The following is a 55,951-nucleotide window of genomic DNA, read 5'->3' as shown; positions in this document are numbered from 1 at the left end:
AACGGCGGCCAACGGAAGGGTTTTTTCTGGTGCCTCTTCAACGATTCAGATCAGGACGCGGCGCAGGCTCGCCAGAATCTTGCTCTGTACAAGAACATTTCGATTAATGGCAAGACTCCGGCAGATGCAGCGAGGGGGTTGAGCAACACTCAGACCGTTCAATTGGAACGCTCTGTTTTTAACTACATCTCGTCTAAGGCTATGAGCTCGCCGGGGATGATGATGGGGCTGGCACTCGTTCCTGGTGCAGCGGAGGAGTTAATACCTGCGGAGGCAGCTGCAGCCAGTGAAGCGGCGGGAGTCGCAGTGCAAGCTACTGGTGATCTTGCCAAAACACCTGGAGGTAGGGTACTAAGTGCTCATTACCTCAACGAGACTGGACCAATTAGAAACATTCCAGGCAGCGTGGTAGATGAAACGATCGATCATGCGACATCTGTTCAGAAACTTGAAGACAGGACTGTATACTACGACTCGAAAAATGACGTAACCGTAGTCCAAAGCGACACTACAGGCAAGATTATGAGCGCACGAAAAGGACAGCCATGAAGAACGGCATGAAATTCTTCCCCAATGCTGCGATTGGTGATGGAACCCTCTCCATCCGATTTTCGGACGGATCTCCCTCCCAATCATTCGAAGTAGGGTTCAGCACCATTGACTTGACCGCTTTTGGCGAAGTGATCGGGGTGGAAGTGCTCGATTGGCGTCGTCAGCTCTCCGGCGGGGTGCTCTATGGTCCAGCGGCGTGCGGGCAGGTTCGATGGTCCTATGATGAGGAAGTCGATGCGTTCTATATTCACCTCAGGGAAGGTCGCGGTCAGATTCAGATGTCTGTTGTCTGTAGAGTAGGCCTCGACCCCGATCGACGCGTGGTGCTCTTGGAGGTTCCGATCCCTTGCCTCAACCCAAGCGAACACGGCATCCGTTGAAACGCATGCTGCCTACTGCATCGGAAATAGGGTGACACGTTACCCCACCCAATGGGAGCTGTAAGCAATCTTAGGCTGCTTCCTATGAACGGTGAAAGCCCTCACTTTGATGGGTGAGTGCTTCTTGCGCATAAGGGGTATCGTGCTCTGGCACTGATTTTGTGAAGCGATGATCGAGTGCGTTACGATGTTTCCAGCTAAGAGATGCAGCGATGCGTATGTCCAGCGATACGCAAGTGAGGATGCTGCTTCAGGAATAGGCATCCCGCCAACGAAAGAGCTGAAGAGCTAATAACAGCCGATGATTATGTGTGGTTGCATTATGTTCGTTGCTCTTTAGTGGTGGCGGCTGTCTGTAATTTCCTGCTCTACGAGCTCGGGCAATCCTCCTGCTCCTTGCAATCTACGGTCTCAGGAGTGGCGAAGTCGCACAGTTGCAGTTGAGTGACTTCGACTGGCGCAATGACACCTTCATGGTTCTCAGGGCTAAACGTGGAGGCATCCAGAACATCCCGATACAGTATGAGGTTGTTGAAGCGATCATTCAGTACCTTCAGCGTGGCCGACCGCAATGCACCCGTCGCGACCTATTTGTGAACTTTCGCAAGCCCATTAGCCCGTTACGTCCAGATAGTATGTGGCGGGTGGTGAGCGAGCAAATGCACAAGGCAGGCATCAAATCGCCCCAGCGGTCCGCACGCTTTGCGCCATGCCTGTGCCACACGACTGCTCAAGCAGGGCTCTTCGCTGCAGGATATCGCGAATCTTCTAGGTCATCGCAACATCGACGCTGTAGGTATCTATGCGCGTTACGATAGTCTCTTCTGGTAGTCGGAGAAGCATAACACGCTGCTTCCAAGGAAACATGAGAGCATTTGTAGTCTTAGAAGTCTGGCTGGCTAGCGTTACGATATGCCCCGATGTTGCCGAAAAGAGTCTATCTATTGAGCGAGGTCAGGCACTCCAGCCAAACGACAATCGTTTTGTTCTGTCATGTGCCATCTTTGATAGTTGGCCTCGTCTTTCGCCTGGAGGTATGCTGCCCTCACTATGCCGGCCTGAACACAGGCGTCCATTGGACTTCCGCTACGCTTGGCTATCCGGTATTGATCGAGGACCTCATCCGCTACTTTGTTCTCCACGCCTCCTCCAAAGAAATACCAGGCAACGACTCCGAGAAGCAATAACGAGATGAAACCGCCTGCTGTCTTAGTTCCTTGAGTTTCTGCCATTTTTGTCTCCGTTTACCTCTTTAAATTCCTCAGCTTCAAGGTGGATCAGCGTAGCACGCAAAGCAAGAGCAAGCGGGCCTCAGAGGGGCTCAATCGTTTGGTTCTGCACCCAAGCAGCCAGCGTGGCCGGGTCGAAGCGCTTCATGGACCCAATGCAGAAATAGGGAATGGTGTTGGCCTTCATCATGTCGTATATCTTGCAGACATTACAGGCAAGGAGTTCAGCAACCTCGGCAGCCTTGAGAGCAGTCTTGTAAGCAGCGATGCGTTCAGGAAGGGTCATGTATGGAAGGGCTCCTCTGATAGGTGACGATTTTGCAAAAAACTAACTTCTCTATCTTCCCTTCATCCTCTCATAAAATCAATAGAATGTTATACATGCACTATACAGGGCGAAAAATGCTGCATGGTCCGCACTATTGCGGCAGACAAGTTTCCGGACAAAGAAAAAGAACAAAAGCCCACACCGTTATCTCGATGTGGGCTCTCTTTGTTTTCAAAGCTGATTCGACTAGCAGGCTGCATTCGCGCGCTTGATGCAAGCCGCCTTGGGGAGCGGGCCAGGATTTTCAAGGTAGTCCGCATATGTGTCGAAGCTGCTCTCTATGTCAGCCAGCCGTTTGAGTTGTACAGGGGTGCGGCGTGCTTTGGGAACGCTCAAGAGGGTGATGAGTTCTTGGGACCAAAGCTCCATCGACCGGGCAATCGTGGTCATCTTGGTTGTAAGTTCGGCATAGGGGATGGTGTTGGGTGCGGGGGACGTAGTTGTCATTTCAGTCATTGGATATTACCTCGTTGTCTTTGTGCTGTTCGGCCTCTTCGGACATCTGGGCAGGTGGTACTGCATATCTCTCGCTCCGAATTCATCGCCGCAGAATTCACATGGGCGCAGCTTCTTCGGCTTGCCTCCGCCTGTCTGTCCCCTCCTGCGCCCAACCTCAGGCCAGAAGACTTCATCGGGGATCGAAGGAAGCTCCCAGGTTTCCTTCCACTTCATAGCTTTGAGATTTTGAGCAGTCTGCTTCTGAGCTGCTCTCGCCAAGCGTTGCTCTGAATTGCGATCATGCGATTCTCCTCTCCTGTCCTCTGACATTCAGAGAGTAGCAGAAAATACATACCATGCAAATGTTTATTTTTGGGATCAGGATTTGGATGGGTGACAGTTCGCAGCGTTTGTTTATCCCGTCGCTATCATTGGCGGAATTTGACTTCTCAGGACCACCATCGTGCATCTGACAGAGTCTCGATGGACGCGAGGAGGCAACATGCCAGATTTACTACTTACCGATATAGATGGAACGCTTGTGGACAGCAACGCCCTGCACGCTGAAGCATGGCGTCGTACATTCGAGCACTTTGGCATCCAGGTGGGATTGGATGAAACATGGCGCCAGATCGGAAAGGGAGGGGACAAGGTCATACCCCTCTTCGTTCCGAAAGCCGATCTTAAACGACTTGAGAAGCCGATGAAGGACTTCCGCAGGGAGATCTTCCACCGGGACTATATGCATCGAATGGTGGCGTTTTCCAGGGCAGATGAGCTATTGCGCCGTGTGCGTTCAACCGGCATGAAGATTGCCTTGGCGACTTCTTCAGAGAAGGAAGACCTGGTTATCTACGGCAAGCTTGTGGGCATGGAGGATCTGATCGATGAGGCATCTTCAAGTGCAGACGCAAAGAACTCAAAACCTGATCCAGATATCTTTGCGGTCGCGTTGGAGAAGGTCAAGACGCGCCCCGAGCAGGCGATTGCGCTCGGCGATACACCTTGGGATGCTCAGGCGGCCGGTAAGCTAGGCATCCCCGTCATCGGTCTGACATCCGGAAGTTGGAAGGCGGATGACCTGCGTGATGCCGGTTGTGTCGAAGTTTGGCAGGACCCCGCTGACCTTCTACTCCACTTTGATGAGTCAGCACTAAACCGTTAGAGGACGGTTGGCCATGCGACCGTCATACACCACCGGATCGGCCCCACCCTCACCACAATCCGCGCAGCCCATCACATGCTCACAGTAGGCCTTCCAGCCCAGTGTCCTCGTCACGGTGGGTGGCGGGTCGATCAATCGGCGCTGTCTCGCGATCTCGAAGGCAGATGGGTACCGCCGAGCCATCTCAAACAGCATCTTCATCCCAATAGGGCACGCCGGCATCTCGTCTGGAAGTGCGTACTGATCCAGGAAGTCGCGCAGGAAGACAGCAGTCGCTGCCTGTTGGGACTGCTCTTCTGGATCAGGTATCGGGATGATCTCGCGGTCGCTCATGGCTATGAGATGCCTATTCCATTGCATCTAGCGACAACTTCCGCAAACGGCGTTTATCAGGAGTAATGTCGAGTCCCGAGAAGATCTAATCTTCTAGCGGTAACAGATGGCTTGGGTCAAGGAAGCCGATGTCCACATATCCGCCTGACCAAACAGCGTCTCCAGCCTTATCGATGTATGCCAGTTCCTTTTCAGTTTCTACCAGCGCCAAGCCATGCTGAAACCTTCCCACACCGAAGAAACGCGGCTGGAAGGGAAAACTTCCGTCATGCTGAATAAATCCTTTGCGAGAAGCGTCCTCAATCGATTTGTGGGCTTGCCCATTTCCGGTATCAACCGCCGCGAGTCCCTCTGAGAAGCGTTGCGCCCATAGAAAATTTGCCGGGATGACAAGTTCGCCCACGCGACTCACATATCCTTGGCGCTTATTGATCTCTACGGTTCCGTATCCTTCCGAGAACTCCAGCGCCATATCAAATGTTGGCTCAATAACGAACTCGCCTTCTTGATTTATATAGCCCCATCTTTCCTGCCGTGCGACACGAGCTAGGCCTTCTCTGAATGGACCTGCCATGCCCCGATTGCAGATGAACTGATTATCAATCCCCGTCTTTCCGTCTGGCTTGATGTATCCCCATCTGTCATTCAGTCGAACTGCTGCAAGACCTTCCGAAAATCCTCGCGCTTCCTCGAAGAAGGGTGGGATCACGATGCAACCTCTCTTGTCGATGTACCCGTAGACTTCGCCCTTGCGAACGCACGCCAAGCCTCCACTGAATGGGCTGATGCTGTCCCAGATGGGTGGCACGACGATTGCGCCGGTTGTGTCGATAAGGCCGAAGTGGGCTCTCTTATCACTGAACTCTGCGAGCCCCTCAGTAAACTCAAGTGGGGTTGAAGAGAATGGAGCGATGGTCAATTCGCCTCGCACATTTACCGCGCCCCACTTTTCACCTTGCCGCACACTACCTAGGCCGTTCCGAAACGGATAGGCGTGGTCATACTGAGCCGCAACAGTGACCTCGCCCGTGCGGGTCATGTAGCCAGCTTTGTATCGCTTTCTGCTGCGTCCCTCTCGCACAAAAATCGGAAAAAGATGATCTGGTGGCATCGATGTATTCAGACTAGCAGCCGGATTACTCCCGACAAGTCGGCTGCTCGTCAGCAATCGCATCTGACGCTCTCGCGTTGCCCGGTGCAGCTTACGCAAGCTGAAATTGCATCAGTTCAGGCGGCCAAAGGCATACGTAGTCTTCTCCGTCTATCGGACGGAAAGCAGCCCTCATGTCTTGGCTGGGCCTTATGGATCGGTCTGTTTGTTGGACCACGGCGAAGGTTGCAATGGGGTCCTCAGTGAGAATGAAGACGTTCATCTCGCCAGCCCCAAAATCGTGGCCGTCCACCTTTGCGCTTTCACCAAGCAGTGAAATAAGCGCTTCCTCAAAGCGGATGAGCTTGTCGTAGCTGTCAACATCCTCTGATGTCGGGAATTGCAAAACCACTTGCGCCGTCATGCATCGAAGTATAAGTCCTGATAAGTCGGCTTGTCGTCAGCGATCGCTATTCGCTATTGAGGGGCAATCCAGGTATCGGCTGCGGACACTCCAGCATCTCCGGCCCATTGTTCTTCACATTGCCTACCAGCGGATTGCACGGGCGCATCTCCATCAGCTCTGACTCGTAGGGTCTCAGCAGGTCGATAGGCGGCTGCTCTGTCACCGCGCGATCCAGCCACCGTGCCCAATCCTTCTCATGGAGGATGACCGGCATACGAGTGTGAATCTCGCTCATCAGCTCGTTGGCTTCGGTGGTGATAATGCTGAAGGATTGAAGCCAAGTATCGGGTGTGTGGATGGATTCACCCTTCGGCTTCGGTTCCTTCCATGCATCCCAGAGCCCAGCAAAGGCGAACGGCTCACCAGACTTCAGTGAGATGGCATAGGGCTGTTTCGTTGGCTTAGCTTTCGACCTTGGCCCTGGGGACTTGCCAATCGGTCTTAGTTCGGGAAGAACGGGCTCAGAGGCCTTCGGCGTCCTGAGCGCCCACTCGTAAAAGAGATCAGCGGGAACGATACAACGCCTGCGTCGAAACGGCTCTCGCCAGGTGCTGCTGCTGGTAATCGACTCGGCCCTTGCGTTGATCGTAGAAAAGCCCTTCCAATCGGCAAGCGACTTGGCAAAGAAGGGAACCAGACCCCAGCGCAGGAGAACCATCTCGCGCTCGGTGGAGTCCCGTTCCTCACGGATGATGGGCTGAAACGTCGACGGCGCGATGTTGTAGTTTGGAGCGAACGGTTCTTCGAAGATCTTCCCCACCTGGAAGGCCTCAGCTATCTGCTGCTTCTGTCGTCTGGTGGCGTACCGTCCGCACATGCTGGCCTCAGTTCAACTTGTGGCGTTTCCAAAATTCATCGACCGCTGCAATATCAACGTCGAACTCCGATTGAGGTGGCGGGTTCAGGATGCGCCTTTCAAACGATGATTCGTCATCCCGTGTGATCATCTCTCGGAGAGCGTCAACCTTCTCCTGCGCCCGGCGCAATAGACCACGCGCAAAGTCAGCGTCGGACATCCCATCGGGTCTATGCAAGTCATAGATAGCCCTGTGCTCCTCTGACGAATCTAAATCCGACGCGAGCATCTTGAAGGCACGAGGAAGGTCCCGCCAATCCACCGGGAAATACATCTCGACCAACACATCCCGCCATGCTTCGATGGGGACATCCAACTTCAGCATTTTCACATAATAACGGCCGTACTTCTCGACAAAGGTCGGGTCCAGTGGTGCGTCCATCTCATCCTCACTTGGTTTCGGAAAGACAATCATACTTCCACAGAATATTCGCTTTCTGTTCGCTTTACAATCTGAGGCATGGGAACCGGGACTCGGCGAGTTTACGAGCAGTGGAAGGCAGACGGCAGGATGTGCTGCGACTGCATGAGGATGCTGGACCTGGGTTTCTGGCGTGGCGGACCCAGGCAGTGTGATCACTGCAAGCTGAACAAGCTAGTGCTGATGCAGTTCAGGCGAGATGACTGCGTTTGGTTGGTGACGTTCCTTGACCCGATGAGCAAGCTCCCGATAGGGAAGCAATGGCAGATGGATAGCCCCGAGGCCGTTGAAGGCCTGGTAAGTCGCAGCAGAACCGCCCTCGGAGCAGGACCCGGCGTGATGTTCAAGCGCGCCTTGGCTGAGGGTGCCGGTGAAGTGCGGATCGAGATCACCGGCGAGCAGTACGCACGGATCAGGGCATAGGGGCGTACCAATGCACGTCATCGGACACGACAAGATACCGGACTGGCCAAAGCTTGGGCCGTCGCTCCTGATATCGACCGCGCTGGTCGTCGCTATTCGCAATACCTAGTGTGGCGCAGTTGAAGGTTGCTCACCAGGCAAAAGATGCTGGCGAGGTGCTGATCGCTAACTATCCGATTACTGCGTAAGCAACGAACACTAGGTTTCGTGTCTTTGCTTTTCCCTTGCATATTGGTGAACGAACTGCGACTATTTCGCAAACACAATTTCAGTTTTACGAAGCGAGGCAACTCTGTGCAGCTTGAGCAGCGCATTGCACAATACAAAGCGATCGAAGCGTACCGCAAGCGTCCGCTAATCGTTTACGCCACGTCCACTCGCGCAGGCCTAAACGCGATGATGGCTGGTGACGTCGTTCGAGAGTTCATCGACCAGATCGATCTCATAACATCAGGAACGGAAGTTGACGTGCTCATCAACAGCACTGGGGGTGATGCGCTTACGGCTTGGAAGCTTATGTCCCTTCTTCGGGAACGTTTCAAAAAGGTTTGCGTTCTCGTGCCGTTTATGGCCTTTAGTGCTGCTACTATCTTTGCCCTCGGCGCTGACGAAATCGTGATGCACCCTCATGCATCGCTTGGGCCAATCGATCCGCAGATCCAAATGCAAGATGGTGCTGGCACTGTCAGGCAGTTCGCTTATGAGGATGTTGGAGCGTTCCTCCGCTTCATCGCAGATGAGGTCCGGATTACTGAGCAACTCCATACGTCAGCGATTATGGAACGGCTGTTCGCAGTCGTAGACCCGCTGAACGTCGGAGCAGCAAAGCGCGCCAGCGATCTGTCAACCGATATCGGAGAGAGACTGCTGAGTATGCACATGTCACGCCCAGAGGACAAAGGGCGCGTACGTACGATCGCAGAGAATCTGAATAAGAGCTTCTTCGCCCACAGTGATGCTGTAACTAGAGGGCGGGCAAAAACACTACAACTCCAGGTTGCAGAGCCAGACCCGAAGCTGGAGAAACTCATTTGGAACGCCTATTGTGGACTCGAAGGACACATGCTACTCCGCGAGCCATTTTTCCCCTTGCTCGACTACCTTAAAGATCCTCTGGGCCGCGCGGCGATCGAGCCTGCAGCACCACTTCAATTGCCTGTGAATCTGCCGCCTCAAATTCAGCAGCAGATTATGCAGCAGGCGGTAAACAATGCGATCCAAGCAAGTGCAGGTAAAGCTCACCAAACGGATTTTTCTTACGTCTTTGCAGTATGCGAAAGCATCCGAGCGGCGTCGGCCAGCGTATCTAAAGGGAAGATGTCAGCGTGGCTGATGCCGAATGGTGAGGTCAAGCTGAACATGATCGAAGATCAGAAGGGTTGGCAACGGCTGACTATGCCGCCCGCATCCACTAAGAAAGCGGCAGAAGACAGTGAGAAACCGGCAAAAACAGAGATTGAGACTAAAGAGCCTCAGATCAAGGCCGATGAAACGAAAGTAACGTAATTTTCCCCTAGGCCCAAGATGAGCCCGAGGTAACATATGACTAGTATGTTTACGATTTCCAGTTCGCTGCTGACCGCAGGGTCTAGCCCCTACCAGCATGAGACATCCGCACCTAACCTGACGCGCACTCGTCTCGTGTCCAACTTTGTAACCATCGGCCCTCACAACGATGAGACCGCTCCCCTCGATGGTCTAACAACTCCCTCCGGGCTCCTCGTAGCTTTAGATTTTCGAACTGATCCAGTCAGTGAGAGATGTGACTCTCTGACCTTAGGGGAATAGCTAACGCCTCTACCTCCACATGTCATTCGTGGCTGCACCGAGAGCCCGAGACAAACGTCTCGGGCCTCTTTGTTTGTGAAGGACGTCTGCTGCGTACGCTTCTGCTGGTTATCGGAACGCCCACCTCTCCCCCTAATCTCCAACTCAGCCTGCACCCCACTCTTCTTCACGAAAGGAGAGTGGACTCGCCCGCCAGAGCTGGCCGTCACTGCCGCATACCGAGGCAATCGGGATACGACGAACGTCGGCTGAGCACGATGACGAACCCAGCGCGATGACAAGGTCAGACCGTTTGATGGGTAGTATCCCCAAAGTATCCCCAGCCAAAAGAGGAAATCTTGGGCTTGAGCTCGGAAGTGCAGAAGGTCAATGTTTATAGGGGTTTTGTGGTGGCCCGGGCAGGAGTCCAACCTGCGACCTTCGCGTTAGGAGTGCGCTGCTCTATGCAACTGAGCTACCGGGCCAGGTAGTAGTTAAGAATAGTGTAACGGAGACAAAGGGGTGGAGGAGGGTGGAGAGAGGAGGATAGAATCTAAGGGTGCCTAGATATTCCATTGTCGTCCCGTTTCATAATGAAGAAGAGAACGTCACGAAGCTCTACGATCGCGTGAAAGACGTGATGGAGCTGGTGGGTTCCAGCTTCGAACTGGTGTTTGTGGACGATGGTTCACGGGACCGCACGTACCGGCTGCTGGAGGAGATTGCCGCGGTCGATTCGCGGGTGCTACTGGTGAAACTGCGTCGAAACTTTGGGCAGACCTCGGCGCTGGCCGCGGGGTTCGATCATGCTTCGGGTGATGCGATTCTCGCGATGGATGGCGACCTGCAACACGACCCCGCGGAGATTCCGCAGTTTCTGGCGAAGCTGGAAGAGGGCTATGACGTGGTGAGCGGCTGGCGGTCGGAGCGGGCCGACAACTTTGTGATGCGGCGGATTCCTTCGGGCATTGCGAACTGGCTGATGGCGCGGCTTTCAGGCGTGGACATTCACGATTTTGGAACGACGTTCAAGGCGTATCGGCGTGAGGTGATCCAAAACATACCGCTGTACGGCGAGATGCATCGGTTTATTCCGGCGCTGGCTAGCTGGTATGGAGCGAGCATCTGCGAGGTGCCGATTTCGAATCCGGCACGCGAGGCGGGCAAGAGCCACTATGGGATCTCGCGAACGTTCCGGGTGTTCTTCGATCTGCTGACGATTCGGTTTCTGCTGAAGTACATGACGCGGCCGCTGCACTTCTTTGGTGGCTTGGGAGCGCTGGCTGAGGTCAGCGGTGCGGGCATCGCAATCTGGCTGCTGGTGCACAAGCTGCTGAGTGGACATGCTGTGGGTGGAGAGCATGGACCGTGGTTCATCATTGCGGCGGTGTTGATTCTGGCGGGAATACAGCTGATTGGCGTCGGACTGCTGGGTGAGTTGCAGGTGCGGCACTTCTTTACGCATTCGCAGCGGTCGCCGTACACGGTGGATCGCATTGTGCGGATGAAGTCGATGGAACAGGGAATAGGTAGAGATTAGGAAGGTATTGCGATGCGGGCGATTCAGATTCAGAAGACAGGTGGGCCTGAGGTTCTGGAGCTTGCGGAGTTGCCAGTGCCTTCGCCTGCGGCTGGACAGGTGCAGGTGAGGATCGAGGCTGTCGGCGTCAACTTCATTGATACGTATCTGCGCGAGGGTCGGTATCCGGCGACGCTGCCGTTTGTGCCAGGGCAAGAGGCTGCGGGTGTTGTCACGGCTCTGGGTGAAGGTGCGACTGGGTTTGCGGTGGGGGACCGCGTGGCCTGGAATGGCGTACGTGGGACCTATGCGGAGTATGCGTGCCCGCCGGCGAGCGAGGTCCTGCACGTTCCGGCTAACATGACATCGGAGCAGGCTGCGGCGGTGCTGCTGCAGGGGTTGACGGCACACTATCTTTCGCACAGCACGTATGCGATTCAGAGCGGCGATACTGTGCTGGTTCATGCCGGAGCAGGCGGCGTGGGGCTACTGCTGACACAGATGGCGAAACGGCTGGGCGCGACGGTGATTACGACGGTTTCGACCGAAGAGAAGGCCGCGCTGTCGCGTGAGGCTGGTGCGGATCACGTGTTGCTGTATACACAAACGAGCTTTCTGGATGCAGTGATGGAGATCACGGGTGGCAAGGGGCTGCCGGTGGTGTACGACTCGGTGGCGAAGACGACATTTGAGGATTCGCTGAAGTGTCTGCGGCCTCGGGGCGTGCTGGCGCTGTATGGCGGATCGAGTGGGGCGGCTCCCATGATCGATCCCATCCGCTTAATGCAAGGGTCGTTATATCTGACTCGGCCGACGTTGAGGGATTACGTGCAGACGCGCGCGGAGCTGGAGCAGCGAGTCGCGGATGTATTTGGCTGGGTGGCGAGCGGTGCGTTGAAGGTGCGGATCGGCGCAAAGTACAAGCTGGAAGATGCGGCGCAGGCACACACTGATCTGGCTGGGCGTAAGACGACGGGGAAGGTTTTGCTAACGGTTTGAAGCTGCATGTTTCGAAAGAAATTTGTCGCGATGTAACCTTCGGTGGTCATGCTGGTCAGATGGTGCGAGGTCTTTCGATGATGAAGCTTGGACTCGTACTGCTGGTGGGAAGCTGTGCTGGCGCGCAGATGACAGCGCATAAAGCGGATGGAACGCCGACGCCGGTGCTGGTAGAGCTGTTTACTTCGGAGGGTTGCTCGAGTTGTCCTCCGGCAGATGCGCTGCTGGCAAAGCTGGACGGGACGGTCCTGGCCTCCGGGCAGCAAGTAATCGCAGTGGAAGAGCATGTGGCGTACTGGGATCAACTAGGGTGGAAAGACCCTTTCTCTTCGCAATTCTTTTCTGACCGGCAGAATACGTATGGCGAGAACTCCGGTGTGGACGAGATCTATACGCCGCAGGTAGTGGTGAACGGGGTGCAGGGTGTTCTGGGGAGCGACTCGGATGCGGTGCAGAAGGCGATACAAACGCAAGGGAAGCCGCTGCCGCTGGCGGTGAAGGTGCTATCGTATGCGCCGAATGGGATGAGCCTGTCGGTCGTATTTTCGGCGAGCGGCGAGGTGCCAAAGGGTGGTGCGGAGGTGCTGGCGATGCTGGTAGATGATCATGACAGCACGCAAGTTCAGCGCGGCGAGAATGCTGGGCGAACGCTGGCACATGTATCGGTAGTGCGCAGCGTGGGCAAGGGCATGGTGCTGCGTGATGGCGAGCAGACGCTGGTAAAGATCCCGGTATCGCAGGCGTTGCGGGCGCAGCCGGAGTCGGGTCGTCGGCTGGTGCTGGTGGTGCAGCAGCGTGGACAAGGGCGGGTGATCGGGCTGGCGAGTGAGGAGATCTCAGCTGAATTTTCGAGGAGCGCGGCACCGAGTGTGCGGTCGGCTAGTACACTGGAGAGACCCTAACGTTTGGGGCGGTGCTGTATTTGCGGTGCTGCTCTTTATCCACTCAACGCTACCGCAAGGAATGTTCGGGAAGCGCGGTGCGACTCCGCCACTGCCCCGCAACTGTGATGTGCACACGTGTTCGGCCCCTGCGGGTAGATGCGTGAGGCTGGCCCTGAGACTTCCACTAGCTGTCTAAAAGACGTGGCTGGGAAGGGAGCTCACCATAAGGGCGTAGCCTTGAAACTGCACCAGTCAGGAGACCGGTTCTACTGCGTTTTTAGCCTGCCACGCTTCCTAAGGGGGAGCGGAGGAGATGCATGATGTTCTATTCCCTGAGCTCAGAGAGAGCCAGATTCTTTCAGCGCGCGATGCGTTCGCGCCGCTCTGTCTCCAGTTTGATCGCGTTGGTAATGGTGGCTGCTTCTGCCCATGCTGTTGATGTGCGTGGTCGCGTGACCGACGCGCTCGGAGCGCCGATTCCGGGCAGCCGCGTGCAGCTGGTGCAGGAGGGTCGCGTGGTCGCGTTTGGCATTGCCGACGCGAGCGGCCAGTATGAGATTCACTATGCGGGAGGCGGCCGTTACACGTTGGTGGGGCTATCGCCGAACTATCTGCCTGCGGTGGGCGGCGACTTCTATGGCGGAGCGAATGATGTGTTGCAGCACGATGTGGTGCTTGCGACGAATACGGTGCATCAGGATGTGTCTGTGTCGGCAACGGGACTGCCGACGCCGGTGCCGCAGCTGACGGCTCCCGTCACGCTGCTGCCCGGTGAGTTGATGACGACGCAGATCGGGGTGGGCGATTCGCTGCGGCAGGTGCCGGGAGCGTTTGTGGTGCAGACCGGGCAGACGGGCGGTGTGACGAGCCTCTTCCTGCGCGGCGGCAACTCGACCGCGAACCTGGTGACGATCGATGGTGTACCTGCTGGCGATGTCGGTGGCACGTTCGACTACGGCACGGTGAGCTCGACCGCAATCGATAACATCGAGGTGGTGCGCGGACCGGACTCGGCGATTTATGGAACGGATGCCGGAGCAGGTGTTGTGGCGATCTCGACACCGCGCGGAACGACGGCGACGCCGGTGATTACGTATTCGGGCGATGCCGGCAATTTATACACCTGGCGCAATGAAGCGGCAGCGGGCGGCACATTCGACAAGCTCGATTACTACGGCGCCTTCTCGCGGTTCGATACGTCGAACGCGCTGCCGAACGACAAGTTTCACGCGACAACGTCAGCTGTGAACCTAGGCTACGACTTCAACGGCAATACGCAGGTGCGTGCCACTGTTCGCAATGCGGACTCTGCGACGGGATTGCCGGGTCCGCATGACTTCTGGGGCATCTCGAACACTGGCAAGCAGGCAGATCAGGACCTGTACTCAGGGTTGACGCTCGAGAACACATACAAGGGCGTATGGCACAACCTGGTGCGTTACGGCATCGCTCGCAAGCGTGAGCAGGAGCATCAGTATGGACAGCCGGGAACGCCGATTACGCTGAATCCCGGTACCACGTATGCCTACACCGAATACTTTGGACCGGTAGTGACCATTCGCGGAGCGAACGGCTACTCGGTGACGGGGCAGACGGACATCTATGGCGGCAACAGCGATCAGGATTCGAACCGTGACCAGCTGTACTACCAGAGCGACCTGACGCTTTCGCCGCACTTCAATGCTGTGTTCGGCTTCCGGTATGACAACGAGCGGGGAAGCTTCAACGATGCCGAATTTGGCGAGGCTTACTCGGAAAAGCGGACGAACTTCGAGTACAACCTGCAGTTTCAGGGCGAGTTCTGGAACAGACTGTTTTACTCGGCGGGCGGCGCGCTGGAGAAGAACCATCTGTATGGCATCGCAGGCACGCCTCGGCTGGGTCTGAGCTATGTGCCGGTTCGGCCTTCGCGGAAGGCATTCCATGGAACGCGCCTGCGGGCGAATGCGGCTACCGGTGTGCAGGAGCCGACGCTGGCGCTGGAGCATAACAGCCTGTACACGCAGCTGCTGGCAGCGGGCGATACGGCGGACATCGCGGCGTATCATGTCGAGCCTCAGAACGCCGAGCGGTCACGTACCTATGATCTCGGCGTCGACCAGAACATCTTTGGCGAGAAGCTGGTATTGAAGGCTGGCTACTTCCACAACACCTTCGATCACCAACTGGAGAGTGTGAGCGGGCAGGCGTTGCTGAACTACTTCAACCTGACAAACCCGAATGCGAATTGCAGCGCCTCGGTGAGTCCGGCGATCTGCAATTACTACGCGTACACGAACTCGCTGGCGTTCCGCGCGCAGGGCGCAGAGGTGGAGTTGACCTGGCAGCCGCGACCTCCGTTCCTGGTGCGTGGCGGGTATACGTACCTGTCGACGCGGGTGGTGCAGTCGTTTGCCTCGGACGCTGTGGATGCGAATCAGGGCTTCCCGACAACGAACCCGAGTTTTCCGACCATCGCGATCGGAGCGGAGAGCCCGCTCGTGGGCGCGCGGCCGTTCCGCCGAGCTCCGCATACGGGCTTCGTGGATATGCAGTTCACGCATAAGAAGCTGAACGTGGCGCTGATGGCGTTGATGGCGAGCCGCAGCGACGACTCGACGTTCCTCGACTACTCGGATACGACGGGCGGGAACTCGCTGCTGCTGCCAAACCGCGACCTGGACTTCGGGTTTGTAAAGCTGAACCTAAGCGTGAAGTATGCGTTGAAGCGCGGATTCACCTACTTTGCCGAGGTCGACAATCTACTCAACGATCAACACATTGGACCGATTGGCTATCCTGGATTGCCCCTAACATTCCGTACCGGATTGAAGTTACGGTTGGGTGGAAATTAAGGATCGCTTTACCGTTTCTTTCCTTTGCATCGAAACAACCTTGGCCCACCCTGCAACGTCGGGGTGGGTCAACGCGTCTGTAAGAATAGGATTTCCTGCTACGGCAGGCTGAGAAGCATCGTCCCGACGAGGGGCGGAAAGAAGACAAACGACGATGAGCGGACGAATGATGGTGCGCGGTGTAGTAGGTGTGGCAGTAATGATGACCTCGCTGTCGGTGGCGAGTTTGGCGGGAGCGCAGCAGCTTCCGAATGAGGGCCCTGTTCCGACGACGGCTCTGATTACGGTTAACTCAAAGAACGATGTGCAGCTGGATCCCTCGCAGCTGAAGCTGAAGCTGAATCGGCGCGATTCGCCGATTACGGCAGTCACCCCGCTGAATCCGCAGCGGGCACAGGTGGCGATCCTTATCGACGAGGGGCTGCGTTCGAACTTCAGCCTGCAACTGGACGAGATCAAGCAGTTCATCAATGAACTTCCTCCGGGAACCCACGCGCTGATCGGCTACATGCAGAACGGCACGGTGCGTACGCAGGGCTTTACGGATAACAAAGAGGCGCTGGCTGGTCAGCTGCGTGTCACGATGTCGATCGGCGGCGTGGACGCAAGCCCCTACTTCTCGCTGTCGGAGTTTGTGAAGAACTGGCCCGCACGGGTTGCGGGACCTCGGGTTGTGCTGATGGTGACGAACGGTATCGATCCGTATAACGGTCGCCCGTCGGTCATGAATCAGGACAGTCCTTACGTGCAGACCGCGCAGGAGGATGCTGAGCGGGCCGGTGTGGCGGTGTACTCGATCTACTATCCGCAGACCGGCATGCGCGGCGGCAGCTTCAGCGGCCAGAGCTATCTGTCGCAGATCGCTGAGGCCACGGGCGGCACGCTGTTCAATATGGGCAGTATTCCTCCGGTATCGTTCAAGCCGTATCTCGAGCAGTTCCGTAAGGCGATCCTGGAGAGCTACACGGTAAGCTTTATGGCGACGCCAATGGGCAAACGGGGCAGCGACCTGACGCAGATCAAGCTGACGACCTCTCAGCCGGGCGTGAAGATTATCGCTCCGCAGAATGTGCAGCCTGGCGTTTCGCAGTAAGCGTCATCACATGTTCATGCATCTCTCACGCCCATTCCTAGTAGGATAAAAGATGGACGTGAGAGGTGTATGAGCGAAGGCCGTTGGGTACTGTTGATTGCGAGTGAGGTGGGCGGAACGGACTCTGTTTCGGACCGCGCGATGGAGCGTCTTGTCGACGCCATCGGTGAAGAAGGTTATGAGGTCGTTCGGACCTCCACGCCCGACGATGGGCTTTCTCTGGTTACATCCGATCCGTCGTACAGTGCGATCCTGCTGGACTGGGATCTCGAAGGCGAATCCGAGTTTGCAGAAGATGCTGCGCTGGTGATTCTGCGCGCCGTGCGTCGCCGCAATAAGAAGATTCCTATCTTCCTGATCGCTGATCGAACGCTCGTGAGCGACCTTCCGCTTGAAGTGGTCAAGCAGGTACACGAATACATCCATCTGTTCGGCGACACGCCTGCGTTCATTGCAAACCGCGTGGACTTTGCCGTGGAGAGATACCACGAGCAGTTGCTGCCGCCGTATTTCCGCGAATTGAAGAAGTACACCGATCAAGGTGCCTACAGCTGGGATGCGCCGGGACATATGGGCGGCGTGGCGTATCTGAAGCATCCGGTAGGCATGGAGTTTCACAAGTTCTTCGGCGAGAATCTGATGCGCTCGGATCTGGGCATCTCGACTTCGCCGCTGGGTTCGTGGCTGGACCACCTTGGGCCTCCGGGCGAGAGTGAGCGCAACGCCGCGCGTATCTTTGGCGCCGACTGGACATTCTACGTTTTAGGTGGGTCTTCGACCTCGAACCAGATTGTTGGCCATGGCGTCATCGCGCAGGACGACATTGTGCTGGCGGATGCGAACTGCCATAAATCGATCTGTCACTCGCTGACGGTGACGGGAGCGCGGCCGGTGTACTTCAAGCCGACGCGCAACGGTTACGGCATGATCGGGTTGGTGCCGATCAAGCGGTTCAGCCAGGAGAATGTGCAGGCGCTGATCGATCGCAGCCCGTTTACGGCAGGTGCTCGCAGCAAGGCGCCAACGTACGCGGTGGTGACAAACTCGACGTATGACGGTCTCTGTTATGACGTGGATCGTGTTGTGGCGGAGCTGTCGAAGAGCGTCCCGCGTATCCACTTTGATGAGGCGTGGTACGCGTACGCAAAGTTCCACGCCATCTACAAGGGGCGCTTTGCGATGGGCGTGCCGGATGAGATGCCGGACCGACCTGCGATCTTCTCAACGCAGTCGACGCACAAGATGCTGGCTGCGTTTTCGATGGCGTCGATGGTGCATATCAAGCTGAGCCCGCGCGCTCCGCTGGACTATGACCAGTTCAACGAGTCGTTCATGATGCATGGCAGCACGAGCCCGTTCTATCCGTTGATTGCGTCGATCGACGTAGCCGCCGCGATGATGGACGAGCCTGCTGGGCCGACGCTGATGAGCGAGACGCTGCAGGACGCGATCAGCTTCCGCAAGGCGATGAGCTCGATCGCGCACAGGTTGCGTCAGGCGGAGGAAGGCTGGTTCTTCCGGCTGTATCAGCCGGAGTATGTGATCGATCCTCTGGATGGCAAGCGTTACCTGATCGAAGATGCGCCCGATGGCGCGCTGACGAACCGGTCCAGTTGTTGGACGCTGAAGCCTGGCGAAGATTGGCACGGATATCAGGATGAGGACATCGCGGACGATTACTGCATGCTCGATCCGGCGAAGGTAACGATTCTTACGCCGGGCGTGAACGCGCAGGGAGTTGTTGATGATTGGGGCATTCCGGCGGCGATTCTAACGGAGTTCCTCGATGGCCGCCGCGTGGAGATCGCTCGTACGGGTGATTACACGGTGCTTGTGTTGTTCTCGATCGGTACATCGAAGGGCAAATGGGGCGCGCTGCTGGAGAACCTGTTCGAGTTCAAGCGGCTGTATGACTCGGAGGCTCCGCTCGAAGAGGCGTTGCCAGAGCTGGTGACGAAGTATCCGGCGCGCTATCGCAACCAGACGCTGAAGGACCTGAGCGACGAGATGCATCGCGTGATGAAGGAGATGGATCTCGCGGGGCTGGTGAATGCGGCCTGCGATGAGGACTTCGATCCGGTGCTGACGCCGGCACAGACCTACCAGAAGATTTTGACCGGACAGACGGAGAAGGTGAAGTTTGCGGAGATGGCTGGTCGCATCGCTGCGGTGATGCTGGTTCCGTATCCTCCGGGAATTCCGATGTCGATGCCGGGAGAGCGGCTCGGCGGCGCGGACAGTCCGGTGATTCGGCTGATCCTGGCGATGGAGGAGTTCGGCAAGCGGTTTCCGGGCTTCGAGCGCGAGACGCATGGCATCGAGATCGACGAGCATGGCGAGTACTGGATGCGCGCGGTGATCGAGACGAACGGCAAACGGAACGGGCGCGGCAAGCAGAAGCCGCCGAGCTCCGCTCCTCCGGTGAAACGCAGGAAGAAGTCGCTACCGGGCGATGAGGAGCCGCCGATTCCGGGGACGACGAAGCTTTCGCCGGAGCGACGTTAGCACCCTCCCCCTCCCCCCCGTGAAGTATCTAAAGTCTTTGCAGGATGGGAGTTAGGTCTGGACTTGATCTTGTAAAGTCTAGATTCTGTGCGCGCTGGCGGCGATGGCTCGAACGTCAAAAGGGTTGAAGGCTGTCTGCCTTCAACCCTTTTTCATCTCTATATCTAGGATAGCAGGTTGTGATGGGTAAACATGCATCTCTATTCGGTTTGGAATGTGTGGGTTAGGGGATTTAGGGGTTGACAGGTTTGAACTTGCGAGCGAAGCAGGGGGCTTATGTCGGGACGAAAATGCAGATTCCTCCGCTTCGCTACGGAATGACAAAAGTAGGAGTTTTGGGGGTTGGGAAGAGGTGGGGATAGGACAAAAGGAGTCCTGCCGTGAGGGTGCTATTGCGCCACTCACCAATCCTTGCCAAGGTTCGCGACGTATTCGTCCGCGTGCTCATCTGCCCACAAGTCTTTGTAAAGACCAATGGCGCTGAGGAGCGGGTCGTTGACGAAGAGCTCGGCTTCTGTGAGTTCGGGAGGTGTGGCGGTGCGCGCTGTTTGTTCGGCGACTTGCGACATGTTAGCCATGGCGATCTTCCTGCTTCGTGATGCCATGATTGGTGGGTTCGAGGGGAGATGAGAGCCGGGCGATGCATCGTTGCCGGTTCACCCACCCGTGACCAAGTGCGAGTCACGGATGGGGCACCCGGCTACGGAATTGCCAAGGGGGGCTAAGGGATGGCAAAAAGAGGATCCGTAATGAGACGGGAGGGAGGAATAGGCCCCCAATGCAGCCACTGCAAATAGAAGGGCCCCGGATTTCTCCGGGGCCCTTCTTGTAACGCAGATTCCCTTCGGGAATGACAAACCAAGAAGGGATTACTGCGGTGGTTGTGAGGCTTAGTACATGCCGTCCATGCCGCCGCCACCGTGCGAGTGGCCGCCGCCGGCTGCTTCCTTCTTCTCGGGGATCTCGGCGATGATTGCTTCGGTCGTGAGGAGGAGGCCCGAGATCGACGCTGCGTTCTGCAGAGCCGTACGGGTGACCTTGGTGGGATCGATGACGCCAGACTGGACCAGGTCCTCGTAGACGCCCGTTCCGGCGTTGTAGCCGTAGTTGGTGTCCTTCGATTCGTTGATCTTGTTGATGACGACCGAACCTTCTTCGCCAGCGTTGGAGACGATCATGCGGAGCGGCTCTTCGATGGCGCGACGGATGATGCTCGCACCGATCTTTTCGTCACCCTCGAGCGTCTTGATCAACGCGTCGACTGCAGGGATCGTGCGGATGAGCGCTACGCCGCCGCCCGGGACGATGCCTTCTTCGACGGCAGCGCGGGTTGCGTGCATCGCGTCTTCCACGCGAGCCTTCTTCTCCTTCATCTCGGTTTCGGTAGCAGCACCGACCTTGATGACAGCGACGCCGCCGACGAGCTTGGCGAGACGCTCCTGGAGCTTCTCACGGTCGTAGTCGGAGGTGGTCTTCTCGACCTGAGCGCGAATCTCCTTGACGCGGCCTTCGATCTTGGCATCCTCACCGCCGCCGTCGACGATGGTGGTGTTGTCCTTGTCGATGGTGATGCGCTTGGCGGTGCCGAGGTCTTCGAGCGTGACGCCTTCGAGCTTGATGCCGAGGTCTTCGGTGATGGCCTTGCCGCCGGTGAGGACAGCGATGTCCTCGAGCATGGCCTTGCGGCGATCGCCGAAGCCAGGAGCCTTGACGGCAGCGACGTTCAGCGTGCCGCGCAGCTTGTTGACGACGAGGGTCGCGAGAGCCTCACCGTCGACGTCCTCTGCGATGATGAGCAGGGGCTTGGCGGTGCGGGCGATCTGCTCGAGCAGGGGGAGCAGGTCCTTCATCGTGGAGATCTTCTTCTCATAGATGAGGATGTAGGGGTTTTCGAGGGCTGCTTCCATGCGCTCTGCATCGGTGACGAAGTAGGGCGAGAGGTAGCCGCGATCGAACTGCATGCCTTCGACGACGTCGAGCTGGGTCTCCATGGTGCGGGACTCTTCGACTGTGATGACGCCGTCCTTGCCGACCTTCTTCATGGCAGCGGCGATGATGCTGCCGATCTGCGCGTCGGAGTTGGCGGAGATGGTGCCGACCTGAGCGATCATGTCGCCGGTGACGGGCTTGGAGAACTCGGAGAGAGCTCCGCCGACAACGACGCCGTGCTCATCGCGCTTGCCGATGATGGCCTCGACTGCCTTGTCGATACCGCGCTTGAGAGCAGCGGGGTTCGCGCCGGCAGCCACGGTCTTGACGCCCTCGCGGAAGATGGCCTGAGCGAGTACGGTGGCGGTGGTGGTACCGTCGCCAGCGATGTCGGAGGTCTTCGAAGCGACTTCCTTGACGAGCTGAGCGCCAACGTTTTCGATCGGGTCAGCGAGCTCGATTTCCTTGGCTACGGTGACGCCGTCCTTGGTGATGGTGGGCGAACCGAACTTCTTTTCGATGACGACGTTGCGGCCCTTGGGACCGAGCGTCACCTTCACTGCGTTCGCGAGCGTGTTGACGCCGCGCAGAATCGCCTGACGGGACTCTTCTCCGTGCAGAATATGCTTTGCCATAAATAACTCCTAGTTCTCAGGTATCAGTTGTCAGTTCGGAGCCGTTAGCTCTTAGCTTCTGGCTCTTAGCTTTTCGGTGGGAAGCTACTTCTTGAGGATGCCGAGGACTTCTTCCTCGCGCATGATCAGGAACTCTTCGCCGTCGAGCTTGATCTCGGTGCCGGAGTACTTGCCGAAGAGGATGGTGTCGCCCGCCTTGACGTCGAGGGGGAAGACCTTACCTTCGTCGTTGGACTTGCCCTTGCCGACGGAGATAACTTCACCCTGCTGGGGCTTTTCCTTGGCCGAATCGGGGATGATGATGCCGAACGACGTGGTCTGGGTCGTCTCTTCCGTGCGCTTGACCAGGATGCGGTCGTGCAACGGCGTGAATGAAGTGGTTGCCATCGTGGTGCTTCTCCTTGATGAAACTGTTTGTGGGAGTGGCCCGAGAGATTCGGGAGCCCGAGAGCTGCAAGGCGGATCGAGCGCGCCTTGGCAGTCTCTACTGCCGATTGCTAATATAGGCCTCCGGCGGAAGGTGGTCAAGGGGGTGGAGTGTGAATCTTAGTGAAATTCACTCATATCCGATTTGGGTTGCGTCGTGAACCGCCAGAAAGCCAGAAATTGACGGAAAGTTGTAGAATCACCCCATGCTTCTTCGGTCTCTTCGCACCCGGTTCACGTCTTTGTCTCTTTCTGCAGCCGCTCTGGGCTTGATCGTTTCTGCTACGTCGCTGTCGGCGCAGGATATTGAGCACGGCCGCAAGTACAAGCCGATGCCGGCGACGGCGAAGATCACGGTGACGGTGTTGAAGGGATTCAACCAGAAGCCGCTGATGAATGCCGCGGTGATCTTCCATGCGACGAGAGATGGCCGTAATGACGGCAACCTCGAGGTGAAGACTGATGAGGAAGGCCGCGCGGTGATCGATGTGATCGAGATTGGCAGCAAGGTAAATGTGCAGGTGATTGCGAACGGGTTTGCGACGTCGGCGCAGGAGATCAGCGTGGATAGCCCGGTGCAGGACCTGACGGTGAAGCTGCTGCGTCCACGAGCGCAGATTTCGAACTATCAGGATACGGATGGGCAGGCGTCGCAGGTGAAGCCGGGCGTACAGGAGCCACCGAAGGCTGTTGTGCCGCCAAAGCCGCAGCCGTGAGGCAGGGATTTGGAAGCAGAGATTCGGAAGGCCGCCTTGATGAGGCGGCCTTTTTTGCTTGGGCGAACGCCGATCGCGGTGGAGGGTATGCTTAACGGGTGAATCTACTGGCAGGTAAGAAAGTTCTGGTGACGGGGGCGGCGCGGCGGATTGGACGCGCGCTGGCTTTGGCGATGGCAGCAGAGGGAGCAGATGTGGCGATTACGTATCGCGGCTCTGTGGCTGACGCGGCTGAGACGGTGGCGGGGATCGAGGCGCTGGGAGTGAAGGCGCTGGCGATTGCTTGTGATGTGCGCAATGAGGCGAGTGTGCAGGCGGCTGTGGCTGCGGCGGTGGCGCAGTTTGGCGGACTGGACATCCTGGTGAATAACGCTGGAGCGTTTGAGACGGCGCCGCTGGAAGAGATCACGGTGGAGCAGTGGGATGCGATGTTCGAGACGAACACGCGTGGGCCATTTCTGGTGGCGAAGGCGGCGCATTCTCACCTGAAGCAGGCGCGGGGGCGGATTGTGAATATTGGTTCGTTGGGTGGGATTCATCCCTGGGCGACGCATGGGCATTACTGCACGTCGAAGGCAGCGCTGCATATGCTGTCGCAGACGATGGCGAAGGCGTGGGCTCCGGAGATTGCGGTGAACTGCGTGGCGCCGGGAATGATTGTGTGGGGTGAGGTGAACCCGGCGTACGAGCACTTTGCGCAGAAGACGCCGATGGGGCGGAATGGAAGCGCTGAAGATGTTGCGGCGGCGGTGCTGTTCTTTGCGAGCGCGCCGAGCTTTATCACCGGGCAGCTGATGGCTGTGGATGGCGGGCTGGGGCTTTAAAACAGTGGGGAGTGGTAAGGGGTAAGTGATAAGCGAGACAGAATCCAGCCACTCACCACTTTCCACTCGTTCTTACTTTCCGAAGAGGCGCTGGAAGAAGGAGCGCTTCGGCTCTTCGTAGACGTGCTCTGACTGGGGTTGGGCTGGCAGGGAGCGGCCTTCGAAGACGGCGAGAGGGTTTTCGCGGCAGATGAGATTGGCGTAGTCGGTGCCGTATTTTTTGGCGACAAGTTCGCAGGCGGCGCGCATCTTCGGCGGGCGCCGGCCGGTGTTGTGGGCGTCGGTGGCGAGGAAGTGGACGCTGCGATCGCTGAGGAGTTTGTGCGCCATCTTTTCGGCGACGGGGCCCATGTGGCCGAGCACGGAGCTGGTGGTGACCTGGACGAGCATTCCCTGCTGGACCCACTCCGCGAGGCGTTTGGGATGCTTCTGGAGGACGGGGTTGCGCTCAGGGTGGGTGAGGATGAGGTGCGTTCCGGCGAGGCGCAGATCGTAGAAGGACTCCTCCATCTGCGGAGGGATGGCGAAGTCGGGCAGCTCGATCAGCAGATAGTCGGTGGCATTAATGGTGTAACGGCGCGGATCGGTGCGGGCACCCTGGATGTTGTCGTAGCTGAGGTGGAAGTCGCAGCCGAGGCCGAGGGTGATCGACACACCTTCAGCGGCGAGCGTCTCGCGAAGGGTCTGCAGCAGCGCCTGGTTGCCGACGGGGTCGTAGGCGTAACTTCCGTTAGCGTGAGGGGTGGCTACGATGTGGGTGATGCCATCTTCGGCGGCCATACGGGCCATTGCCACAGAGGTTTGAAGATCGGTGGAGCCATCGTCCAGCCCCGGCAGCAGGTGGTGGTGAATATCTACCATTACAAGGTTAAGCCTAACACTTTCAGTCATGCAGCCCCACAGGGCAACTGTGCATCATAATGAGAAGTAGCCATAGCGGATTGCACCGTCGTGCGCGCGCAGATTACAAGAAAGTAGATTCAGGAACGTCACTCATGCCAGAACCGACATCGAGCCCCTCCAGTAAGCCCCGCGTTCTAGTAGCCGACGACGAACAGGTCATCGCCAACACACTGGTCATCATCCTCAATCAGGCTGGTTTTGAAGCGCGTGCTGTCTACAGCGGCGAGAAGGCCATCGAGTCGCTGGAAGAGTTCAAGCCCGACATGTTGATCTCGGACGTGATTATGACCGGGATGACTGGCATCGAGGCTGCGATTGAGGTGCGGAACCGCCTGCCGAAGTGCAAGATTCTGCTCTTCTCGGGTCAGGCCGCGACGGCCGATCTGCTGGAGCGCGCACGCGCCCAGGGGCACGAGTTCGAGATTCTTGCCAAGCCGGTTCATCCGACCGATCTGCTGGCAAAGCTTCGCGGCTAGTCTGCGCATAGAAACACGAAGGACGGTGGGGCGCGGCTTTTAGCTGCGCTCCATTTCTTTTGTTCTGGCAACGATCCATGACTCGTAGCGGGATTGAAGTCGGGCGTAGGTGTATCCAGCTTTTCCGTCGAGGAAGCCGCGGCGCAGGATGTAGAGATAAACAAAACGGATCAGCGGGCGGAAGGGAAGGCGGTAGAAGAGTTCCTTCTGGTGGAAGCGGCGGCGGTGGAAGTCCTGGTCAAAGAGGGCGGCGCGGAGACTGAAGGCGGAGTGGTTGCGACGGTTGGCCAGCGTTTGCTCGGCTTCGAGCTCGGCGTAGCGGCGATGACGTTCGAGCCAGTGGTCGAGACCTTTACTGAAGGGGAAGTGGTCGAGGTAGCCGGTGACCTGTCCGACGGGGCCGCTGGGGATGGAGACGGGGTTGACGAGCCGCTCGTAGCGCATGGATTCGGGACGAAAGAGGCGCAGGTAGAAGGGCGAGGTCTGCACATGCTTTAGCCAGGTGTTCATGAAGAAGTCGCGGCGCTGGACGCGGAAGGCGCAGGCGTTGCCGGGGGTTGCGGCGGCTGCGAGCAGGGCATCGCGGAGTTCGGGGGTGACGCGCTCGTCGGCGTCTAGATAAAAGACCCATGGGTGCTGGAAGGGCAGGTTTTTGAGCGCCCAGTTCTGGTGTGCCGACCAGTTATCGAAGGTGCGGTCGGTGACGTGCGCTCCGGCGGCTGTGGCGAGGCTCTGTGTCCCGTCGGTGCTGCGAGAGTCGAGGACGTGAATGTCGTCCGACCAGGCGACAGAGGCGAGGCAGTCGGCGATGTTCTGTGCCTCGTTGCGCGTGAGGATGAGGATGGAGAGCATAGAGGGCAGGGAGTAGGGAGCGGGGCTAAGGGTTCGGGTGTGGTGTGCGTTGTTTGATGGGAGCGGCGGGGTTGCCGGCGTAGATGGTCCAGGGAGCGAGGTCGCGCGTGGCAACCGAGCCTAGGCCGAGGACTGCGCCTTCGCCAACGTTGACGCCGGGAGCGACGGAGGCGCGAGCGCAGATCCAGGCGTAGGGACCGAAGGTCATGCGGTAGGCGATGAGGGGAAAGGTGGGGTCGTCGTAGTCATGCGTGGCTCCGCAGACGTAACTGCCCTGCGAGAAGATGACATGCGAGCCGCAGACGATGGGCGCTGGGTTGTAGATTTCGACGCCATCGCCGGCAGTGACCTGGTCTGCGCAGATGAGGTTCCAGGGCGCCCAGATCTTAGCGCTGGGGTAGAAGTGACAGTGGGGGCCGAGCTTTGCGCCGAAGAGCCGGAGAAGAAGGCTGCGCCAGGCGTGGAAGGGGCGTGGCGAGGGGCGGTAGAGCAGCAGCCAGCAGAGGTTCCAGAGCTGGCGACGGGCACGATTGCTGAAGGGGAAGGATGGCTGGGTATAGGCGTCGGCGTCCGGTGGCATGACGATGCTTTCGCTGCGGTGGTACTCGTGCCGGCGGCGGGTTGAGGTGTCGCTCATGCTGGATGCGTCTCACGAAACAGATCGAAGAGGGTCTGGGTGTTCTTTCGCATATCGTACCTTGCGGCGACGCTGCGTGTTGCCTGCGTGCGCATGGCGTCGCGCTCGGCAGGGGTGAGAGCGAGCCAGCGGGTGAGGAGTCGGGTGACGCCTTCCAGCGTGTCGTCTTCAACGAGGGCGCTGCCATCGGCGGCGAGATCGGCGGCGATGTTGATGGGGTGCGTGAGCAGCGCGGGCGTGCCGCAGGCTAGGGCCTCAACAATGGCGATCCCGAAGTTTTCCTGATGGGAGGGCAGGATGAAGGCGTCGGCTGCGGCGAGGGCTCCCCACTTGGCTTCGCCGGTTTGCATGCCGGGCCACCAGACTCGACCTTCGGCGTAGAAGTCGAAGTATTCCACCTCTAGTTTGGACTTCCAACCGACAGGATCAGGGCCCGCGATGACGAGGTGAAGGTTGGGGTGCAGCCGAGCCAGTTTTGCGAAGGCACTCTGAAGCAGGTCGCATCCTTTCTTGGGATCGATTCTTCCGAGAAAGAGCAGGAACTGTGTTCCGCGCAGGGCAGGCCATCTCTCGAAGAAGACCTCTTTGCAGTGATCAAGACTCGAAGGAGGCGCGTCGGCTCCGAGGGCGATGACGGCGGGGTTCCAGCGGTGTAGCCAGAAGCTTTGGGCGGAGAGGTCGCGCTCGGCTGTGGTGGTGAAGATGACGCGGTGGGCTCGGCGCAGGACCCAGTACTGCACGGGGACCCAGTAGAGCCACTTCTTCAGGTGCTTCATCGGAAAGGCGCGTTTGAAGTAGGGGTCGAGCATGCCGTGGGTGTAGACGACGTAGGGCGTGTGTCCGGCGATGGCTCGCAACACGGAGATGGACAGAGGCTCCCAAAGGCCGTGGACGACGACGCCGTCGAAACGGCCGCGGTTGGCGCGGAGCCAGGGGGTGAGGTGGCGATGGCCGAGAGCCGTGATGTGCGGCTCGGTGTGGAGGAAGGTGGCGGAGGGATCGTCGAGGGTGACGACGTGGCTGGTGGAACCTGCGGGGGTGGAGCGCAGCATCATGCGGACGGCTTCCTGAGGGCCGCCGCTGGAGGGCTTCATGTTGCTGATGATGTGCAGGAGGTTCATAGGAACAGGGAACAGGGAACAGGGAACAGGGAATAGGGAATAGGGTTTAGGGGGCGAGGCGGCGAGTGGTGTGGGCGAGGGCCGCGTGGAGACCGCAGAGGTCTTCGGTGAAACTCCATGTGGTCATGCGCTGTTGTGCGGCGTGGCCCATCTCGGCGGCAGTGGTAAGAGTGGCGAAGATGCGGGTGAGGGAATGCGTAAGGGCCGGGATATCGCCGACAGGGTAGACGTAGCCGGTGAGGCCGTCGGTGACGAGATCGATGTGGCTGCCGACGTCAGAGGAGACGATGACGGGCAAGCCAGCGGCCATGGCTTCGTTGACGATGAGACCCCAGGGTTCGTGCTGCGAGGGCAGAACGAAGACGTCGGCGAGGTGGAAGAAGGCGGGTAGCTCGGTCTGATTGCGGAAGCCTGCGAAGCGCACGCTGTCGAGCTTGAGCGTACGGCACTGGGCTTCGAGTCGTTCACGCTCTTCGCCGTCGCCGACGATGACGAGGTAGGGTGCAGTAGCGAAATCACGGCTTGTGACGAATTGCGCATAGGCGGCGAGGAGGTGGCCGGCGTGCTTGCGCGTCTGAAGCTTGCTGGCGAAGAGGATGACGGGGCGGGCGGGGTCGAGCTGGAGTGAAGCGCGCAGGGCTGCGGCTTGCGGGGCCGCAGCTTCGGTGCGGTAGGCGAACCAATCGTTGTCGACGGCATAGGGCATGGGGAATTGAGGGACAGTGTTGCCGAAGTAGTGCTGCCAGTACTCGGCGTTGCGTGTGCCGATGGGCAGCACGGCGGCGATGCCTTGGCCGAGGGCGGAGAAGAAGAGATGCTTGAGGGCAAGCTTCCAGGGGTCGCGGTCGCGGTCGCCGAGCCAGCCTTCGGCGCGAAGCAGAACGGGGATGCCGAGCGCGTTGGCGGCGAGGATCGCCTGCAGGGCGTTGACGCTGGCGTAGCCGTGGACCCAGAGGGCGTCAAAGGCCGGGGTGCGATCGGGGTTCTGGAGGCGGCTGTAGAGGCCGTGGCTGATGGGGCTGGCGGCGGAGACGGTGCCGGTGTCTCGCAGCTTTGGCAGGAACTCTGAGGTGTAGCCGTCGAGGAGAGGAACGTCCCAGGCGACCTCGACGCCGAAGCCTTCGTCCTTGTAGCCGCGCACGGAGAAGTCGGAGCCAAAGAGGACGGTGAGCGCGATGTCGGGCTGCTGCGCGATGCGTCGCAACAAGGGTGCCTGGTACTGAATGGGGTGGCTGACGAGGTAGGCGAGACGCACGGGGGAGGGCTGCGTGTCGGCTGGTGTCATGCTCATAGCGTCGTCCTCTGTCTAGCGGAGCGTGACCGAGATGAGGAGGCTGGCGATGCCCAGCAGGGTGCCGACGCTGCCGTTGCCGATGGAGGCTTTGAGGGCGCTGCTAGGCAGGAAGACGATGTCGTTGGGCTGCAGGATAGGATCGGGTGCGCGGCCGTAGAGCACACGCTTGATGTCGAGTTTGACGACGGTGCGTTGGCCGCCAATGGTGCGGATAACGCGAAGGTCGTCGTACTTGCCTTCGAAGCCGAGGCCGCCGCTGAGGGCGGTGGCTTCCATGAGGGTAAGGGGCGCGTAGGGCGTGAGCGGGATGATCCCGGCCGACTTGAAGGCGCCGATCATGTACACGACACCGATGCGGGAGACGACGATGGTATCGCCGGCGAAGATGGGGATGTTGGCGAGCTCACTGCGGAGTGGGTCGCTGCCGAGATCGACGACGATGGGGGCGTCCTGCCCGGGGCGGTGGATGGTGATGACGTGGCTGGCGGTGGGAGGCAGGCCGCCGACGGTGGTGAGGACATCGAGAAGGCGGCGGGTGCCGACGATGGGAACGACGCCGTGGGTTTCGCCGATGACGGTGGCGACGGCGTTGGGGCCTTCGGTGATCTGTAGGGTGACCTGAGGATGAACGTAGATGCCGGCGTCGACGAGCTTGACGGCGATGAGCTGCTCGGCGGCGGTGATGGTGAGGCCGCTGAGGTGAAGGATGCCAATCTCAGGCAGCAGCGCGTTGCCGTCGGTGCCGACCCGGACGATGGGGATGTAATCGGGCTGGCCGAAGACGCGGATGGAAAGCAGGTCGCCGGTACTGAGCAGGACATCGTGAGCTGCGGGATAGAGTATGGCGCTGTCGGTGGTGAGAGAGGCGGGGCGGTTGATCTCAGCGGAGCTGGTGAGAGAGGCAGGGCCATTGAACTGCGCGGCAGCAGGGGCAACGAACAGCAGCAGAGCGAAGGGCAGCAGCGTCAGTGCCGACAGAGCGCGGTCGAGCGAGGGTGTATGAGGGCGCATTACTCTTTCCTCTCGCTGGGCTTGGTGGAGGCATCCCAGCCGGTGCTGTCGACGCCCTCGGAGCCGTAGCCGGAGTATCCGTAGTAGCCGTAATAGGAGGCGTACTCAGGCGCATTGAGGTCGACGGCGTTGAGGGCGACGCCGGTGATGCGCGCGCCGGAGCGGATCAGGAGGTCGCGGGCGCGGCGCAGGGCGTGCTTGCTGGACTTGCCCTGGCGGACGATGAGTACGACGGCGTCCGCGTCGCGGGCGAGCACAATGCTGTCAGTGACGGAGAGCAGCGGTGGAGAGTCCATGACGATATGGGTGTACGTCCCACGAGCCTCTTCGAGGAGGTTGCGCATGGCGACAGAGCTGAGCATTTCGGTGGGGAAGGGAGGCACTGGGCCGCTGACGAGGATGTCGAGCTCAGGGATTTCGGGAACGGTCTGTATGGCTTCGGCGAGGGTGGTGCTGCCGGTGAGGATCGAAGTGAGTCCGATCTGGCCCTGCAGACCGAGCCGATGGTGAACGGTGGGTCTGCGGAGATCGGCGTCGATCAACAGGACGCGCACGCCTCGCTGCGTGAGCACCGCGGCGAGGTTCATGGAAACGGTGGTCTTGCCTTCGGCGGGGGTGGCGCTGGTGAGCAGGATGGTCTGGGGTTCGCCGCCTGCGATGGAGAGCAGCAGGGAGGTGCGCAGGGCGCGGAAGGCTTCGGCCGACTGCGACTTCGGGCTCGAGAGCATGACGAGGTTGCGCTGCACGGTGGAGAGCTTGCCTGTGTCCTGGACGTTGCGGCGGGTGCGCGGGATGAGTGCGAGCGAAGGCAGGCCGGAGACGGCTTCGACCTCGCTGACGGTACGCAGGCCCATGTCCAGGCTATCGAGCACGAAGGTCGCGACGATGCCGAGGACGAGCATGGCGAGCGTGTTGATGAGGATGATGGTGGATTTGGGCCGCAGGGAGGGAGAGATGGGCGGCACGGCGGCGTCGACGATGTCGATTTCCGTGGACTCGAGGCCAGCCTGCACACCGGCGGTGCGGATGCGTTCCTGCAGGTTTTCGTACAAGGTGCGGTTTGCATTGAACTCGCGCTGCTTCAGGGTGAAGTCCACGAGTTCATCGCGCATCTTGAAGGCGCTGTCCTGTTGGGTGGCCAGCGCGGCCTTGGTATTGTCTTCTTCGGCCTTGGCGGTGAGATAGGCGGCGCGGGCGTCGATGAGCACGCGATTCTGCTCTTCGTGGAGTTCTTCCGTCAGTTCGGCGACCTGTTGTTTGGCGGCGAGCATCTGCGGATGATTCGGGCCGAGGTTGGCGGAGAGCTGAGCGAGATTGGCGCGGGCGATTTCGAGCTGGCTGCGCAGGCCGGCGACGGCGGGGCCAGCGATCGCCCGGTCGGTGCCTGTTCCCTTGGGCGTGGCATCGAGTTCGGCGAGAGCGCGATAGCGTGTCTGCGCCTGGATGCGGGCGAGTTCGGCGGTGTTGGCGGCCTTGTTGAGGTCGCTGAGGTTGGCGGTGACCTGGTTGATGGACGGGTCAAAGCCGAGCACACCGAGCTGCTTCTGCAGATCGATCATCTCTCCCTGACTGGTTTCCACTTGCTTTTTCAGGTCGTCGAGCTGATGGGAGAAGAAGCCCGTGACTCGTTTTGAGGCCACGGCGCGTGAATCGAAGCTGTACAGGATGTAATCGTTCACCAGCTTGTTCACGATGTCGGCGGAGAGCTGGGCATTGAGCGTGTTGCAGGAGATGCGGATCAGGTCTGTCTTCGACAGGGTGGTTACGTTGATGATGCCTTGCAGGGAGCTGACGACGCTCTGGCGCACGACCGGGTCATCGATATTGCGCCGGGTGGCGGGTGTGCCACCGAGGAACCGCGGATCGTTCGCGAGGTCAAGGTCTCGCGCCACATTCAGCAGCAGCGTATCGCTTTTGAGAATAGCGAGCTGCGTTGGAATCTTCGAGGGACCTTCGGCAGTGGAGCTGGCGTTGCCGATGCGGTACTCGTTGGAGGAGCCACTGCGAATTTCGATGGTACCGGCGGCCTCAAAAAGTCGCGGTTGCGTGACGGCCTTGTACCAGCCCCAGCCGACACCGAGCAGTCCCAACAGAACGATGACCCAGAGCCGCTTACGGACCGTGATCCAAGCGTCGGAGAGGGCGCTGTCGCTCGCATTGTCCAGCGTCTGCAGCGGGAGCCCACGGCTACCGTGATCGACGGTGGGTGTTTCGAACTGAGGGGACGTCATCGTATGTCAGTCTACGCGAAGCAGCCGGGTGCGTTCACGCTCAATCCCTTCGATGGTGGCAACGTTCCAGTACGGTCGTAATCGGCAGATTGTACTGATTACTCTATCGGCAATAACGAGGTGGGCAACCTCAGCGCATACGAAGTACGGGTGCAGTCGAGTCGTCGGGTGTGGCGCGCAGTCTGGGGAACCAGGTGAACTGAAGTGCCACCGTGGTGTCTTTGACCAAGCGTGTGCTCGGGCTGTAGATAGGGGCCTTCCAGCCTTCGTACTGCGCCCATCCGTCGAGTTCGAGATCGCGGCGGAGGCGCTTCACGACATCGAGCTTGAACTGGTTCTGCGTGGTGCCTCCGGGGATGAAGTCCTTGGAGGTCTTCTTATGGAGATATTCGAGCTGAATCCACTCGTTCGGCGAGAGGTGATAGGTGGCCCACGCCTGGCCGCCTTTGCCTTCGCGTCCGATGGAGTCGCCGAGGAGGAAGCCCTTGTTGGTGTAGCCCTGCTTCTGGATGACCTCGACGTACATAAAGGAGCCGCCGATGCTGGCGGTGGTGGAGATGTCGGTATTGGAGCCTTCCACGCGGAGGTCGAGCTTCGGCACACCGGGAACATGCGAGAGGTACACACCGGGGCGGTAGGCGGCGCGGCGGGGAGCGCTGATAGGGGTGACGTCGTCGTGCGTAGTGGAGTCGGTGTAGAGCGTGACGTACTTGCGCAGGAAGGGCAGCCGGTAGCTGAAGTTAAAGGAGCTGAAGCGAGCGCCGGGGTCCTTCGCGGAGCCCTTGGTGGCACCGTTGGTGTCACTGAAGCTGAAGAAGCTTTGGAAGAAGGTATGGAGCGTCACTGGCTCGTGGCCTGCGCCGCCCCAGATCACGGCGCGCTGGAAGGAGATGCGGACGTTGCTGGTGGGCGCGACGGCGATGGTTTCGGAGTGAATCCACGGATCGTTGGGGTCGGTGTGGCCTTTGAGCGAGCCGACGAAGAAGTCGTACTGGATGGGTCCGATGGCGCGCGAGATCAGAGGGATGTGCAGCGGCTCGACGCGATTGATGCGGAAGGAATAGATGTCCTGGGCGTTGTTGCTCCAGCCCATGGCACCGCCGAAGTCGGGGCTGAGCCAGGCGTCGGATTTGCCGCCGGAGATCTCGTGCCCGAGGACGTGGAGGGAGAGCGTGGCTTCCTGCAGAGCGAAGGTGTCGGTCTGCGCGATGGGGCCGGTGGGGATGGTGGCCTGGTTCAGGTTGTAGCCGGAGTAGGGGATGTTTTCCGCGTTGGAGAGCTGTGCGGAGAGCGCCTGCGAGTAGCCTGCGGCGGCTGGGGAGTGTTGGTATTCGCCGCGTACGTAGAGCGAGAAGCGGCCGGCCTCGTTCACGCTGGAGAAGCCGGTGATGTTGTTGAAGCCTTTTTCGTAGGGGCGGCCGTAGTCGTTGGAGAGGGTCTGGCCGAGGTGGAAGCTGTCTCGGAGAGGTTGGCCGTAGATCTCCATGAAGCGGGAGTAGACGGTGTCCAGGCCATAGACGCGGCCGCGGGCGAGGCCAGCGCCGGGTGTCTCTTCGGGGATATAGCTTTGCAGGCTGGCGAGCAGGGCGACGGCTTCATCGTTGTTATCGCCCATGATCTGGGCGGAGGCGGCGTCGAGGCGGTGCAGCAGGCTGCGGCGCGTCCAGGGACGCATGTTGATGAAGCCCGTGTCGAGGTAGCCCATGGAATAGAGCCGCAGAACCATGGCGTAGACGGGGCTGTCGACGGGGATGTAGGTGGAGCCGAGTTCGTCGCCGTGGTCGCCTTCGGCGTAGGGATCGTAGGCGGGGAGGGCGGCCATGGTTGTGGACTGGATGGCGGCGGCCTTTTGCTTGACGGGCTTTGATGCTGGGGGTGGTGTCGGGGGAAGAGGCTGGCCGGGTGCTGGCACCACGGTCTGGATTTTTACTGGTGTGGGCGCAGGCATGGAGGGAAAGCTGGTGGCTGGCTCCGTCGTGGGGGTGGGAACAGAGGAGCTCTGCGCCATGGACGTACGCGCCCCGGTCGCAGCGAGGGAGAGAACGAAGGGGAGCAGAACTGCAGAGCTACGCCTGTGGAGAGCCATGCCCAAGTGTAAGGCTTAGGGGCGCTTCGGGAGAGCGATCTTACGAACGCGCAGGTAGCTCTGCAGTTTTGCAACAGGCTGCTGCGAAGCCGGTGCCGATTTGGTCTTGGGCGAGGTGACGGCCCAGATGACGGCGGGGCCGCAGCCGGTGCGGGCGCGGATGACGGACTCCTGCATGACGCGATAGACCGCGACAGCGTCTTCGCCATCAACGGCGGTGATGGCGATGCGGTTCTTGCGGGTGAAGGTCTCCATCGCGGACCAGGTCAAGGCGTCGGCGGTTTTGCCTTTGCCACCGTTTGCGGAGTCTTCGCAGAGAAAGATGAGCGGCAGCAGGTCGTTGTGTGCCCACAACAGAGCTTCCTGCCAGCCGGGTGCAGCGACGCCTGCGCGGGTGATCGCGAGCACAAGGGCGTTGGTGGCTGAGGCGGTCATGCCACGCGCGGCGCCGGCGCACACTGCGAGCCGTGACTTAACGCTGGTGTGCAGTGAACCTGCGAGCTTGCCCGACTTGCCGACGGGCGAGAGGATTTCGGCGGACTCGTCGTCAGCCTCGTGGCTTAGCAGATCGCCGGGTAGCAGCTGCATGGTCGTCGCTGCGAGGAAGGCCTCGCGAGGTCCGCGCTTGGCTGCTTTGTGTTTGCGCTCCAGATCGCGGCAACGCAGCATCTGCAGATACAGTTCACTCAGTTTTCGGTGGGGCAGCAACGGATTCTCAGACAAACAGGTGTTTCCTTTTGGGGAGGGTTTGAAGCTCTTAGCCAGTATGCATCATGGGATTCATCTGTGGAGCCTTGGCAGAACGACGAACTGCGGGAGATACGCGAGTGCAAGAGCCAGTACAAAAGCAGACTTCCTTCGGGAATGACAAATAAAGAAGAGGCACGGCCAGGAAGCCGTGCCTCGATTCCGTTCGAAGAGATCAGGCTTTGGCTGAGCCTGCGCCTTCGGTATTGAGGCCAAGCTCGGCGAAGGCCTTCTCCGCGACCTTGGGTTTGACGACGCCTTCGCGTACCAGCTTGGAGAGCGTTGCGGCGACGATCGATTCGGCATCCACTTCGAAGTGACGGCGCAGGTGCTCTCGGTTGTCGCTGCGGCCGAAGCCATCGGTGCCGAGTGAGGCCAGACGGCCGCCGAGCCAGGGCGAGAGGGAGTCCGGCATGGACTTCATGTAGTCGCTGGTCGCGATGATGGGCCCCGCGGCATCGCCGAGGGCTTCAACGATGTAGGGCTTCTTCTCCTTCGCGGCGGGATGCAGGCGGTTCCAGCGCTCGGTGTCGAGGCAGTCGCGGCGCAGCTCGTTGTAGCTGGTGACGCTCCAGACATCGGCGGCGATGCTGTACTTCTCGGCGAGGATCTGCTGCGCTTCCAGGACTTCGTTCAGGATCGGACCGGAGCCGAATAGCTGCACCTGCGCTGGCTTTTCGGCGGCCTTGTATTTATAGATACCGCGGAGGATGCCTTCGCGGATGCCATCAAGGTTCTGCACCTCGGGCTGCACGTAGTCCTCGTTGTACATGGTGATGTAGTAGAAGCAGTCTTCCATCTTCTCGTACATGCGCTCGATGCCGTTCTGGATGATGACCGCCATCTCGTAAAGAAAGGCGGGATCGTACGTGCGACAGGTGGGGATGGTTCCGGCGAGCACGGGGCTGTGACCGTCCTGGTGCTGCAGGCCTTCCCCGAGCATGGTGGTGCGGCCAGCGGTACCTCCCATGAGGAAGCCCTTGCCGCGGGAGTCTGCGAAGGCCCAAGCCATATCGCCGATGCGCTGGAAGCCGAACATCGAGTAGTACATGTAGAAGGGCACGATGGGCAGGTTGTAGTTGGTATAAGCGGTGCCGGCAGCGGTGAAGCTGGCCATGGAGCCCGCCTCGGTGATGCCTTCTTCGAGGATGGCGCCGTCCTTCTTCTCGCTGTAGCTGAGGAAGACGTCGGCATCGTGCGGGGTGTACTTCTGGCCTTCGGGAGCGTAGATGCCGACCGACTTCATTACGGATTCGAAGCCGAAGGTGCGGCCTTCGTCCGGGATGATGGGGACGATGTACTTGTTGATGCCCGACGCCGGTTTCAGCAGGCCGTTGAGCATGTTTACGAAGCCCATAGTGGTGGAGGCGGCGCGGCCCTTGGAGCCGTTGAGCCACTCCTTGAAGAAGTCGAGCTTAGGAGCGGTGAAGGAGAATTCCTTCACTTCGCGCTTGGGTAGATAGCCGCCTAGCTGCGAGCGGCGAGCGTGCATATAAGCGAGCGCGGGATCTTTTTCGCCGGGGTTGAAGAACTCGGCCCCGCTGATTTGCTCGGGGCTAAGACCAGCGTCGAAACGCTTGGCGAAGGCTTCGAGATCTTTGTCGGAGAGCTTCTTTTCAGAGTGCGTCGGGTTGCGGGCCTGGGCGAAGGCCATGCCGTAGCCCTTAACAGTCATGGCGAGGATAACGGTGGGACCACCCTTGTGCTCGGTTGCCTGTTTGTAGGCGTTGAAGATTTTGAGGGGGTCGTGGCCGCCGCGGTTCAGCGCGGCGAGCTGGTCGTCGGTCTTATCTTCTACGAGCTTCAGTAGCTCGGGATACTTGCCGAAGAAGTTCTCGCGAAGGTATGCGCCACCCTTGGCCTTGAAGGCCTGGAGTTCGCCGTCGACGCATTCTTCCATCCGCTTGAGCAGGAGACCTTGATGGTCGCGGGCGAAGAGCTCATCCCAGTCGGAGCCCCAGATGACCTTGATGACGTTCCAGCCGGTGCCGCGGAAGTCGCCTTCGAGCTCGTCGATGATGCGGGCGTTGCCGCGTACAGGGCCATCGAGGCGCTGCAGGTTGCAGTTGACTACGAAGATGAGGTTGTCGAGCTTTTCGCGGACTCCGAGTGAGATGGCGCCGAGGGTATCGACCTCGTCCGTTTCGCCATCGCCGACGAAGGCCCAGATCTTGCGGTCGGTCTTCTCGATGAGGCCGCGGTTCTCGAGGTAGCGCATGAAGCGCGCCTGATAGATCGCGTTCAGCGGTCCAATACCCATGGAGACCGTGGGGAACTGCCAGAAGTCCTTCATGAGCCACGGATGCGGGTAGGAGCTGAGTCCGGGGGTGTCGCGGAGTTCGTGGCGGAAGTTCTTCAGGTGCTGCTCGGAGAGACGGCCTTCGAGAAAGGCACGGGAGTAGACGCCGGGCGAGGCGTGACCCTGAAAGTAGACGAAGTCTCCGGGCTGCGATCCGTAGCTGGCGCGGAAGAAGTGGTTGAAGCCGACCTCAAGCAGGGTGGCCTGCGAGGCGTACGTGGAGATATGGCCGCCGATGCCAGCGTCGTACTTGTTCTGCTTGTGCACCATCGCCATGGCGTTCCAGCGGATGAGGGACTCGATGCGTTCTTCGAGGGCGCGGTCGCCGGGGTAGGGGAGCTCATCGTGCTTGGGGATGGTGTTCTGGAAGGGGGTGACAGTGGCGCCGGTGAAGGGCACTCCAGCCTCGCGTGCGCGGGTGCGGAGCTGCGCGAGAAGCTGCTCAGCCTGCTGCACGTCATGCGCGACGACCTCGTCAAATGCTTCAATCCACTCAGCGACCTCTGCGGTCAGGTCCTTCTTTACAGCTTCGTCGAGCAGTGCCATCGCTAAATCCCCTTACTTCCATGTGTCGGTATGCAATTAACCCACTACTACGATAAACGCGGCTTATACAGATGCGCCAGCGGTGGCCCAATATCGGAGCGATTTGGGATTTCCGGTATTTGATCCTGCGGAAGTCTAGGTGGAGTAGTCGGCGTTGATCGAGACGTATTCGTGGGTGAGGTCGCAGGTGAGGAAGCGGCTCCTGCCGGTTCCCTGGTGCAGGTCAAGAGCGATGGTGTATTCGCGGGCGCTCATGGCGGCGTGGGTGGCGGCCTCGTCGAAGGCGGTGGAACGCATGCCGTTCTCGAAGACGGGTAGACCGGCTATTTCGATGGTGATGTCATTGGGGTCGAAGGCAACGCCGGCGCGACCGGCGGCGGCGAGCAGGCGGCCCCAGTTGGGGTCGGCGCTGGACCAGGCGGTCTTGCAGAGGGGGGATTCGCCGATGGTGCGGGCGATCTGCTTGGCTTCGGCGTCGGTCCGTGCTCCAGTGACGTCGAGGGTGACGACATGGGTGACGCCTTCGCCGTCGTCGACGATCTGGCGGGCGAGGGACTGGCAGACCTCTAGCAGAGCGGCTTCGAAGAGCGGGACAGCTTCGCCGGTGGCTTCGACGCCGCTTTTGGCGCTGGCGAGGAGAAGGACGGTGTCGTTGGTGCTCATATCGCCGTCGATGGAGATGGAGTTGAAGCTGCCTTCCACTGCGGGCGTGAGCATAGAGGACAGTAGCTCGGGGCTGGCGGAGAGGTCGGTGAAGAGGTAGACCAGCATCGTCGCGTGGGGGACGAGTTGGGGACCGATCATGCCGGCTCCCTTGGAGCAGCCCCACAGGTTGACGATCTTGCCGTCGACCTCGAAGGATTGCGCGGCGACCTTCATCTTGGTGTCGGTGGTGAGGATGGCGCGGGCGAAGGCTTCGGCGTGGGCGGGGGTGTCGCCAAGCGTGGCGGCAGCAGCGGGCGCGGCGGCTATGAGCTTTTCCACGGGGAGTGGCACGCCGATGATGCCGGTCGATGAGGGGAAGACCTCGTCGAAGACGCAGCCGACGGCGTCGGCGAGAGCGACGCAGCTCTTCTGGCAGGCGTCGAGGCCAGCCGTGCCGGTGGCGCAGTTCGCGTTGCCGGAGTTCACGAGCACGGCCTTGACGATGCTTCCGGTGGCCTTGAGGTGGCGGCGGCCGACGGTGACGGGAGCGGCGACCATCTGGTTGCTGGTGAACATGGCACCCGCCGCGGCACCGGATTCGCAGACGGCGATGGCCATGTCTGGGCGGCCGCTGGCTTTGATGCCGGCGGTTGCGGAGGTCCACTTGAAGCCGAGAGGGAGCGCGACGGTTGCGAGAGAGGCAGTGCTGTTCACACTGTCATCCTATCAATCTCCGCCGGTAGCTCGCGGCGTATACTCATCGGATAACAGTGGGAGCACGGCGCAGCGATAACCGCGCGCTCCTGAGTGGGAGATTGAGAATCTATGAGCACGAACGGCAACGGGAATGGCAACGGGCACGTACACGATAACAACTACGTCGTTCCGCAGCCGCGCAAGGACTGGATCGTAAACCGTAAGGCTGAGGCTGCGCGCACCGGCGACTGGAACATGAGCCAGATGCACTTCGCTCGTCTCGGCAAGATCACCGAAGAGATGGCGTATGTGGCGCACAAGGAGAAGCTCGAGGCCGAGTATATCCGTCAGGAGATTGCCAAGGGGACGATGATCATCCCGGCAAACATCAACCACCTTGAGCTGGAGCCGATGGCGATCGGCGTGGGCTCGCTCTGCAAGATCAATGCGAACATTGGCAACTCGGCGCTGGTATCGAACGTGGATGAGGAGCTGCGCAAGCTGCATACGGCCGTCCACTATGGCGCGGATACGGTGATGGATCTTTCGACCGGTGGCGATATTCCGATGATCCGCGAGGCGATCATTCGCCATTCGCCGGTGCCGATCGGCACGGTGCCGCTGTACGAAGCGCTGAGCCGTGTGAAGCGCGTGGAAGATCTGAATATCGACCTTTATATGGAGGTGCTGGAAGAGCAGGCGCAGCAGGGTGTGGACTACTTCACGATCCATGCAGGCGTGCTGATCCAGTATGTGCCGATGGTGTCGAAGCGCATTACGGGTATCGTGAGCCGTGGCGGAGCGATCCTGGCGCAGTGGATGACCGCGAACCACAAGCAGAACTTCCTGTACGAGAACTTTGACCGCATTACGAAGCTGATGGCGAAGTACGACGTGAGCTACTCGCTGGGCGATGGCCTGCGGCCGGGCTCTGTTGCGGATGCCTCGGACGAGGCTCAGTTTGCGGAGTTGAAGACTCTGGGCGAGCTGACGCGGCAGGCCTGGAAGGACGACGTGCAGGTCATGATCGAAGGCCCTGGCCATGTGCCGATGGACAAGATCAAGGAGCAGGTCGATAAGGAAGTCGAACTCTGTGACGGCGCTCCGTTCTATGTGCTCGGTCCGCTGGTGACCGATATTGCTCCGGGGTACGACCACATCACAAGCGCGATTGGTGCGGCGATGATCGGCTGGCATGGCGCGGCGATGCTCTGCTACGTGACGCCGAAGGAGCACCTTGGTCTTCCAAACGAGAAGGATGTGAAGGACGGCATCATCGCGTACAAGATCGCTGCCCATGCGGCAGACATTGCGCGGCATCGTCCGGGTGCACGCGATCGCGACGATGCGATCTCGCATGCTCGCTACACGTTCGATTGGGATGCTCAGTTCGCGCTGTCGCTCGACCCTGAAACCGCGCGTTCGATGCATGACGAGACGCTCCCAGATGACTACTACAAGGAAGCTGCGTTCTGCTCGATGTGCGGACCGAAGTTCTGCTCGATGAACTGGTCGAGCAAGGTCGACAAGTACAACGAGGAAGTCCATGGGCTGAAGAAGCCCGAACTCACGCAGATATTTACTGAGCAGATGGCTTTGCGGCAGTGAACGAACAGTGAGTAGACAATAATGAGAAGACAGGAGTGAAAAGGCCCGCCAGAGCACAGGCGGGTCTTTTTGTTTCTTTATTAACTGCTGTCTTGTTTTGGCCTTATCCGCGTTCGTAGTGGAAGAGCAATTCCTGTTCGCTGGATACCGGCTGACCGTTCCTGGTGGCGGGCTGGAAGGTCCACTGCTGGATGGTGGCGAGGACAGTTTCGTCGATGCCGTGTCCCAGGCCGTGGGCCATGGTGGACTTGGCGATGTGGCCTTTTTCGTCGATCACTACGTCAACGATGACATCTCCGCGGGTGCCCGCGGGGAGGCTGTTGAGATTGGGCTTGGGGTAAGGATGGTTGAGTTCGAGCGCAAGGGTGATCTGGCCGTCACCGAGAGCGTCGTTACCGGTTCCGGTGGAGCTACCGGCTGCGGTGGAAGGGGCTGCGGGTGTGGGCGCGGGCTGCTTCGGGGTGGGAACCGTGGGCGTTGGGGGAAGCTTCTTCTTCGGCGGAACAGCTTTCGATTGCAACTGCGCTGCCGGGGAGCTTTCGCCGGGCTGCCATGTGAGCAGCATGTTGTGGCCGTTGCGATCGCCGGGGCGGGTCACGGCTGAGAGCTTTGGGGCTTTGTGCAGCAGAAGGCCGGTAAAGAGGAGTGCGTGAAGGCCGACGGAGGCGACGAGCCAGCGATTGGCGCGCGGGGTCGATGGGGTGAGCGACAGCAGGAGGTTGTCGTTGTTGGCCATGGGAGCCCTCTTGGTTAGGACTCTAGCATAGGTGGTGGGGTTAGCCGTGGATGTTTCCGGCGAGAAGCAGGTCCTTCGCTTGCACCCCAACGAACAAAGAACGTTCGCCGGGGACCCGCCTGCGCTCAGGATGACAATGTTCATCCTCCTGAGTGCAGGCGGGCCTAATCGCCGCTATTTTGCGGCGTTTTCAAGGACGGCTGCTGCGTTATTAAGTGTCGTGGTCAGGACGGCGAGCTGGGCCTGCGTGCGGGCTGCATCGTTGGCATCGATGCCTTCGGTGACGCCGGGGATGACGACGGCGGCGTAGCCGGTGTACTCGCCCGGGTCGAAGATGGAGTGCTTATACCAACTGCGGTGGGGCAGGCCGTCCTTGATGAGCAGGGCCGTCTCTGCGTCGCGCAGGGCGGAGTTCACCTCGGCCAGCTTCGCTCCGGAGAGTTTCGAGGTCTGCACAGCGTAGATGGTCTGACCTGCGTTGGCGAAGCGCTTGGCGGCTTCGGTAGCAGGGGTGAAGTTGAGGTTCAGCTTGGCGTTGGTGGCACGCTGGCTGGCCTCGTTGATGAAGCGGATGACGTCGGCACCGTAGATGCGGTAGTCGTAGGGAAGGACTTCGGCATCGGCCATATGAAGCAGTTCGAGGCCAAAAACGCGGGCCATCTGCTGCTCATAAACGAAGGTGGGGTCAGCGTTCTTAATGAACCAGTTGTAGTTGTCGAAGACGGAGTGGTAGACGCCGTAGGGACCATCGGAGCCGATGTCGGTGGAGGGCACGCCGATGTGCTGGAAGAAGGGGGTGAAGTCGGAGCCGGAGCCCAGGGTGCCGACGACGACATCCTCGGGAGCGGTGCCGTTGCGGCGCGCGCGGGGCGTGTCCTGCGACTTCAGCCACTGGTCATACACCGTGCCACCCTTGGGACTGGGGACCTGGTGGGCCACGTCGCGGACGAACTGCGCGAGCGAGGGAACGGCGGAGGCGTTGAACTCGGAGCCGGAGACGGCGACATCGGTGTTGAAGTAGGCGACGGCGTGGGAGAGTTCGGCGGCGTGAGCTTCGACCCACTCCGTGGAACCGACTAGGCCTTCTTCTTCTGCGTCCCAGCTGGCGACGACGATGGTGCGCTTCGGCTTCCAGCCCTGTCTCAGCAAGTCGCCGAGGCCATGTACGGTTTCGAGCATGGCGGCGGTACCGGAGTTGGGATCGACCGCGCCGTAGACCCAGGCATCGCGGTGATTTCCGGCCACAACGAGATCCTTCGTGTCTTCGCCGGGGATGGTGCCGATAACGTCCCAGATGGTGCGGAGCTTGTAGTCCTGCTCCAGGTGCATGTGGACCTTGACGGTGCCGGTGCCGCCGAGGTGGTAGGTGAAGGGCAGCGCGCCCTGCCACTCATGCGGGGTGGCTGCGCCGCCTAGCGCTTCGAGAATCGGACCAGCGTCTTTGTAGGAGAGCGGGTTGGCCGGGATGGACGGCTGGTTCATCTTTGTGGTGTCCATCATGCGCTCGGAGTCTTTGAGCGACTCGGTAGCGCCGATGCCGGGCGAAGAGGGATCGCCAGCGTAGATGGGCAGGAACTGGACGCTGCCGCGCTGCACGGCGGAGGCAGGCCGCATGGGGCCACGGGGATACATGTCGCCCCGGGCGTAGCCATCGTCGGCGGGGTCGGAGTAGATGATGACGCCGGCGGCTCCGGCCTGCTGGGCGATATAGACCTTCACGCCGCGGAAGTTGGCTCCGTAGCGGACGAGGACGATCTTACCTTTGACGTCGACGCCAAGCTCTTTGAGCTTTTTGAAGTCTTCAGCTGTGCCGTAGTTGGCGTAGACGGCATCGGCGGTGATGTCACCGGAGGCGGAGGAGCCGTTGAAGGCGGGCAGGACGCGAGGATCGTCTTGGAACGGGTCGCCGCCGTACAGCTTGGGATCGACGTGCTCGGGCGTGGGGCCGGACATCAGCAGTTTGCCGTTGGCGTCTGTAGCGGAGATTTCGATCTTGACGGGCTTGTTGAGCCAGACGCGGTAGGGGACGATTTCGGTCTGCAAGCCTGCGGCTTTGAACTTGTCGGCGACGTAGACGGCGGTCTTGTAGTCCTCGGGTGAGCTTGCCCAGTGGGGCTCGGCGGTGAGGATTTTTAGGTGCTGGCCTGCGAGCTTGGCGTCTGGGATGGCGAGAAAGGCGGCGTCCCACTTGGCCTGCTGCGAAAAGTCCGAGTAGCCGAAGACGGCTGGTGCCTGGGCCTGCGTGGCGAGGGTGCTGAGAGAGACGAGGCTGCCGAAGAGAACGGCCCGGACGATCGATCTGCGCATCAAGTAGCTCCTGGAAGGGTGTCTAAGGAGTGTACGCGATGGAGAAGGATGGTCCGGGCCGTGGTGGGCGTTGTTCGAGCGTGCTGACTAGACGGGCTGAGTGCAGAACTTGCAACGTGTCGCGGCGAGAGGGATATCGCCGAGGCATTGCGGGCAAGCCTTGGTGCTTGGCGGCGCAGCGGCGGGTGGGTTGAACTTCTTCAACAGGAACTGGGTCGGCAGGACGAGGAAAAAATAAACGACACCTGCGATCAGCAGAAAGTTGATGACGGCCGTGAGGAAGGTGCCGTACTTGATTTCTCCGCCGTGGAGATGGCCGACCAGGTAGTCGAAGTTCGGCTTGCCGACAACCGCGCCAAGCAGCGGGTTGATGATGTTGGTCGTGAGAGCGGTGACAATGGCGGTGAAGGCGGCGCCGATGATGACGGCGACGGCCAGGTCCATAACATTTCCGCGCAAGATGAAGTCGCGAAATCCTTTGAGCATGTTTGTTCTCCAGGGAGATTTGGATAATTCGAATGTGGGCCGCTGCGTTACTGCGCGAGTATAACGTGCGTTCGGTCGATGAAGGGGCGTGTGTTGTCGATAGTACGAATAGAGCGGCGAGTTGGATATTCAGGCTGGCAAACTCTTTAGGTGTGTTTCGACTCTGAGGTTCAGAGGAGACTGAGCCGATGTCTACGAAAAAAGCTGCGAAGAAGAGTGGTTCGATGCCTGCTAATGGGAAAGACCCGAGGGGCGGGCTAACGGCGGCAGGACGGGCGTTTTTCAAGAAGACAGAGGGGTCGAACCTGAAGCCGGGGGTTACGGGAGCAGCGGATACTCCGGAAAAGATGCGGCGGAAGGGGTCGTTCCTGACACGGCATTTTACTCATCCGCGCGGGCCGATGGTCGATGACAAGGGCAAGCCGACGAGGCTGGCTCTGAGTGCGCATGCCTGGGGCGAACCGGTGCCGAAGACGATGGCAGCGGCAGAGCGGCTTGCTGCGAAAGGCAGAAAGTTGCTGGAGAAATATCATGCGGAGAAGGAGAAGTCGGCGAAAAACAAGTCTGTCAAGAAGAGAGCTCCTGCGAAGAAGCAAGTGGAGTAACGGGTGACGTATTCTGCAGGGGTGAGTTCTTTGTTGATTCAGGAGCGGTTGATGCGTGTGCGGCTAGTATCGTTCGGGCCGTTGAAGGCCGCGTTCGCAAATGGAGACGGATGGCGCGAGTTGCCGGAGGGAACGTCGGTGGCAAGCCTGCTTGAGCAACTGCGCCTGGATGGCGTGGTGAGCGAGGCGGCGCTGAAATCTGCGGCGGTGGCGGTGAATCATGAGTACGCACGAGGAAGTGCTGTGCTCACAGATGGCGATGAGGTAGCGATTCTTCCTCCCGTGAGTGGCGGCTTGGAAGAGAGTGCGATGGTGTTCCTGACGCGGGAGAAGATTGACTCCGCTGCGGTGATGGAGGCGATCAAGGCTGGGCCAGACGGCGCAGTATGCGTCTTTGATGGCATCGTGCGCAACAATACGCGGGGGCGGAAGACGCTGCATCTCGACTACGAGGCCTACGAGGAGATGGCGCTGCGGCAGATGCAGGTGCTCCGTTCTGAAGCGATCGAGTATAAGGGTGTGCGCGAGGTGGCGATCGTGCATCGGCTGGGGCGGCTGGAGATTGGGGAGACGAGCGTGCTGATCGTGGTAACTTCGGCGCATCGCGGCGCGGCGTTTGAGGCGTGCCGTTGGGTAATCGATACGCTGAAGAAGACCGTCCCAGTCTGGAAGAAGGAGCAGTTTGCCGACGGCGCAGTGTGGGCCGATGGCGAGCCGTTCCCGGAAGACCTGAGCTCACGATGAGGTTTGTTTTAACGGCGTTGATGGTGGCGATGGCGGGTGGGCCGTACGCTGCGATTCAACCGCAGGCGCTGGCACAACAGGCGCCTGCACCGATCGAACGTCAGTTGCCGCAGATGCCGGGGCTGCGTGTCGAGAGCCGCCTCGTGCCAGTGGCCGTGAATGTGGTGGATGAGCATGGCTCTCCGGTGGCGGGTCTGACGCAGGAGGACTTCGAGGTCTTCGAGGACAATAAGGCGCAGAAGATTGCCGTGTTCGATAAGGAAGCGACGACGCCGTTGCAGATTGTGCTGGCGCTCGATTCAAGCGAGAGCGTGGCCATCGACGATCACCTGGAGCATGAGGCCGCGAAGACGTTTGTGAAGACGCTGCTGCGCGCGCAGGACCGCCTGGACCTGATGTACTTTTCCGACAATGTAGACGAGGTGGTTGGCTTTACGAATGATGTGAAGCGGATCGAAAGCGGATTGGGCAACGTTCCGCATGGCGATGCGACGGCGCTGTATGACGCGATATATCTCGCGAGCCAACGCATGGTGGCTGTGCCGCTGGCAGGTGCGCGGCGGGTCGTGGTGGTAATCACTGATGGAGAGAATACGACCCATCACGGCAGCTACGATGCTGCGCTGGAGCAGGCGGAGCGCGCTGGAGCGATGATTTATTCGCTGATCATCGTGCCGGTGGAGGCGGATGCGGGCCGCAATACGGGCGGCGAACATGCGCTGATCCAGATGGCGAACGACACCGGCGGCAAGTACTACTACGTGAGCAAGAAGCAAGACCTGGCGCCGGCGTTCGCGCACGTGTCGGACGATCTGCGAACGCAGTACACGGTAGGCTATTACGCTCCCCAGCGTGGCGTCGATCCTTCGGGGCTGCGGCATATTCGGCTACAGCTAAAGGATCCGGAGAAGCGCTCTAAGTATGATTTGCGCTATCGAACGGCGTATTACGGGAACAACGTTCCGAGGCCATGAAGTCGTGACCTGTGCCGTGGAAGTCTGAAAGACGCGACGTCTCTCGAACCAAATGGTTGCTTGTGTTGAAGCGAATTAAGAGCCGTGATTGCTTGGGATTTGATTGAATAAATCCCCTACAATTGAAGCATGTCGATCTTCAAGAGGAAGCCGAAGAAGGGGCCGCCGACCGGTGAAACGGGCCAGGAGGCGCTGTATCTGAAGTCGCTCAGCGACCGTCAGGTACCCGTAGCCGTCAAGCTGCGCGATGGGGAAGTGGTTCATGGTTGGATCGAGTACTTCGATGAGATGATGGTGCGCCTGACCCGTGAGGGCAAGCCGAACCTGTTCATCTATAAGACTCAGATCCGCACCATTACCGAGGGTGCTGGTTCGTCGGCACGCCGCAGCAGCGCACAGCGCGAGACGGTCTAAACGATGTCAGAGTATGCAGGGCTTGTATCTATTGCAGAGTCGATCGCCCGCGAGGCGGGAGCCTTGCTGCGCGAGTACTACCATCGCGGTGTAACGGCGGAGTTCAAGGGCGATGTCGATATCGTCACCGAGGCCGACCGCGCGAGCGAGAAGCTGATCGTCGGCCGCCTGAATGCTGAGCTGCCAACGCATGGCATCTACGGCGAAGAGGGAACGCGGACCGGACTCGATGCCGAGTATCGCTGGTATGTCGATCCGCTCGATGGCACGACGAATTTTGCGCATGGCTTTCCGGTCTTTGCGGTGGTTTTGGGCTGCGAGAAGCGCACGCCTGGGCTGGCTGCGAATGAAGACGGTGAGATGGTCGCCGGAGTGATCTATGATCCGCTGCGCGATGAGATGTTCTCGACGGCTCGCGGTGAGGGTGCTTTCCTGAACGGCAAGCCGATCCACGTATCGAAGGCGCCGCTGTTGCAGGAGTCGTTGATCGCGACAGGTTTTCCGAGTCAGAAGCGCCATGAGAGCCCGAACGTGCATTTTTACCAAGAGTTCACGCTACGCTCGCACGGCGTACGACGCGCTGGGGCTGCGGCGATTGATCTTGCCTACGTGGCTTGTGGTCGGCTGGAAGGCTATTGGGAGTTTCAGCTAAATCCTTGGGATACTTCGGCGGGATATTTGCTGGTGGAAGAGGCGGGCGGTCGGATCACGCACTTCGACGGCAGCAAATTCACGCTCGATAGCCGCGAGGTGTTGGCGACGAACGGCAACATCCATGGCGAGATTCAGCAGCTGTTCGTCGACATGTTCGCTGGCAAGAATCTGGAGCCGATTCCGACGCCTGCCGAGTTTGCGGCGCGCCGGGCGAAGCTGGCGTAATGCTGCGGCTTCGCCGTTCTGCACGAGTATTTCTGTTTGACGAGACCGATAGCCTGTTGCTCATTCGCTTCCAGGCGATGCGGAGTGACGGGCTATTCGTCTTCTGGGTTACTCCCGGCGGCGAGATTGAGAGCGGTGAGGCCGAGCTCGCCGCGGCCGAGCGGGAGTTGTTCGAAGAGCTTGGGCTGAGGGTGCCGCTGGTCGGGCCAGTGCATCAGGAGCAGGGTGGCACCTATGAGCACCTTGGCGAGACGGTGCGGAACTACGATGTCTTCTTCGCAGCGAGGTGTACGCGGGCTGAGCCCAAACTGATCGGCGTGACCGAAACGGAGGTGGCGCTGATGCAGGAGATTCGCTGGTGGACGCTCGAAGAGATCGCCGCGACTGCAGAGAACCTCTATCCTGCCAGGATCGCCGACATCGCAGGCAAGGCGCTGCTGAAATTGCCAAACGTCCTTAAATCGTAAGAAATAAGCCTGAACCAGTCCGAGTTGTGAATATTTGTTGATACATCCGTGACAGAAATCCTTGCTAGAATCGAGATCGATAAGCAACATCAGAAGGAAGTTTTTACTTAGGAGATCAGAACCATGGCGTATGTAATCGCAGAACCCTGCATCGGCACAAAGGACACAGCTTGCGTGGATGCTTGCCCGGTGGACTGTATCCACCCGAAGAAGGACGAGGGCGGCTACGGTGAGACCGAGCAGCTCTTCATCGATCCGGTCGAGTGCATCGACTGCGGCGCCTGCGTCCCGGTTTGCCCGGTGTCGGCGATCTACGCTGCGGACGACCTGCCGGAAAAGTGGGCTGCTTTCCAGGAAAAGGGTGCCTCGCACTTCGGTCGCTAAGCTTTTTTGCAGTGCAGCAACGCGCAGCCTCAGCTAAGGTTGCGCGTTTTTGTTTGGGCGGCAGGGTGAGACGATAGAAGGATGGCGCAGGGACGGCAGATACAACACCACGGCGAGGCGATTGTGCTGCGAACGTGGCCGTTCCATGAGGCTGACCTGCTGGTGAGTCTGTTCACACGCGAGCAGGGCAAAGTGAAGGGCGTGGCGCGCCATGCGATGCGGTCGCGGCGGCGGTTCGGTGGGGCTCTGGAGCCGGCGACGCGCGTGCTGGCCCACTACACGGAGCGCCCGAAGCAGGAACTGGTGCGGCTGGACCAGTTCGAGATTCTGTGGTCTCCGCTGACAGCCCCGATCGACACGCTGCGGCTGGCGGGGCTGCAGCTGGTGGTGGAGGTGCTGGAGGAGGCGATGCCGGACCTCGCCGTGGATGACAATCTCTTCCGGCTGGCGGTGACGGTGCTGAGCGCGATGGAAGAGGGGCAAGTGTGGCTGCCCGTGCTGTACTTCTGCCTGTGGATGAACCGGCTGATGGGCTGGATGCCGGAATTAGGGCACTGTGCGGCGTGTCGGCTCGATCTGCGAGGGCAGACCGTGTGGTGGTCTCCGGTGGCGGATGGCGTGACCTGCTATGACGATCGCCGACCGCAGAGCAAGGCGCTGAGCGCGGCGAGCGTGGCGGAGAGCCATCGGATGGCGCGGGCTTCGCTGGCGGATTTGGCGGAGGAGGAGTGGCCTGCCGCGCGCGCGGTGGATTTGCGGGGGTTTGCAGTGGGGCTGCTGGAGCGGCATCTGGAGCGGCGGCTGCGGAGCGCGGCGATGCTGGCCTAGAGTATTCGTTGTTCTATCAAATGTCGGCATGAGTATTCTAGAAATATGAGCTTGGCCTCACGAACACCCCTCGAGCAAATCAATGAGTGTAAGTATCTTGTTGTAAGGTCGGTCGAAATCACGAAGGGATTTGGGCTCCTTTTGATCGTCGACGAGTGGATACCTCGGAAGGCCTTTCCTGAAAATCCAGAGCGCGATTTTGAACCCGCGATAGCTGCGAGGATTCGCGCTGAGATTAGTGCGGAGGTGATCCCTCATGCTCGCTCTTTCGAGATCGTCTTCGGCCACTACATTTCATACACGGTGTCGAACGAAATGTACGGTAAATATCCGTCACCACCGGAGGTATTCATTGGGAAATTGTTTCGTGAATTCTCGTGGTCCTATCTGCTTGAGTTGACCCGAAAGACCACTTACGCGGACGATGACCATCCGGGACCTGAGCGACTACAGCACTATGAAGTCGTCGGACAAGACGAAATTTACGATGTTATAGCCACGGAGAGGCCAGTTTTACGTTTGTTGAATCCGAAGGAATGAGTTTTCGAAGAGCTCGCAGTTGCACAGATTCGCTAAACTACTAGGAATGAGTTCGGACAACGTAAAGAAATCCCTGACGTTTCAAGAGATCCTCTTCACCCTCCAGAAGTTCTGGGCGGAGCATGGGTGTGTGTTGCAGCAGCCGTATGACCTTGAGGTGGGCGCAGGTACCATGTCGCCTGATACCTTTCTGCGCGTGCTGGGACCCAAGCCGATCAACATTGCGTATGCGCAGCCTTCGCGGCGGCCTGCCGATGGTCGCTATGGCGAGAACCCGAATCGATTGTTCCGCCATACGCAGCTGCAGGTGATTCTGAAACCGCCACCGGAGCGGGTGCAGGAGCTGTATCTCGAGTCGCTGGTGGCGATTGGGATCGACCTCGCGCAGCATGACATCAAGTTCGAAGAGGACAACTGGGAGTGGCCGGTGGGCGGCGCGTGGGGCGTTGGCTGGCAGGTGATGCTCGATGGACAGGAGATCACGCAGTTCACGTACTTCCAGCAATGCGGCGGTATGGACCTAGACCCGATCTCGGGCGAGATCACGTATGGGCTGGAGCGGCTGGCGCAGTTCGTGCAAGACCTCGATTCGGTATATGACATCGTGTGGTCGCGCGATGCGGTAACGGGCAAGGAACTCACCTATGGTGACGTGCGTCTGCATGAGGAGCAGCAGTTCTCGGCGTACAGCTTCGACTATGCGGATGTGGCTTCGTTGTGGAAGCACCTGGAGTTGTACGAGGCCGAGTGTCTTGCGCTGCTGGAGCGCGCGAAGATCTTGCTCGATGAGAAGAACGAGGACCACCAGCAGGTGCTGCGCTTCCCGGTGATGGGAGCGTATGAGCTGGCTCTGAAGTGCTCGCACACCTTCAATCTGTTAGACGCGCGCGGCGCGATCTCCGTGACGGAACGTGTGGGTGTGATGGCGAGGATTCGCACGCTGATCGTAGGTGTTGCGAAGATCTATGCAGAGCAGGGAAGACTGACCAGCGGAACAGCCGCTGCAACAGCAGGAGCGGCGGCGTAATGGCAGACTTTTTGTTTGAGATCGGTTTGGAAGAGGTTCCGGCGCGGATGATCGCGGCGGCACAGGCGGAGTTGCAGAAGCGTACAGCGGCTCTGCTGGAGCGCGAGCATCTGCTGGCAGCAGGAGCGACGGCGGTTTCGTACTCCACGCCGCGCAGGCTGGCTGTGCTGGTAAAGGGCGTGCTGGAGCAGCAGCCTGACATCACGGAAGAGACGACTGGACCAGCGGTGAAGATCGCGTTCAAGGACGGCGTGCCCACGCCTGCGGCTGAAGCCTTCGCGCGCAAGTCGGGTGTGGCGGTTAGTGATCTGCGCACCATTGAGACACCGAAGGGCGAGTACCTTGCAGCGACCAGCGTGAAGAAGGGCCGCAGCGCTTCGGCTGTGATCGCCGATGAGTTACCGAAGGAACTTGCGGGCATCTACTGGGCGAAGAACATGCGCTGGATTCCGGGCAGCAATGAGAAGTTCGTGCGCCCGATCGTGTGGATGGTTTGCGTGCTGGGTGAGGCTGTTGTGCCTGTGAGCTTCGGTGGGAAGACTGCGGGGCGCGCGAGCTTTGGGCATCGTGTACTGTCGAGTGGCGAGCCGTTCGAGGTGCAGCTGCCGGAGAGCTACCTGGCGCAGCTTGAGGGTGAGTATGTGCTTGCCGATGTTGAAGTGAGGCGGCAGAAGATTCGCAAGGCACTTGATCATGTGACGCGGACGGTGGCGGGCGCTCGCTGGCGTGAGGACGAGCCGCTGGTCGATGCGGTGACGCACCTGACGGAGTGGCCGGATGTGCTGCTCGGCAACTTCGAGGCCGACTACCTGAAGCTTCCCGAAGAGGTGCTGGTTACCGTTATGCGCGATCACCAGAAGTACTTTGCGGTGGAAGATGCGAGCGGCAAGCTGGCTCCGCACTTTCTTACGGTGACGAACATCGAGCTCGGTGAAGAGAACGCTCCGATCATCAGGCAGGGCAATGAGCGCGTGCTGCGTGCGCGGTTCAACGATGCGAAGTTCTTCTGGGAGTTCGACCAGCGAACTCCGCTGGTTGACCGCGTAAAGCTGTTGGAGAACGTGACCTTCCAGAAGGATTTGGGCAGCTATGCGAAGAAGTCCGAGCGTGTGCGATCCTTGGCCGCGAAGCTGGCTTCTGTTGCGACATCACGTGGCGCAACGCTCGATGTAGCCGCGATCGATGAAGCTGCCACGCTTGCGAAGACTGATCTCACGACCGAACTGGTGAAGGAATTCACAGAGTTGCAGGGTGCCATCGGCGGTCTGTATGCGGCGTCTCAGGGCGTGAACGCAACGGTTGCCGATGCAATCTATGACCAATATCTCCCGGCCTCGGCGAAGGACGAGATTCCGCGAAGTGCCGAGGGCATTGTGCTTGGACTGGCTGACCGTGTCGACACCATCACGGGTATGTTCGGTCTGGGCATGGAGCCGACGGGGTCGAAGGATCCATTTGCGCTGCGTCGCGCTGCAAACTCCATCGTGCGACTGCTGAGCGAGTCGTCGCTCAATCTGAAAGTTTCGGACGTGCTGGCTGTAGGCGATTTGAAGCCAGAAACTGCGGCGAAGCTTCAGGCGTTCTTCAGCGAGCGGATCGATTTCTATCTGCGTGAAGGGTGCGATCAGGCCTACGACGTGGTGAAGGCCGCTGTGGCCGCCGGCTCGGATGACCTTCGCGATCTGGTCGCTCGTGCCGAGGCAGTAACGGCTGTGCGCGGCAGTGAGGACTTCCTGGCTGTCAGTGCGGCTTTTAAGCGGATGAAGAATATCCTCACGCAGGCGGCTGAAAAAGGCATCGCTATTCCAAGTGCAGTCGATGTGTCCGTCCTCGCCGAGCCAACGGAGATCGCGTTGGCTGCGCGGTCGGCCGAGGTCGCTACTGGTGTTGAGATTTTGCGTGCGGCGGGCGACTACCGTACAGCGCTTGAAGCGATTTCGACCCTGCGCCCACAAGTCGATGCTTTCTTTGAAGCGGTGATGGTGATGGCGCCGGACGAGGCTGTTCGAAAGAACCGACTCGCGTTGCTTCAGCGGATCACCAGGGACTTCTCTCGCATAGCCGACTTCTCGGAGATCGTCAGCTCCTAACCTGCAACTTCGATCACTATCGAATCATCCAATCTCTCATGAGCACCTTTGCTCATGGGAGATTTCTTTTGGCTCATCTGCTCGATCCGATCACTGTTGGCGACCTTCAACTACCGAACCGTGTCATTATGGCTCCGCTGACGCGCCTGCGTGGTACGCCGGATCATCTGCCTACCCCGCTGATTCCGACTTACTATGCACAGCGTGCGAGCGCGGGGCTGATCGTATCGGAAGGTATTCCGATTGATCCGATGGGCGTGGGGTATCCGCAGGTTCCAGGCCTCTGGAGCGACGAACAGGTGGAACTTTGGAAGCCGGTAACGGACGCCGTTCACAAGGCTGGCGGCCGCATCTTCGCGCAGATCTGGCACGTGGGTCGCATCTCCGATCCGGTCTACCTCAAGGGCGAGTTGCCAGTGGCTCCGAGTGCCGTGGCACAGCAGGGACGGTTGAGCCTGCTGCGTCCGGAGAAGCCGTTTGAGACGCCGCGCGCGCTGGGTATCGAAGAGATTCCAGGCATTGTTGCGGCTTACAAGCATGGCGCGGCGAACGCGAAGGCCGCTGGCTTCGATGGTGTGGAGCTTCACGGAGCAAACGGCTATCTCCTAGACCAGTTTCTGCGGACGAGCTCAAACCATCGCACGGATGCGTATGGTGGTTCGGTTGCGAATCGCGCGCGGCTGATGCTGGAAGCGGTCGATGCAGTGTGCGAGGTCTGGGGATCGGGACGCGTGGGCATGCATCTTTCGCCGCGCAACGGTGGACAGGTGCCTGATGATGCGAACCCGCGCGAAACCTTTGGTTACGTGGCCACGGAGTTAGGCAAGCGCAAGATCGCCTTCCTGATGGCTCGCGAGTACGAGGCTTCCGACTGGATTGGGCCGACGCTGAAGGAAGAATTTGGCGGCGTGTACATCACGAATGAGAAGTTCACGAAGGAATCGGCCGATGCTGCAATCGAGCGCGGCGATGCGGACGCCGTGGCGTTCGGCGTACCGTTTATCGCGAACCCCGATCTTCCGATTCGCTTTGCAAAGGGGGCGGAGCTGAATGCGCCGAATCCAGCGACGTTCTACTCGCATGGTGCGGAAGGGTATACGGACTATCCTTCGCTCTGAGTTGCGAGGGCCGGGGCTCAAGCCCTGGCCCTTTTATTGTTAGTCTGTGAGACCCGATGCTGAAGTGTCAGCGCTGTCTGAACGTCGCATTACCGAGTGCCGCGTTGATGTATAGCGCAGGCAACAGTAGATCCCCTTCGAGATGACGAGCAATGGACTGCAGAGTCAGTTCAATCGCTGTAGTTTCGCGATGAGCTTCTCTGCCAGCGGCTCGCCGCTTTCCGTCCAGAGAAGGCGACTGGAGATGCCGCAGTGCTTTTCCACGCTGAGCGTGAAGGCCAGCAGCTTTTCAATGTTCTTCTGAATGTACTTTGCGGTCTGGATATCGACTGCCTCGTCGTCCATGATCCATGGGGTATCGAGACCGAAGTCTACGCGGATCTGGCCGTTTTGCTCGAAGGCTCCGGCGTCAAAGTCTGGGCCGAAGCCGATGATGCGAACTCTTGCGGGTTGGAGCTTCCAGATGGCGTCGAGTTCGGCATCGCCTTCGCCTGCCAGCTCAGGTAGCCACAGCATCCAGCGCATTTCGAACTCATAGGCTTGATCTTCATGCAGCTGTTCGGTGGCTTCGAGCACTGCGTTCTCGATCAGCGAGCCGGCGGTGTCTGGGTTCTCCTCGGCGCGCGCATCGTTGACGTAAATGCGCTGGTAGGTGGGCGACTCGGTCCAGTCGATCGGATAGACGCTGGCGGCGGAGACGCGACCGAGATCAAGGTGCGCTTTGTCGGGCTTGCCGTCAGAAAGGGCGATGACGGCGAACTGCTTCAGGACTCCCGTTAGAGCCGCAGGGAGCGACTGAAAGCGGAAGTTGGGATACCACAAGCTGAGATACAACTGGTCGGCCATATCTCTATTCTATCGGCGTTGAACCGATTCGATGCTTGAGGGCGTCAAACTAGCGAAGCTACCTGTTTTGAAATGAGAAGATAAAGCTGGCAATGGCATTTTCGATCAAGCGACTTCGGTGGGTGTTAGCGGCGGCGGTGTTGATGCTCGTCGGCATCCTCGTCGCCTATATCGGATATGGGCGATATCGCGCGCTGAATCTGTATACCAAGCTGCTGCACCATGCAGGAGCGTCGATTTCGAAGGACACGAACGGGATTACCTACTCGCAGTCGAAGGGTGGACGCACGATCTTTGTGCTCCATGCGAAGACGGCCACGCAGGTCGGCGATGGTAAGTACGATCTGCATGGCGTGAACGTGACGCTCTATAGTCGCGACGGGAAACACACGGATTACATCACCGGCGACGAGTTCACGTATGACGAGAAAGAAGGCATCGTCAAGGCCGTTGGCGAGGTACATATGGACCTGGTAGCGCCGCAATCGCTGACCGCAGGGCATTCGTCGATGAAGTCGATGTCGGGCGAGCCGGCGTCGACG

At 59.6% G+C, this 55,951-nt stretch carries 54 protein-coding genes, 1 tRNA gene, 2 pseudogenes and 1 riboswitch (2 of these 58 only partly in view); of the genes and pseudogenes, 30 read left to right on the top strand and 27 right to left on the bottom strand.

What is annotated here, in order from left to right; translation table 11 throughout:
* The 4 genes and pseudogenes from OHL14_RS02305 to OHL14_RS20130 all read left to right on the top strand — a co-directional run.
* A protein-coding gene (locus OHL14_RS02305) for an RHS repeat-associated core domain-containing protein (protein WP_263377688.1) crosses the window boundary here: on the top strand, nt 1-549 show its 3' portion. 243 nt of this gene lie to the left of the window's left edge; 549 of the gene's 792 nt are visible here — the last part of the coding sequence; the start codon falls outside the window, past its left edge; its stop codon occupies nt 547-549.
* A complete protein-coding gene (locus OHL14_RS02300; protein ID WP_263377687.1) occupies nt 546-932 on the top strand; it encodes a DUF2283 domain-containing protein in 387 nt (128 codons plus the stop codon). Before OHL14_RS02305 ends, OHL14_RS02300 begins: the two co-directional genes overlap by 4 nt.
* A 380-nt stretch (nt 933-1,312) precedes the next feature.
* A pseudogene (locus OHL14_RS20135) lies at nt 1,313-1,603 on the top strand (tyrosine-type recombinase/integrase); the annotation flags it as partial.
* A 25-nt stretch (nt 1,604-1,628) separates the two neighbouring features.
* Nucleotides 1,629-1,763, top strand: a pseudogene (locus OHL14_RS20130) (tyrosine-type recombinase/integrase); the annotation flags it as partial.
* Nucleotides 1,764-1,873: 110 nt separating this feature from the next.
* Here the strand turns inward: OHL14_RS20130 and OHL14_RS02295 are convergent.
* The 3 genes from OHL14_RS02295 to OHL14_RS02285 form a co-directional block, all read right to left on the bottom strand.
* Complete coding sequence (locus OHL14_RS02295; RefSeq protein ID WP_263377686.1) at nt 1,874-2,164, bottom strand: hypothetical protein; 291 nt, start codon at nt 2,162-2,164, stop codon at nt 1,874-1,876.
* 79 nt (nt 2,165-2,243) lie between these two features.
* The gene (locus tag OHL14_RS02290; protein ID WP_263377685.1) at nt 2,244-2,447 is read right to left on the bottom strand and encodes a helix-turn-helix domain-containing protein; all 204 of its coding nucleotides are present in this window, start codon (nt 2,445-2,447) and stop codon (nt 2,244-2,246) included.
* A 228-nt stretch (nt 2,448-2,675) separates the two neighbouring features.
* Entirely contained in the window at nt 2,676-2,936 is a 261-nt protein-coding gene (locus OHL14_RS02285; RefSeq protein WP_263377684.1) for a hypothetical protein, read from the bottom strand.
* Nucleotides 2,937-3,429: 493 nt separating this feature from the next.
* Between OHL14_RS02285 and OHL14_RS02280 the strand changes: the two genes are divergently transcribed.
* Nucleotides 3,430-4,092, top strand: coding sequence for an HAD family hydrolase (locus tag OHL14_RS02280; RefSeq protein WP_263377683.1), 663 nt, complete (start codon nt 3,430-3,432; stop codon nt 4,090-4,092).
* Here the strand turns inward: OHL14_RS02280 and OHL14_RS02275 are convergent.
* The 5 genes from OHL14_RS02275 to OHL14_RS02255 all read right to left on the bottom strand — a co-directional run bounded on the left by OHL14_RS02275 (nt 4,081) and on the right by OHL14_RS02255 (nt 7,252).
* A complete protein-coding gene (locus tag OHL14_RS02275; protein ID WP_263377682.1) occupies nt 4,081-4,425 on the bottom strand; it encodes a hypothetical protein in 345 nt (114 codons plus the stop codon). The genes OHL14_RS02280 and OHL14_RS02275 overlap by 12 nt on opposite strands.
* Nucleotides 4,426-4,510: 85 nt before the next feature.
* Entirely contained in the window at nt 4,511-5,464 is a 954-nt protein-coding gene (locus OHL14_RS02270; RefSeq protein ID WP_263377681.1) for a WG repeat-containing protein, read from the bottom strand.
* 163 nt (nt 5,465-5,627) lie between these two features.
* Complete coding sequence (locus OHL14_RS02265) at nt 5,628-5,939, bottom strand: ABC transporter (RefSeq protein WP_263377680.1); 312 nt, start codon at nt 5,937-5,939, stop codon at nt 5,628-5,630.
* A 46-nt stretch (nt 5,940-5,985) separates the two neighbouring features.
* Complete coding sequence (locus OHL14_RS02260) at nt 5,986-6,798, bottom strand: SOS response-associated peptidase (protein WP_263377679.1); 813 nt, start codon at nt 6,796-6,798, stop codon at nt 5,986-5,988.
* A 7-nt stretch (nt 6,799-6,805) separates the two neighbouring features.
* Nucleotides 6,806-7,252 carry a hypothetical protein gene (locus OHL14_RS02255; protein WP_263377678.1) on the bottom strand — a complete coding sequence of 149 codons (447 nt, stop codon included), beginning with the start codon at nt 7,250-7,252 and terminating at the stop codon, nt 6,806-6,808.
* A gap of 240 nt (nt 7,253-7,492) precedes the next feature.
* Between OHL14_RS02255 and OHL14_RS02250 the strand changes: the two genes are divergently transcribed.
* Together OHL14_RS02250 and OHL14_RS02245 are read left to right on the top strand one after the other, a co-directional pair.
* Nucleotides 7,493-7,681 (top strand): hypothetical protein, encoded by a 189-nt coding sequence (locus OHL14_RS02250; RefSeq protein WP_263377677.1) that lies wholly within the window; start codon nt 7,493-7,495, stop codon nt 7,679-7,681.
* A gap of 234 nt (nt 7,682-7,915) precedes the next feature.
* A complete protein-coding gene (locus OHL14_RS02245) occupies nt 7,916-9,187 on the top strand; it encodes an SDH family Clp fold serine proteinase (protein ID WP_263377676.1) in 1,272 nt (423 codons plus the stop codon).
* Between the two features lie 669 nt (nt 9,188-9,856).
* Here OHL14_RS02245 and OHL14_RS02240 read toward each other — a convergent pair.
* Nucleotides 9,857-9,933 (bottom strand) — tRNA-Arg (locus OHL14_RS02240).
* 74 nt (nt 9,934-10,007) lie between these two features.
* Here OHL14_RS02240 and OHL14_RS02235 point away from each other — a divergent pair.
* From OHL14_RS02235 to OHL14_RS02210, 6 genes are all read left to right on the top strand, one after another.
* Nucleotides 10,008-10,988 (top strand): glycosyltransferase family 2 protein, encoded by a 981-nt coding sequence (locus OHL14_RS02235; RefSeq protein WP_263377675.1) that lies wholly within the window; start codon nt 10,008-10,010, stop codon nt 10,986-10,988.
* Nucleotides 10,989-11,000: 12 nt separating this feature from the next.
* Nucleotides 11,001-11,966, top strand: coding sequence for a quinone oxidoreductase family protein (locus OHL14_RS02230; RefSeq protein WP_263377674.1), 966 nt, complete (start codon nt 11,001-11,003; stop codon nt 11,964-11,966).
* 77 nt (nt 11,967-12,043) lie between these two features.
* On the top strand, nt 12,044-12,868 hold the full coding sequence (locus OHL14_RS02225) for a DUF1223 domain-containing protein (protein WP_263377673.1): 825 nt from the start codon (nt 12,044-12,046) through the stop codon (nt 12,866-12,868).
* Nucleotides 12,868-13,133, top strand: a riboswitch (cobalamin riboswitch). (Overlaps the previous gene by 1 nt.)
* A 34-nt stretch (nt 13,134-13,167) precedes the next feature.
* On the top strand, nt 13,168-15,684 hold the full coding sequence (locus tag OHL14_RS02220) for a TonB-dependent receptor (RefSeq protein ID WP_263377672.1): 2,517 nt from the start codon (nt 13,168-13,170) through the stop codon (nt 15,682-15,684).
* A 154-nt stretch (nt 15,685-15,838) separates the two neighbouring features.
* Nucleotides 15,839-16,777: a VWA domain-containing protein gene (locus tag OHL14_RS02215; protein ID WP_263377671.1), complete on the top strand. Its 939-nt coding sequence runs from the start codon at nt 15,839-15,841 to the stop codon at nt 16,775-16,777.
* A 69-nt stretch (nt 16,778-16,846) separates the two neighbouring features.
* Nucleotides 16,847-19,282, top strand: a complete 2,436-nt coding sequence (locus tag OHL14_RS02210; RefSeq protein WP_263377670.1) for an Orn/Lys/Arg family decarboxylase — start codon at nt 16,847-16,849, stop codon at nt 19,280-19,282.
* Nucleotides 19,283-19,683: 401 nt separating this feature from the next.
* Here the strand turns inward: OHL14_RS02210 and OHL14_RS02205 are convergent, their stop codons facing one another.
* The 3 genes from OHL14_RS02205 to OHL14_RS02195 form a co-directional block, all read right to left on the bottom strand.
* Nucleotides 19,684-19,860 (bottom strand): hypothetical protein, encoded by a 177-nt coding sequence (locus OHL14_RS02205; RefSeq protein WP_263377669.1) that lies wholly within the window; start codon nt 19,858-19,860, stop codon nt 19,684-19,686.
* A 312-nt stretch (nt 19,861-20,172) separates the two neighbouring features.
* The gene (gene groL, locus OHL14_RS02200; RefSeq protein WP_263377668.1) at nt 20,173-21,846 is read right to left on the bottom strand and encodes a chaperonin GroEL; all 1,674 of its coding nucleotides are present in this window, start codon (nt 21,844-21,846) and stop codon (nt 20,173-20,175) included.
* Nucleotides 21,847-21,930: 84 nt separating this feature from the next.
* Nucleotides 21,931-22,233, bottom strand: a complete 303-nt coding sequence (locus OHL14_RS02195; protein ID WP_263377667.1) for a co-chaperone GroES — start codon at nt 22,231-22,233, stop codon at nt 21,931-21,933.
* 245 nt (nt 22,234-22,478) lie between these two features.
* On the opposite strand from OHL14_RS02195, the gene OHL14_RS02190 reads away from it, so the two are divergent.
* Complete coding sequence (locus OHL14_RS02190) at nt 22,479-22,988, top strand: hypothetical protein (protein ID WP_263377666.1); 510 nt, start codon at nt 22,479-22,481, stop codon at nt 22,986-22,988.
* Between the two features lie 98 nt (nt 22,989-23,086).
* A complete protein-coding gene (locus OHL14_RS02185; protein ID WP_263377665.1) occupies nt 23,087-23,812 on the top strand; it encodes an SDR family NAD(P)-dependent oxidoreductase in 726 nt (241 codons plus the stop codon).
* 72 nt (nt 23,813-23,884) lie between these two features.
* On the opposite strand, the gene OHL14_RS02180 is transcribed toward OHL14_RS02185, so the two are convergent.
* Nucleotides 23,885-24,673, bottom strand: a complete 789-nt coding sequence (locus OHL14_RS02180; RefSeq protein WP_263377664.1) for a tyrosine-protein phosphatase — start codon at nt 24,671-24,673, stop codon at nt 23,885-23,887.
* 134 nt (nt 24,674-24,807) lie between these two features.
* On the opposite strand from OHL14_RS02180, the gene OHL14_RS02175 reads away from it, so the two are divergent.
* Complete coding sequence (locus tag OHL14_RS02175; RefSeq protein WP_263377663.1) at nt 24,808-25,191, top strand: response regulator; 384 nt, start codon at nt 24,808-24,810, stop codon at nt 25,189-25,191.
* A gap of 39 nt (nt 25,192-25,230) precedes the next feature.
* On the opposite strand, the gene OHL14_RS02170 is transcribed toward OHL14_RS02175, so the two are convergent.
* From OHL14_RS02170 to argJ, 10 genes are all read right to left on the bottom strand, one after another.
* The gene (locus OHL14_RS02170) at nt 25,231-26,043 is read right to left on the bottom strand and encodes a glycosyltransferase family 2 protein (protein ID WP_263377662.1); all 813 of its coding nucleotides are present in this window, start codon (nt 26,041-26,043) and stop codon (nt 25,231-25,233) included.
* Nucleotides 26,044-26,068: 25 nt separating this feature from the next.
* Nucleotides 26,069-26,680, bottom strand: a complete 612-nt coding sequence (locus OHL14_RS02165; protein WP_317890388.1) for an LbetaH domain-containing protein — start codon at nt 26,678-26,680, stop codon at nt 26,069-26,071.
* The gene (locus OHL14_RS02160) at nt 26,677-27,801 is read right to left on the bottom strand and encodes a glycosyltransferase (RefSeq protein WP_263377661.1); all 1,125 of its coding nucleotides are present in this window, start codon (nt 27,799-27,801) and stop codon (nt 26,677-26,679) included. Before OHL14_RS02160 ends, OHL14_RS02165 begins: the two co-directional genes overlap by 4 nt.
* A 46-nt stretch (nt 27,802-27,847) precedes the next feature.
* The gene (locus OHL14_RS02155) at nt 27,848-29,092 is read right to left on the bottom strand and encodes a glycosyltransferase family 4 protein (RefSeq protein ID WP_263377660.1); all 1,245 of its coding nucleotides are present in this window, start codon (nt 29,090-29,092) and stop codon (nt 27,848-27,850) included.
* Nucleotides 29,093-29,107: 15 nt separating this feature from the next.
* Nucleotides 29,108-30,106 (bottom strand): polysaccharide biosynthesis/export family protein, encoded by a 999-nt coding sequence (locus OHL14_RS02150; RefSeq protein ID WP_263377659.1) that lies wholly within the window; start codon nt 30,104-30,106, stop codon nt 29,108-29,110.
* On the bottom strand, nt 30,106-32,337 hold the full coding sequence (locus tag OHL14_RS02145; protein ID WP_263377658.1) for a GumC family protein: 2,232 nt from the start codon (nt 32,335-32,337) through the stop codon (nt 30,106-30,108). The genes OHL14_RS02150 and OHL14_RS02145 overlap by 1 nt, the downstream gene beginning before the upstream one ends.
* A gap of 130 nt (nt 32,338-32,467) precedes the next feature.
* Nucleotides 32,468-34,423 (bottom strand): capsule assembly Wzi family protein, encoded by a 1,956-nt coding sequence (locus OHL14_RS02140; protein WP_263377657.1) that lies wholly within the window; start codon nt 34,421-34,423, stop codon nt 32,468-32,470.
* Nucleotides 34,424-34,438: 15 nt separating this feature from the next.
* A complete protein-coding gene (locus tag OHL14_RS02135) occupies nt 34,439-35,146 on the bottom strand; it encodes a thiamine pyrophosphate-dependent dehydrogenase E1 component subunit alpha (protein ID WP_263377656.1) in 708 nt (235 codons plus the stop codon).
* 199 nt (nt 35,147-35,345) lie between these two features.
* On the bottom strand, nt 35,346-38,015 hold the full coding sequence (gene aceE, locus OHL14_RS02130) for a pyruvate dehydrogenase (acetyl-transferring), homodimeric type (RefSeq protein ID WP_263377655.1): 2,670 nt from the start codon (nt 38,013-38,015) through the stop codon (nt 35,346-35,348).
* Between the two features lie 135 nt (nt 38,016-38,150).
* Complete coding sequence (argJ, locus tag OHL14_RS02125; RefSeq protein ID WP_263377654.1) at nt 38,151-39,374, bottom strand: bifunctional glutamate N-acetyltransferase/amino-acid acetyltransferase ArgJ; 1,224 nt, start codon at nt 39,372-39,374, stop codon at nt 38,151-38,153.
* 111 nt (nt 39,375-39,485) lie between these two features.
* On the opposite strand from argJ, the gene thiC reads away from it, so the two are divergent.
* Nucleotides 39,486-40,964 carry a phosphomethylpyrimidine synthase ThiC gene (gene thiC / locus OHL14_RS02120; protein WP_263377653.1) on the top strand — a complete coding sequence of 493 codons (1,479 nt, stop codon included), beginning with the start codon at nt 39,486-39,488 and terminating at the stop codon, nt 40,962-40,964.
* A 103-nt stretch (nt 40,965-41,067) separates the two neighbouring features.
* On the opposite strand, the gene OHL14_RS02115 is transcribed toward thiC, so the two are convergent.
* The 3 genes from OHL14_RS02115 to mscL all read right to left on the bottom strand — a co-directional run bounded on the left by OHL14_RS02115 (nt 41,068) and on the right by mscL (nt 44,493).
* Nucleotides 41,068-41,700, bottom strand: coding sequence for an energy transducer TonB (locus OHL14_RS02115; protein ID WP_263377652.1), 633 nt, complete (start codon nt 41,698-41,700; stop codon nt 41,068-41,070).
* A 174-nt stretch (nt 41,701-41,874) separates the two neighbouring features.
* On the bottom strand, nt 41,875-44,007 hold the full coding sequence (locus tag OHL14_RS02110) for a M28 family metallopeptidase (protein WP_263377651.1): 2,133 nt from the start codon (nt 44,005-44,007) through the stop codon (nt 41,875-41,877).
* 87 nt (nt 44,008-44,094) lie between these two features.
* A complete protein-coding gene (mscL, locus tag OHL14_RS02105; RefSeq protein ID WP_263377650.1) occupies nt 44,095-44,493 on the bottom strand; it encodes a large conductance mechanosensitive channel protein MscL in 399 nt (132 codons plus the stop codon).
* 188 nt (nt 44,494-44,681) lie between these two features.
* Between mscL and OHL14_RS02100 the strand changes: the two genes are divergently transcribed.
* From OHL14_RS02100 to OHL14_RS02045, 12 genes are all read left to right on the top strand, one after another.
* Entirely contained in the window at nt 44,682-45,098 is a 417-nt protein-coding gene (locus OHL14_RS02100; protein ID WP_263377649.1) for a DUF6321 domain-containing protein, read from the top strand.
* A gap of 21 nt (nt 45,099-45,119) precedes the next feature.
* Nucleotides 45,120-45,842, top strand: coding sequence for a molybdenum cofactor biosynthesis protein (locus tag OHL14_RS02095; protein ID WP_263377648.1), 723 nt, complete (start codon nt 45,120-45,122; stop codon nt 45,840-45,842).
* Nucleotides 45,839-46,816 carry a VWA domain-containing protein gene (locus OHL14_RS02090; protein WP_263377647.1) on the top strand — a complete coding sequence of 326 codons (978 nt, stop codon included), beginning with the start codon at nt 45,839-45,841 and terminating at the stop codon, nt 46,814-46,816. Before OHL14_RS02095 ends, OHL14_RS02090 begins: the two co-directional genes overlap by 4 nt.
* Before the next feature lie 129 nt (nt 46,817-46,945).
* Nucleotides 46,946-47,230, top strand: coding sequence for an RNA chaperone Hfq (locus OHL14_RS02085; RefSeq protein ID WP_263377646.1), 285 nt, complete (start codon nt 46,946-46,948; stop codon nt 47,228-47,230).
* A 3-nt stretch (nt 47,231-47,233) separates the two neighbouring features.
* Nucleotides 47,234-48,109, top strand: coding sequence for an inositol monophosphatase family protein (locus OHL14_RS02080; RefSeq protein WP_263377645.1), 876 nt, complete (start codon nt 47,234-47,236; stop codon nt 48,107-48,109).
* Entirely contained in the window at nt 48,109-48,576 is a 468-nt protein-coding gene (locus OHL14_RS02075; RefSeq protein ID WP_263377644.1) for an NUDIX domain-containing protein, read from the top strand. The genes OHL14_RS02080 and OHL14_RS02075 overlap by 1 nt, the downstream gene beginning before the upstream one ends.
* A gap of 123 nt (nt 48,577-48,699) precedes the next feature.
* The gene (locus tag OHL14_RS02070; protein WP_263377643.1) at nt 48,700-48,960 is read left to right on the top strand and encodes a 4Fe-4S dicluster domain-containing protein; all 261 of its coding nucleotides are present in this window, start codon (nt 48,700-48,702) and stop codon (nt 48,958-48,960) included.
* A gap of 81 nt (nt 48,961-49,041) precedes the next feature.
* Nucleotides 49,042-49,788, top strand: coding sequence for a DNA repair protein RecO (gene recO / locus OHL14_RS02065; RefSeq protein WP_263377642.1), 747 nt, complete (start codon nt 49,042-49,044; stop codon nt 49,786-49,788).
* 45 nt (nt 49,789-49,833) lie between these two features.
* The gene (locus tag OHL14_RS02060) at nt 49,834-50,328 is read left to right on the top strand and encodes a hypothetical protein (RefSeq protein ID WP_263377641.1); all 495 of its coding nucleotides are present in this window, start codon (nt 49,834-49,836) and stop codon (nt 50,326-50,328) included.
* A gap of 46 nt (nt 50,329-50,374) precedes the next feature.
* Nucleotides 50,375-51,355: a glycine--tRNA ligase subunit alpha gene (locus OHL14_RS02055; protein WP_263377640.1), complete on the top strand. Its 981-nt coding sequence runs from the start codon at nt 50,375-50,377 to the stop codon at nt 51,353-51,355.
* Nucleotides 51,355-53,445: a glycine--tRNA ligase subunit beta gene (glyS, locus tag OHL14_RS02050; protein WP_263377639.1), complete on the top strand. Its 2,091-nt coding sequence runs from the start codon at nt 51,355-51,357 to the stop codon at nt 53,443-53,445. Before OHL14_RS02055 ends, glyS begins: the two co-directional genes overlap by 1 nt.
* A gap of 38 nt (nt 53,446-53,483) precedes the next feature.
* Nucleotides 53,484-54,563 carry an alkene reductase gene (locus OHL14_RS02045; RefSeq protein WP_263377638.1) on the top strand — a complete coding sequence of 360 codons (1,080 nt, stop codon included), beginning with the start codon at nt 53,484-53,486 and terminating at the stop codon, nt 54,561-54,563.
* A 165-nt stretch (nt 54,564-54,728) separates the two neighbouring features.
* Here the strand turns inward: OHL14_RS02045 and OHL14_RS02040 are convergent, their stop codons facing one another.
* A complete protein-coding gene (locus OHL14_RS02040) occupies nt 54,729-55,409 on the bottom strand; it encodes a hypothetical protein (protein WP_263377637.1) in 681 nt (226 codons plus the stop codon).
* 92 nt (nt 55,410-55,501) lie between these two features.
* Here OHL14_RS02040 and OHL14_RS02035 point away from each other — a divergent pair, with 92 nt between their 5' ends.
* Nucleotides 55,502-55,951 carry the start of an LptA/OstA family protein gene (locus OHL14_RS02035; protein WP_263377636.1) on the top strand. 2,037 nt of this gene lie beyond the right edge of the window, so 450 of the gene's 2,487 nt are visible here — the first part of the coding sequence; its start codon is at nt 55,502-55,504; the stop codon falls past the right edge of the window.

The sequence above is a fragment of the Granulicella paludicola genome (genome assembly GCF_025685545.1).
Classification (GTDB): domain Bacteria; phylum Acidobacteriota; class Terriglobia; order Terriglobales; family Acidobacteriaceae; genus Granulicella; species Granulicella paludicola.
Note: the sequence above shows the minus strand (reverse complement) of the source record. Positions and strands in the feature narration are given on the sequence as shown.

Excerpts from the sequence above, each read along its gene's own strand:
- OHL14_RS02300 (WP_263377687.1), top strand. The coding sequence starts at position 546 with ATGAAGAACGGCATGAAATTCTTCCCCAATGCTGCGATTGGTGATGGA.
- OHL14_RS02295 (WP_263377686.1), bottom strand. The coding sequence starts at position 2,164 with ATGGCAGAAACTCAAGGAACTAAGACAGCAGGCGGTTTCATCTCGTTA.
- OHL14_RS02290 (WP_263377685.1), bottom strand. The coding sequence starts at position 2,447 with ATGACCCTTCCTGAACGCATCGCTGCTTACAAGACTGCTCTCAAGGCT.
- OHL14_RS02285 (WP_263377684.1), bottom strand. The coding sequence starts at position 2,936 with ATGACAACTACGTCCCCCGCACCCAACACCATCCCCTATGCCGAACTT.
- OHL14_RS02280 (WP_263377683.1), top strand. The coding sequence starts at position 3,430 with ATGCCAGATTTACTACTTACCGATATAGATGGAACGCTTGTGGACAGC.
- OHL14_RS02275 (WP_263377682.1), bottom strand. The coding sequence starts at position 4,425 with ATGAGCGACCGCGAGATCATCCCGATACCTGATCCAGAAGAGCAGTCC.
- OHL14_RS02270 (WP_263377681.1), bottom strand. The coding sequence starts at position 5,464 with ATGACCCGCACGGGCGAGGTCACTGTTGCGGCTCAGTATGACCACGCC.
- OHL14_RS02265 (WP_263377680.1), bottom strand. The coding sequence starts at position 5,939 with ATGACGGCGCAAGTGGTTTTGCAATTCCCGACATCAGAGGATGTTGAC.
- OHL14_RS02260 (WP_263377679.1), bottom strand. The coding sequence starts at position 6,798 with ATGTGCGGACGGTACGCCACCAGACGACAGAAGCAGCAGATAGCTGAG.
- OHL14_RS02255 (WP_263377678.1), bottom strand. The coding sequence starts at position 7,252 with ATGATTGTCTTTCCGAAACCAAGTGAGGATGAGATGGACGCACCACTG.
- OHL14_RS02250 (WP_263377677.1), top strand. The coding sequence starts at position 7,493 with ATGAGCAAGCTCCCGATAGGGAAGCAATGGCAGATGGATAGCCCCGAG.
- OHL14_RS02230 (WP_263377674.1), top strand. The coding sequence starts at position 11,001 with ATGCGGGCGATTCAGATTCAGAAGACAGGTGGGCCTGAGGTTCTGGAG.
- OHL14_RS02225 (WP_263377673.1), top strand. The coding sequence starts at position 12,044 with ATGATGAAGCTTGGACTCGTACTGCTGGTGGGAAGCTGTGCTGGCGCG.
- OHL14_RS02220 (WP_263377672.1), top strand. The coding sequence starts at position 13,168 with ATGATGTTCTATTCCCTGAGCTCAGAGAGAGCCAGATTCTTTCAGCGC.
- OHL14_RS02215 (WP_263377671.1), top strand. The coding sequence starts at position 15,839 with ATGAGCGGACGAATGATGGTGCGCGGTGTAGTAGGTGTGGCAGTAATG.
- OHL14_RS02210 (WP_263377670.1), top strand. The coding sequence starts at position 16,847 with ATGAGCGAAGGCCGTTGGGTACTGTTGATTGCGAGTGAGGTGGGCGGA.
- OHL14_RS02205 (WP_263377669.1), bottom strand. The coding sequence starts at position 19,860 with ATGGCTAACATGTCGCAAGTCGCCGAACAAACAGCGCGCACCGCCACA.
- groL (WP_263377668.1), bottom strand. The coding sequence starts at position 21,846 with ATGGCAAAGCATATTCTGCACGGAGAAGAGTCCCGTCAGGCGATTCTG.
- OHL14_RS02195 (WP_263377667.1), bottom strand. The coding sequence starts at position 22,233 with ATGGCAACCACTTCATTCACGCCGTTGCACGACCGCATCCTGGTCAAG.
- OHL14_RS02190 (WP_263377666.1), top strand. The coding sequence starts at position 22,479 with ATGCTTCTTCGGTCTCTTCGCACCCGGTTCACGTCTTTGTCTCTTTCT.
- OHL14_RS02180 (WP_263377664.1), bottom strand. The coding sequence starts at position 24,673 with ATGGTAGATATTCACCACCACCTGCTGCCGGGGCTGGACGATGGCTCC.
- OHL14_RS02175 (WP_263377663.1), top strand. The coding sequence starts at position 24,808 with ATGCCAGAACCGACATCGAGCCCCTCCAGTAAGCCCCGCGTTCTAGTA.
- OHL14_RS02170 (WP_263377662.1), bottom strand. The coding sequence starts at position 26,043 with ATGCTCTCCATCCTCATCCTCACGCGCAACGAGGCACAGAACATCGCC.
- OHL14_RS02165 (WP_317890388.1), bottom strand. The coding sequence starts at position 26,680 with ATGAGCGACACCTCAACCCGCCGCCGGCACGAGTACCACCGCAGCGAA.
- OHL14_RS02160 (WP_263377661.1), bottom strand. The coding sequence starts at position 27,801 with ATGAACCTCCTGCACATCATCAGCAACATGAAGCCCTCCAGCGGCGGC.
- OHL14_RS02155 (WP_263377660.1), bottom strand. The coding sequence starts at position 29,092 with ATGAGCATGACACCAGCCGACACGCAGCCCTCCCCCGTGCGTCTCGCC.
- OHL14_RS02150 (WP_263377659.1), bottom strand. The coding sequence starts at position 30,106 with ATGCGCCCTCATACACCCTCGCTCGACCGCGCTCTGTCGGCACTGACG.
- OHL14_RS02145 (WP_263377658.1), bottom strand. The coding sequence starts at position 32,337 with ATGACGTCCCCTCAGTTCGAAACACCCACCGTCGATCACGGTAGCCGT.
- OHL14_RS02140 (WP_263377657.1), bottom strand. The coding sequence starts at position 34,423 with ATGGCTCTCCACAGGCGTAGCTCTGCAGTTCTGCTCCCCTTCGTTCTC.
- aceE (WP_263377655.1), bottom strand. The coding sequence starts at position 38,015 with ATGGCACTGCTCGACGAAGCTGTAAAGAAGGACCTGACCGCAGAGGTC.
- thiC (WP_263377653.1), top strand. The coding sequence starts at position 39,486 with ATGAGCACGAACGGCAACGGGAATGGCAACGGGCACGTACACGATAAC.
- OHL14_RS02115 (WP_263377652.1), bottom strand. The coding sequence starts at position 41,700 with ATGGCCAACAACGACAACCTCCTGCTGTCGCTCACCCCATCGACCCCG.
- OHL14_RS02110 (WP_263377651.1), bottom strand. The coding sequence starts at position 44,007 with ATGCGCAGATCGATCGTCCGGGCCGTTCTCTTCGGCAGCCTCGTCTCT.
- mscL (WP_263377650.1), bottom strand. The coding sequence starts at position 44,493 with ATGCTCAAAGGATTTCGCGACTTCATCTTGCGCGGAAATGTTATGGAC.
- OHL14_RS02100 (WP_263377649.1), top strand. The coding sequence starts at position 44,682 with ATGTCTACGAAAAAAGCTGCGAAGAAGAGTGGTTCGATGCCTGCTAAT.
- OHL14_RS02090 (WP_263377647.1), top strand. The coding sequence starts at position 45,839 with ATGAGGTTTGTTTTAACGGCGTTGATGGTGGCGATGGCGGGTGGGCCG.
- OHL14_RS02085 (WP_263377646.1), top strand. The coding sequence starts at position 46,946 with ATGTCGATCTTCAAGAGGAAGCCGAAGAAGGGGCCGCCGACCGGTGAA.
- OHL14_RS02080 (WP_263377645.1), top strand. The coding sequence starts at position 47,234 with ATGTCAGAGTATGCAGGGCTTGTATCTATTGCAGAGTCGATCGCCCGC.
- OHL14_RS02075 (WP_263377644.1), top strand. The coding sequence starts at position 48,109 with ATGCTGCGGCTTCGCCGTTCTGCACGAGTATTTCTGTTTGACGAGACC.
- OHL14_RS02070 (WP_263377643.1), top strand. The coding sequence starts at position 48,700 with ATGGCGTATGTAATCGCAGAACCCTGCATCGGCACAAAGGACACAGCT.
- recO (WP_263377642.1), top strand. The coding sequence starts at position 49,042 with ATGGCGCAGGGACGGCAGATACAACACCACGGCGAGGCGATTGTGCTG.
- OHL14_RS02060 (WP_263377641.1), top strand. The coding sequence starts at position 49,834 with ATGAGCTTGGCCTCACGAACACCCCTCGAGCAAATCAATGAGTGTAAG.
- OHL14_RS02055 (WP_263377640.1), top strand. The coding sequence starts at position 50,375 with ATGAGTTCGGACAACGTAAAGAAATCCCTGACGTTTCAAGAGATCCTC.
- glyS (WP_263377639.1), top strand. The coding sequence starts at position 51,355 with ATGGCAGACTTTTTGTTTGAGATCGGTTTGGAAGAGGTTCCGGCGCGG.
- OHL14_RS02045 (WP_263377638.1), top strand. The coding sequence starts at position 53,484 with ATGAGCACCTTTGCTCATGGGAGATTTCTTTTGGCTCATCTGCTCGAT.
- OHL14_RS02040 (WP_263377637.1), bottom strand. The coding sequence starts at position 55,409 with ATGGCCGACCAGTTGTATCTCAGCTTGTGGTATCCCAACTTCCGCTTT.